Raw genomic sequence first — 56,045 nt, 5'->3', positions numbered from 1 at the left:
CATTCACGGCTTCGGCCAGTTGATCGAGATGGAGGTGCAGGGGCGTTCGGAGGCCAGGCTGGTCGGCGACTATGCGCGGGAGATTGTCAGTGCCAGTCGTCACCTCACCTCGCTGGTGGACGACATTCTTGATCTGTCGAGCATTGAAAGCCGGCGTCAGCAGTTGCAGCTGCAGCCTGTAGAGATCGGCGCTCTGCTGAGCGGTTGCGCCGAGCTGGTGCAGCCGGAGGTGCAGCAGAAACAGCTGCAGTTGCAGGTAATGGAGCCGGCTGTGCCGCCGCTGTTTGTCCAGGGCGATCCGCGCCGGGTCCGGCAGATCCTGCTCAACCTGCTGTCCAACGCCATCAAGTACAACAACCCTCATGGAATGATTCGCATGGGTTTTGAGGTGCGTGCTGACTGCGTGCGGTTGTGGGTTGACGATACTGGGCCGGGGCTTACCGAGGAGCAGCAGGCGCAGTTGTTCCAGCCTTTCCAGAGGCTTGGGCGGGAGAGTTCGAATATTCCGGGAACCGGTATTGGTCTGGTGCTGTGTCGCGAGTTGGCTGGGTTGATGTGTGGCGAGATCGGCATGCACAGTGTGTCGGGGGTAGGCAGCCGGTTCTGGCTCGACCTGCCCAGTGCCGCCAGCCCTGACGCTGCTGAGGACGAGTCTGCCGTGAAGCAGCAGGCGCCAACTCCGCGCCTGGTGCAAGTGTTGTGCGTGGAGGATCATCCGGCCTGTACCCGGATCCTGCAGGCGGCTTTGCGCGAGTTTGCCGAGGTGCAGGGTGTCAGTTCGTGTCAGCGGGCTCTGGAAGTGTTGCAGGAGGATGTACCGGCGCTGGTGCTGCTGGATGTCGATCTGCCTGACGGCAGCGGTCTGGAGGTGCTTGATGCCATGCGCGCCGAGTCAAGGCTGCGTGGTGTGCCGGTGCTGGTGATCAGCGCGGTGGCTGACGAGCGTCTGTTCGATGAGGCGACGCGACGTGGCGCCTCGGCCTGTCTGAGCAAGCCTGTGGATCTGCAGGAGGTCAGGGAAGTGGCGTTGGGCTTGCTCTACAGCGACGGCTGAGCTGGTCTCGGCCCGCGCTTGGGCCTTCCCTGGGCCGTCTGCAATAGCTGTCGTGACTCGCTTGGTTTGCGTTGCCGGCCTGTTTTCCTCGCATCCGCCAGGCTCAGGCCGGCTTTACTCAGTAGTGATACCAGCGTAGCTCCAGCTTGACTTCGTTGACAGGGCTGGCCAAGTGGCTGAACTCGCGTTGCGCGCTCAGGCGCAGGCCGAGGTTGCGGGCCAGCTCCCACTGCTGGTTGAGCGACAGGCGCCGTCGTATCTCTCCGTTGTGGAAGTAGTCGCCGGTTGCTTCCAGTGTCAGATTGCCCACTGGGTTGCGCCACAGCAGGCCGGTGTTGAAGCCTACTGCAGGAGAAAATGTTGCGCTGAAGTCTTCGTTGTACTCCAGCCGGCCCGTGCCCAGGGCAAAGCCGAGAAGATCCGAATGCAGCTGCCAACTGGCGCCGACACCACCACTGAGATGGCCGACCAGTGGCGTATCGCCGTCCTTGCCCGGCACCCGCTCCAGGCCACCGCCGACCTGCCATGACCAGGGCTGCAGGAGTGCGTTGCGTGGTGTCAGTGAGCGGATGTTGGCCAGATCCAGACGTTGCAGCTGCCAGTGATTGTTTTCGTACTGGCGCAGCCTGAGCTGGAGGATCTCGATCTGTGCGCCGAGCGGGAAACCGTCGAGGTTGTCGTTCAGATCGTGGTAGGCCATGCGCAGGGCATAGTCGGCGAAGGCACGGTCATCGCGACTGCCTGCTGCCAGTTGCCAGGTGCGCGATTCATGACCTTCCTCGGGCAGTGGAGGCCGCATGGTCGTCAGTGCCGGTGGCGGATTGCGGTTGATGGCTCCCAGCAACTGAAAGCTGCGCTGAGCATTGTCGCCACGGTCCCGAGTTCCGGCGTGGTAGCGTACCAGACGGAAGGCCGCGTCCTGGATCAGTGCGCGGCGCTCGGCTGGCAGAGCAAGGAATTCGGTGTCGTCAACCTGCCCGGGATCCTGGCTCAGGTGCAGTACCCAGACCTGTTCCTCAGGTTGAAGTTGTTCGGCCCGGCCCAGCAGTTCACGCTCTCGTGACGGGCGAAAGTCGATGCGCTCGATCAGTCCGGCGTCCTTTACCGCGCGCACTGTGTCGGTGGGAATGGCCGTAAGTGGGAAGTGCTCGGTCAGCTGGACTCCCGGACGGGCGATTTCCAACAGCTCCAGCAGGCGGAAGGAGCAGTTTTCGTCGAAGAAGAAGTAATCGAAACGAATCTGCTTGAGCTCCCACACATGCTCGACCATGCGTGCGGTTTCTTCCTCGCTCAGGTTCAGTCGGTACTCCCACAGGTCACGGTTCTCCAGGCGGTTGTACTCGCTGAGTTTCTCGCGGTAGGGCACCAGTGCGAACAGACCGGGATAACCGCCCATCAGCCCGCGCCAAGCGTAGAGGATGCTGTTGTCGTCGCCCTCGATAAAGGCGCCGAAATTCAGCGCGTAGCTGAGAAGGGCGGTGTTGTGGCTGTCGATGTCGGGCTGGTCGATGCGCAGCAGGGTATGGCCGAACATCGAAGACGGGCTGTTCAGATAGGCTGCCGGAAACACCAGTACGGTACTGTGCGGGTTGACGTCGGTGAACCAGTCTCGGTATTCGCTGCACTCCGGGGTTGGCAGGTCGTTCAGCGCCAGTTGCGCTTTCAGCCAGCGAGTGCGCGCAGGGAAGCGGCATTGCGGGTGGCTATTGCCCAGTTCGGCCGGCTCACGGAGCGCCTCAAGGGTGGCCGCCAGCTCACTGGCAGGGTTGTGTGCGCCGTCGGCAGCCAGGAAGAACTCATCGTCGTCCACATAGCTGCGCCAGCCACCGAAGCTGTCGGCTTGGTAATGCCCCAGAGAGAGCCAGTATGGGGCCTCGGCCAGTGACTGCAGGCTGGTGGCATGGAGGGGGAGGCTAAAGCCCAGGGCAATTGCGGTGAATATCCGTTTCAAGGTCGCGGGTTCTGCTTGCGGGAGGGATGGGCGAGCTTTGGCCGGGCCCTGTGCCGATGTCAAGGGTTCGCAGGCTCATCCGATTGTCCGTGGCTGGCCCGGCATGGGGACTTTTTCCGCATTGCACAGCGGCAAGCCTTGATCGCAGCAGGATGGCAGGCCCAGAATCACGCCATGTTTGCGGAAGTTTCCGCCCGCTATAAGGATTGCCAATGTCCAAGCGTAGCCTCGATGCTTTGCGTCTTGCCCCCGAGTCTCTGACCTGTCTCTTTTCTGCCGATCAGTTCAATTTTGCCAGTACCGACGAGCTGGAGCCGTTTCGTGGCGTGCTAGGTCAGGCACGTGCCGTCGAGGCTTTGCAGTTCGGTGTGGCCATGCCGCGCCCCGGCTACAACGTGTTCGTTATGGGTGAACCTGGTACCGGGCGTTTCTCTTTCGTCCAGCGCTATCTCAAGGCCGAGGCCAAGCGCATGGAAACGCCGGCCGACTGGGTTTACGTCAACAACTTCGACGAGCCACGCGAGCCACGCGCACTGGAACTGACGCCGGGTACTGCCAGCACGTTTATTTCCGACATCAGTCAGTTGATCGACAACCTGCTGGCCACCTTCCCGGCGGTGTTCGAAACGCCTACCTATCAGCAGAAGAAGAGCGCCATTGATCGCGATTTCAACAAACGCTACGACCAGGCGCTGGATGTGATCGAACGGCTGTCGCTGGAAAGGGGGATCGCCCTGTACCGCGATAGTACGAATATCGCCTTTACTCCGATGGCTGACGGCAAGGCGCTGGACGAGGCCGAGTTCGCTCAGTTGCCGGAAGCCGAGCGTGAGCGTTTCCACGCTGACATTGCCGCTCTGGAAGAGCGTCTCAACGAGGAGCTGGCCAGCCTGCCGCAATGGAAGCGCGAGTCGAGCAATGCGCTACGGCAGCTCAATGAGGAAACCATCATCGTGGCACTGCAGCCGTTGCTGGCTCCTCTGTCGGAGAAGTACGCCGAGAATGCCGGGGTCTGCGCTTACCTGCAGGCGATGCAGGTCAATCTGCTGCGCACAGTGGTAGAGCAACTGGTGGATGTGGACAAGGCGGATGCGCAGTTGCGCAAGCTGCTGGAGGAGCTGTACTGCCCGAGTCTGGTGGTCGGTCACCATGTCAACGGTGGTGCGCCGGTCGTGTTCGAATCGCACCCGACCTATGACAACCTGTTCGGCCGTATCGAATACAGCTCGGATCAGGGGGCTCTCTATACCAGCTACCGGCAGTTGCGCCCCGGCGCGCTGCACCGCGCCAATGGCGGCTATCTGGTGGTAGAGGCAGAGAAGCTGCTCGGCGAACCCTTTGTCTGGGAAGCGCTCAAGCGCGCTCTGCATTCGCGACAGTTGAAGATGGAGTCGCCACTGGGCGATCTGGGGCGTATCGCCACGGTAACCCTCAACCCGCAGGTCATTCCGCTGCAGGTGAAAGTGGTGATCATCGGTTCGCGGCAGCTCTACTACGCGTTGCAGGATGCCGATCCGGACTTCCAGGAGATGTTCCGTGTACTGGTGGACTTCGACGAGGATATCCCGCTGGAAAATGACAGTCTGGAGCAGTTCGCCCAACTGATGAAGACGCGCACCTCGGAGGAGGGCATGGCGCCATTGACTGGCGCTGCCGTGGCACGCCTGGCCACCTATAGCGCACGCCTGGCCGAACACCAGGGACGTTTGTCGGCGCGTATCGGCGATCTGTTCCAACTGGTCAGCGAGGCTGATTTCATCCGCCAGCTGGCTGGCGAGAGCATCACAGATGTCGGCCATATCGAGCGAGCGCTGAAGGCCAAGGCGACCCGTACCGGACGTGTATCGGCGCGGATTATCGACGACATGCTGGCCGGCATCATCCTGATCGACACCAGCGGGGCGGCGGTAGGCAAGTGCAATGGCCTGACCGTGCTGGAAGTGGGTGACTCGGCCTTTGGGGTGCCGGCGCGGATTTCCGCCACCGTTTATCCGGGAGGTAGCGGCATCGTCGACATTGAGCGCGAGGTAAGCCTCGGACAGCCGATCCACTCCAAGGGGGTGATGATTCTTACCGGCTTTCTCGGCAGCCGCTATGCCCAGGAATTTCCGCTGGAAATTTCCGCCAGCATTGCTCTGGAGCAGTCCTATGGCTATGTCGATGGTGACAGCGCCTCGCTAGGCGAAGTCTGTACTCTGATTTCGGCGCTGTCGCGCACGCCGCTCAAGCAATGCTTCGCCATCACCGGTTCGATCAACCAGTTTGGCGAAGTGCAGGCCGTTGGCGGGGTCAACGAGAAGATCGAAGGCTTCTTCCGCCTTTGCGAAGCGCGGGGATTGACCGGCGAGCAGGGCGTGATCATTCCCCATTCCAATATCAGCAATCTGATGCTTGACGAACGCGTGCTGGAGGCGGTGCGCAAGGGGTTATTCAATGTCTACGCCGTGCGTCACGTCGACGAGGCGCTGAGCCTGCTGGTCGGCGAGCCGGCCGGGGAACCGGATGAAAAGGGTCGTTTCCCCACAGGCAGTGTCAATGCGCGGGTGGTCGAACGATTGCGCGAGATTGCCGAGATTGGCGCTGAAGATGAAGGCAAGAGCAACGAGCAGGCTGACAAGACGCTGACAGCTAGATCGAATTCTGCCCACTAGCTGTGAAGGGCCGCAGACCGGCGGGCGGAACCTTTTGCCCACCCGCCGCTCACAGAGTTATCCATAGAGTTCGTGGATAACTCCAGCCTATGCCTGGGCCATTGGCGGGCAGGCCTCAGCCTCGTTGTCAGGAGGATTTCCGCCATGTCGCGCAGCCTCTGTCTGTCCCATCAGTGTTTGGGTCTGGTGACTCGGATCGAATGCACTGTGCGGCCATTAGGTGACAACCAGGGGCGCTGGGTAGTGCTTTGCGCAGCCGGCCTGGATGCTGCGCAGCCCTCTGCTGTACGAGTCTTGGGGCCATTTCAGGGGGAGTGCGCGGCCGAGCAGGTTATGTACGAGATTGGCCGGAATCTGCAGCTGCAGGGTTATACACCTGGTTCGGAACCCATGATCTGGCAACTTCATCTGAGGGCGGCGCTGTGTCGTCCGCCTGCACAGGAGCGTGCTGGTTGCGCTGAGGTATGCCACTTGCAGCGGGACTGAGCTGCCAAGCGGTCACGTACTGTTATCCACAGTACTTCAGGATACTTCTGCTGCTCCGGCGCGCTGGTTATACTCGCCGCCGTTTTGACCCTGTCTGCAGTGAGCTCATCCACCTATGGAACGTTTTCTTGAAAACGCGATGTATGCCGCGCGCTGGTTGCTGGCGCCTATTTATTTTGGTCTGTCCCTGGGGCTGCTAGCACTGGCATTGAAGTTCTTCCAGGAAATCGTGCACATCCTGCCAAATATTTTCGTTCTGGCCGAGGCCGATCTGATCCTTGTGCTGTTGTCGCTTATCGACATGGCTCTTGTCGGCGGCCTGTTGGTGATGGTGATGATTTCCGGTTACGAGAACTTCGTCTCGCAGTTGGATATCGACGACAGCAAGGAAAAGCTCAACTGGCTGGGCAAGATGGATTCCAGCTCGCTGAAGATGAAGGTGGCCGCCTCCATTGTGGCGATTTCCTCCATCCATCTGCTGCGGGTGTTCATGGATGCGCGCAGCTACGAGCCCACCTATCTGAAGTGGTACGTGATCATACATATGACCTTCGTCGCTTCGGCCTTTGCCATGGGCTATCTGGACAAGCTGACCAAGCACGACTGAAGGTGCGTCCTTCGGCTGCCGTTTCCGGTAGCTGCGGGAGTTCTGTAGAGACAGGGGTTCTGTGCTAGTCTGGCCGACCTTTTTCAGCCCAGACGGAGCCCCCATGTCCGAACTCAATTTCAATCCCGATCTGTCCTCCGACGAGGGGCGCGTCAGCTATGGCATTGGCCGTCAGCTCGGTGGTCAGTTGCGTGACAACCCGCCGCCCGGTGTCAACCTTGAGGCCATCCTTGCCGGTCTGAGCGATGCTTTCGGCGACCAGGCGAGCCGCGTTTCCGAGAGCGAGCTGTCGGCCAGTTTCCAGGTCATCCGTGAGCGCATGCAGGCTGAGGCTGCTGCCAAAGCCGAAGCCGCAGCGGGCGAAGGTCGTGCCTATCTGGCCGAGAATGCCAAGCGTGAAGGCGTTACCGTGCTGCCGTCCGGCCTGCAGTATGAAGTGCTGGTGGCGGGCGGGGGTGCCAGACCATCGCGTGACGACCATGTGCGCACCCACTATCACGGCACACTGATCGATGGCACCGTGTTCGACAGTTCCTATGAGCGTGGCCAGCCGGCCGAATTCCCTGTCGGCGGCGTAATTGCCGGGTGGGTCGAGGCGTTGCAACTGATGAATGCCGGCAGCAAGTGGCGCCTGCATGTGCCGAGCGAGCTGGCCTACGGTGCCCAGGGCGTCGGCAGCATCCCGCCGCACAGCGTGCTGGTATTCGATGTGGAGCTGCTGGAGATCCTCTGAGATCTGCAGCAACTGCCGCAGAACGGGGGCGTCCTGACGGACGCCCTTTTTCTTTCAGGGGCGCAATGCCCTCGCGTAACAGAACAGGAACAGACTGCGTACCAGTTCCTTGAGTACCCCGGGTTCGCTGGAGCTTAGCTCGTGCAAGTCCAGATCGCCCTGGTCGCGCAGTTCATCCAGTGCTTCGGATTCCAGCATCGCACAAACCTCGCCCGTCTCTCGGTTGAGTATGCGCAGATAGGGATGCGGGCGATCCAGCCAGGCATCGATCAGGTAGGTCATGGCGGGTCTCCTTCGGTGGCTTGACCTAACTGAGAATAATTCTTATTGGCAAAATAGCAAGAACTAATCGCGACTTTCCGTCGGGAGGGGGGGAGGCGGGCGGAGGGGACCGCCCGCCAGGCTTTATTGAGCCGGAGCTGCGTCCGTCTTGGCCAGCAGGGTGTATACGCAGGGCAGTACGAACAGCGTAAAGGCCGTACCCACGCTCATGCCGGTGGCGATCACCAGGCCGATGTCGAAGCGGCTAACCGCGCCAGCGCCAGTGGCCAGAATCAGCGGTACCATGCCAAATACCATTGCCGCAGTTGTCATTAGCACCGGACGCAGGCGGATCGAGGCTGCCTCTTCGATGGCTTCGCGCACCGAAAGTCCCTCGCGACGTAGCTGGTTGGCGAACTCAACGATCAGGATGCCGTGCTTGCTGATCAGTCCGATCAGTGTCACCAGGCCTACCTGGGTATAGATGTTCATACTGGAGAGGCCGAGGAAGATCGGTATCAGCGCTCCGCAGATCGACAGCGGTACGGTAACCAGGATCACCAGCGGATCGCGGAAGCTCTCGAACTGTGCGGCCAGTACCAGGAAGATGATCGCCAGTGCCAGGCCGAAGGTCAGGTATAGCGCGCTGCCTTCCTGAACATACTGGCGCGAGGCGCCGGCGTAGTCGTAGCTGTAGCCGCGCGGTGCTTCCTCGCGGGTGATCTGGGTGACTGTGTCGATGGCGTCGCCCATGCTGACGATGGGGAAGCCCTGGATGATCACCGAGTTGAGCTGCTGGAACTGGTTAAGCTTGGTCGGCCGGGCCCGGTCGCTGACTCTGATCAGGGTGGACAGGGGGATCATTCGACCGTTTTCGCTGCGCACATAGTAGCTGTCCAGCCAGCCCGGATTGTCACGGTAGGCACGTTCCACCTGGGCGATCACCTTGTAGCTGCGCCCGTCGATGGTGAAACGGTTGATCTCGCCTTCGCCGAGCAGGCTGCCCAGTGCGATACCGATGTCCTGCATGGACACGTTCATCTGGGCCGCCTTTTCGCGGTCGATGTCGACCACCACCTCGGGCTTGTCGAAGGCCAGGTCGATATCGAGGAAGGCGAACTTGCCGGATTCCTGGGCGCGTGCCTTGACCCGTTCGGCTACCTGCAGCAGCGACTCATAGTCGTTGGGGGTGTTGATCACGAACTGGAATGGCAGCCCCTCGCCGGTACCCGGCAATGATGGAAGGTTGAAACTGAAGATTTGCAGGCCCGGAATCTGGTCGAGTTTGGCCTGTACCTCCGGCAGGATTTCCATCTGCGAGCGTGAGCGTTGATCCCAGGGGGCCAGCAGGAAACCGCCGATACCCGACTGCACGCCATTGAAACCGTTGATCTGGAACGACGAATAGTATTCGGGGAAGGTCTTGAAGATCTCTACGAACTGATCCGTATAGGCGTTGAGGTAGTCCAGGTTGGTCGGTTGTGGCGACTGTACCATCATGAACACGATGCCCTGGTCTTCCTCGGGGGCCAGTTCGCTCTGGGAGAACATCAGCAGTACCGGGATCAGCGCCATCACCAACAGGCCGAACACCACCACCACCGGACGGGTCTCCAGGGTGCTGTGCAGGGCCTTCTGGTAACGCACCTTGAGCCGCTCGAAGATCGTGTCCAGCTTGTGTGCCAGGCCGCTGGGGTTTTCTTCGTGGCGCAGCAGCTTGGAGCACATCATCGGCGATAGGGTCAGGGCGACGATGCCGGAGATGATCACGGCGCCGGCCAGGGTCAGGGCGAACTCCTTGAACAGGGCACCGGTCAGGCCTTCGAGGAAGCCGATTGGTGCGTATACCGCTGCCAGGGTGATGGTCATCGAGATCACCGGTACGGCGATTTCTCGGGCACCTTCGATGGCGGCGTCGAACGGCGTCTTGCCTTCTTCGATGTGACGGTGGATGTTCTCCACCACGACGATGGCATCGTCTACTACCAGGCCGATGGCCAGTACCATGGCCAGCAGCGTCAGCAGGTTGATCGAATAGCCCATCAGTTGCATGAAGAACAGCACACCGATCATCGACAGCGGAATGGTGATCACCGGAATCAGCACCGAACGGAAGGCGCCGAGGAACAGGAACACCACTACTATGACGATCAGCACGGCCTCGGCCAGGGTCTTGATCACCTCGTCGATGGAGGCTTGGATGAATTCAGTGGCGTCGTAGGCGACTGCCACCTTGAGGTTCGGCGGCAGTTGCGCCTCCAGTTCGGGCAGGGCGGCACGTACGTGCTTGATCACGTCCAGCGGGTTGGCGCTCGGCGTCGCCTTGATGGCGATATATACCGAAGGAATACCGTCGAACGAGCTGATCGAGTTGTAGTTCTCCGCGCCCATTTCCACACGGGCGATGTCGCGCACCAGCACCCGGGTGTCACCCACCGTCTTCACCGGGATGGCGCCGAAGGCCTCGGCGGATTTCAGGTCGGTGGTGGCGTTGATGCTGGTGACCACGTACTGGCCCTTCACCTCGCCGGCGGCCGAGAGGAAGTTGTACTTGCGCACCGCGTCGTTGAGATCGCCGGCGGTAACGCCGTAGGCCGCCATCTTCACCGGATCCAGCCACAGGCGCATGGCGAACACCTGGTTGCCGAGAATCTGCGCTTCAGCCATGCCTGGCAGGGTGGCCAGCTTGGGCTGGATAACGCGCGAGAGGTAGTCGGTGATCTGCGGATTGGATAGCTCGTCGCTGTAGAAGCTCACGTACATCAGTGCCGAGGCGTCGGCCGCTTCCTTCGACAGAACCGGGTCCTCGGCTTCCTGCGGCAACTGGTTCTTAACCTCGTTGGCTTTGGCCAGCAGCTCGGTGAACAGGCGATCGGTATTGGCACCGATGCGGGCGTAGATCGAGATGGTTGAAAGGTTCTGCATGCTGGTCGAGGTCATGTAGTCGATGCCCTCGGCACTGGCCAGCGCCTGTTGCAGCGGCTGGGTGATGTAGCCCTGAATGGTCTCGGCATTGGCCCCGGGGTAGGCGGTGGTGACCGTGATCAGGGCGTTTTCCATCTGCGGGTACTGGCGGATCACCAGTTTGCTGAAGGCCTGGATGCCGAGCAGGACGATCAGCAGGCTGACCACTGTAGCCAGCACGGGACGACGGATGAACGGATCGGTGAAAGCCATGTTGATTTCCTTGGCTGTTACGGCCTGCGGCCGGCGCAGGGCGATCAGCCGCTACGCCGCCGGGGTGTGTCAGTTGGAGCCAGCAGGGGTGTCGGGTTGCGCCGGGTCGTCGACCAGGGTAACGCGGGCGCCGTTGTCCAGCTTCAGCTGGCCGGAGACCACCACTTGCTCACCTGCTTGCACGCCCTTGAGGATGACCACGCGGCCATCGCGACGCTCGCCGGTTTCAATAAAGCGGCGTTCGACCACTAGCTGCGCCTTGTTGTCTGCGGCATCGTTCTGGTCGTCCTTGTTCTCGACTACGATGTAGACCGAATTGCCGTACAGGGTGTAGGTGACGGCAGTTTCCGGTACGACCACGACCCGATCCTCGATGGGCAGCAGCACCTGCAGATTGGCGAACATGCCGGGCAGCAGCTTCTCTTCCGGATTGTCCAGGGTGGCGCGAACCTGCAGGTTGCGCGTCTCGTCCTCTACCTTGGGGTTGAGGGCGGTAATCCGGCCTTCGAAGGTTTCGCCCGGGAAGGCGGCGACGCTCAGCAGTACGCGCTGGTTCAGGGCCAGACGTGGTGCTTGCTGTTCGGGCAGGAAGAAGTCGACATGCAGACGCGACAGATCCTGCAGGGTGGCGATGCTGGCGCCGGGTGACAGATAGTCACCGGGGTCGACCTGGCGGATGCCGATGGTGCCGGAGAAGGGCGCGAGAATGCGCTTCTTGTCCAGTTGTGCCTTGAGCTGGGCAACGTTGGCATTGGCTTTTTGTAGGGTCGAGGCCAGACGGTCGAACTCGCTCTTGGAGATGTTCGAGCGGCTGACCAGACTGCGTCCACGCTCGTATTCGATCTGTGCCAGGCTGCGCTCGGCCTCGGCAGTAGCCAGGCTGGCGCGTTCTACTTCGCTGTCGAGCTGAATCAGCGGTTGGCCGCGCTCGGCCTTCTGCCCAGACTCGAACAGCACCTCACGGACGATGCCGTTTACCTCGGCTGACAGATCCACGCCCTGAAAGGCCTTCAGTGTACCGATGGCGGCCAGGCGCTGTTGCCAGGGCTGCTCCTGAGCATGTACGGCCGAGACCTTGATGGGCGGCGGTGGGGCCGAGAACATCTGGATCTGCTGGTAAATGGAGAGGCCTTTGTAGGCAGCGAGGGCGAGCAGCACGACAAGCGCCACACCGAGCATGATGAGCATGCGACGGAGCAACATATTCTGTTTCCTTGGCGAAGTAGAGAGAACCTGAGAATAGGTAGAGGGCGCAAGATAGAGATAGTGCCGATGGCTGTCAAAAGGTCTCTATATGTCGCCAATTGTTGCTGCAGGTGCCGCCATCCTGCGGTATCTGCAGTGAGCCGTTTTTATCCTTGCCATGAAGCCTTCGGCAGGGCGGGTTAAACTCAATCGTTTTCGCAGGCAAGGGACAACCCACCGTGCAGCCGGTCATATCCATTCAGCAGTTGAACAAGACCTATGCTTCGGGCCATCCGGCCCTGCAGGGTATCGATCTGGAAATCCGTCAGGGGGAAATCTTCGCCCTATTAGGCCCCAACGGGGCCGGCAAAACTACTCTGATCAGCATCATCTGCGGCATCGTCAACCCGGGCGAGGGGCGGGTACTGGTAGGTGGTTGCGACATCGTTCGTGACTACCGTGCGGCGCGTTCGCAGATCGGTCTGGTGCCGCAGGAGCTGGTCAGTGATGTGTTTGAAACCGTATGGGCCACAGTGAAGTTCAGTCGTGGCCTGTTCGGCAAGAAACCGGATCCGGCCTACCTGGAGCAACTGCTCAAGGACCTGTCGCTGTGGGACAAGCGGGACGCCAGGATTCTGGAGCTGTCCGGTGGCATGAAGCGTCGGGTAATGATTGCCAAGGCCCTGAGCCATGAGCCCACCATTCTGTTCCTCGACGAGCCCACCGCCGGGGTTGATGTGGAACTGCGCCGCGACATGTGGAGCATGGTGCGGCGCCTGCGAGATCGTGGCGTAACCATCATTCTCACCACCCACTACATCGAGGAAGCCGAGGAGATGGCCGATCGCATCGGTGTGATCCAAAAGGGACGGATCATCTTGGTGGAGGACAAGCAGATTCTGATGCACAAGCTCGGCAGAAAGCAGCTGACTCTGCATCTGCAGCAGCCGCTGGCGACGATCCCGGCCGAGCTGGATCAATACGGCCTGGAGCTGGCGGATCAGGGGCATGCACTGGTTTTCACCTTCGATGCCCAGCGTGAGCACACGGGCATCGCCGAGTTGCTGCGGGATCTTGCCCGGCACGGCATCGACTTCAAGGATCTGCAGTCGAGCCAGAGTTCTCTGGAAGAGATTTTCGTCGGCCTGATCAAGGAGTCGCGAGCATGAACCTGTATGCCATCAAGGCCATCTACCTGTTCGAGCTGGCACGCACCTGGCGCACCCTGTTGCAGAGCATTGCCACTCCGGTCATCAGCACCTCGCTGTACTTCGTGGTGTTTGGCTCGGCCATCGGTTCGAGCATGGCTCAGGTACAGGGTGTGAGCTACGGCGCCTTTATCATCCCCGGGCTGATCATGCTGGCGCTGCTGACCGAGAGCATCTCCAATGCTTCCTTCGGCATCTACATGCCCAAGTATTCCGGCAGTATCTACGAGATCCTCTCGGCGCCGGTATCCTACCTGGAGATACTCATCGGTTATGTTGGTGCGGCAGCCACCAAGTCGGTGATCCTTGGGCTGATCATTCTGCTTACGGCGCGTTTGTTCGTCGACTTTCGGATCGAACATCCGCTGTGGATGGCCGCCTTCCTAGTACTCACCGCGCTGACCTTCAGCCTGTTCGGCTTCATCATCGGTGTCTGGGCCGACGGCTGGGAGAAGCTGCAGATCGTCCCGGCGCTGATCGTCACGCCGCTGACCTTCCTTGGCGGCGCCTTCTATTCCATCAGCATGTTGCCGCCAGCCTGGCAGACCGTGACGCTGTTCAACCCGGTGGTCTACCTGATCAGTGCCTTTCGCTGGAGCTTCTATGGTGTTTCCGATGTCAATGTCGGCGTCAGCCTGGCGATGATTCTCGGCTTTCTCGGCCTGTGCATCATTCTGGTGGGCTGGATCTTCCGCACGGGTTATCGCCTGAAAAATTGAGGCCGGGGTTCAGTGGCAGCCACCAGGGCGGCACGCGGTGCCTTCGGCAATGCCCCTGAGGATCGGACAGTCCGGCCGGCTGTCGCCCTGGCAACTGGCCGCCAGCTCCTGAAGCGTGTCGCGTAGCGCTGTCATCTCGGTGATCTTGCGCTCAAGCCCGGCGATATGCTCTTCGGCCAGCGCTTTGACATCGGCGCTGGCGCGCTGTTTGTCCTGCCAAAGTGTCAGCAATCTGCCGACCTCTTCGAGGGAAAAGCCAAGGTCCCGTGCGCGCTTGATAAAGCTCAGGCGGTGCAGATCAGCCTGGCTGTACTGTCGATAGCCGCTCTGGCTGCGACCGGCTCTGGGCAACAGGCCGATTGCCTCGTAGTAGCGGATCATCTTCGCGCTCAGACCGGTGTGTCTGGCTGCTTGGCCAATGTTCATGAGCATGCTCTTGCGGAAACGGTGCGAAGGACACTATGCCAGAGAGCCGGGGCCGAAATGAACCCGGCCCCGGCTCAGGGCGTTTTTGGGTCGCTGCCGGGCTTCCAGCGGTTGAGCAGCAGTGCGTTGCTTACCACGCTGACGCTAGACAAAGCCATGGCGGCGCCGGCGAACATGGGGTTGAGCAGGCCGGCGGCTGCCAGCGGGATGCCGATCAGGTTGTAGATAAAGGCCCAGAACAGGTTCTGGCGAATCTTGGCGTAGGTGCGCCGGCTGATGGCCAGTGCCGCCGGCACCAGTCGCGGATCACCGCGCATCAGGGTGATGCCGGCCGCGTGCATGGCCGCATCGGTGCCGCCGCCCATGGCAATGCCTACGTCGGCGGCGGCCAGGGCAGGAGCATCATTGATACCGTCACCGACCATGGCCACTGTGCCCAGCCGGCGCAACTCGCCAATCAGTCGTGCCTTGTCTGCCGGCAACACCTGGGCATGAGGCTGATCGATACCCAGGGTGGCAGCGACGGCGGCGACGCTGCCACGATTGTCGCCGCTGATCAGATGGCTGCTGATGCCCTGAGCATGCAGCTCGCTGATCGCCTCGGCTGCGCCCGGTTTGAGTACGTCGCCGAATGCCAGCAGGCCGAGCAGACGGGGCTTTTTTCCGCTTTCGATCAGCCAGGACAGGGTGCGCCCTTCGTTCTCCCAGTCGCGGGCTGACTGGGCCAGTGTCCCTGCTTCTAGTTGCTGCTCCTCCAGCAGGCGGCTGCTGCCCAGTTGCAGGGTTCTGCCTTCCACCGTACCGGCGATGCCGCGCCCGGCCAGTGCCCGACTGTCGTGCAGCTGCGGCAGGGGGATGCAAAGCTCATTGCAGTGCTGCAGCACGGCCCTGGCCAGCGGATGCTCGCTGCCTTGCTGAAGGGCGCCGGCCAGGCGTAACAGCTCCTCCTCCGTGGCATCGCCCAGGGCGGTATGAATGATGCGTGGACGACCTTCGGTGAGTGTGCCGGTTTTGTCGAAGGCAACGTGCCGCACGGCATGGGCCAGCTCCAGAGCCTCGGCGTCCTTGATCAGGATGCCGTGACGCGCGGCGACGCCAGTACCGGCCATGATTGCGGTGGGGGTCGCCAGACCCAGTGCGCAGGGGCAGGCGATGACCAGTACGGCCACCGCATTGAGCAGAGCGTCTTCCAGGGGCGCACCGAGCAGCAGCCAGCCCAGAAGAGTGGCCAGAGCAACCAGCAGTACCGCCGGGACGAAAACCTGGCTGACCCGGTCGACCAGCTTCTGGATCGGCGCCTTGGCTGCCTGGGCGTCCTCCACCAGACGAATGATGCGCGACAACACGGTCTCGGCGCCCAGTGCGGTGGTTTCCACCAGCAAGCGCCCCTCGCCGTTTATGGCGCCGGCAGTGACCCGGTCGCCCGGACGTTTGGCCACCGGCAGGCTTTCGCCACTGATCAGGGCTTCGTCAGCATGACTTTGTCCTTCCAGAACCCGGCCATCGACCGGGAAGCGTTCGCCGGGCCTGACCACGATGCAGTCGCCCGGCAGCAGTTCCTCAAGGCCGACCGTTTGTTCCTGGCCGTTTGTCAGGCGTACCGCATGATCCGGGCGCAGTGCCTGTAGGGCCCGAATGGCGCCGGTTGTGCGCCGTTTTGCACGATTTTCCAGATACTTGCCGAGCAGGATCAGGCTGATGATCACGGCCGAGGTCTCGAAGTACAGGTGCGGTACCTTGCCGGCAGGCGTTACTGCCCACTGATAGAGACTCAGGCCGTAGCCGGCACTGGTGCCGATGGCCACCAACTGATCCATATTGCCGGCCCGGGCTTTCAGGGCTGCCCAGGCAGCCCGGTAGAAGCGGGCGCCCAATACGAATTGAACTGGCGTGGCCAGCAGCCACTGCAGCCAGGCCGGCAACATCCAGTGCAGGCCAAACGGTTCAACCAGCATCGGCAGTACCAGCGGCAGGCTGAGTGCAAGGGCAATTAGCAGGCGCAGGCGTTCCTGACGCAGGGGTTCCTGTGGCCCATCGGTCGGCGTTTTTGTGTTGGCCAGTGTGGCTGTGTAGCCTGCGGCCGTCACAGCGCGGATGGCCTGCTGTGGATCAAAACCTGCGAGCACCTGTAAACGTGCTTTCTCGTCGGCCAGGTTGACGGCCACCCGGCTGATGGCTGGCAACTGGCCGAGGGCTCGTTCAATGCGACCGACGCAACTGGCGCAGTTCATGCCTTCGATGTTCAGTTCCAGAGGCTCCAGTGCAACCTCGTAACCGGCGGCCTCAATGCAGGCGCTCAGTGCAGCCAGGCTGTCGCCCGGGGCTTCGACCCTGGCTAGCTCGCTGGCGAGGTTGACGCTGGCGCTACGCACTTCTGGCAACTGGCGCAGGGCGCGTTCGACACGGCCTGCGCAACTGGCGCAGGTCATTCCGCGGATAGGCAGGTCAAAGGTGATCATGCTGGGCTTTCCTTCTGGCATGGTGACAGGAGGATCAACCCTGACCCCATGGCAAGGTCAAGCCCTGGCTTTGTCCCGGGTTGCGACAGCCTGTCGGCGGAGGCTCACGCCTCTTGACCTTGTCACGATGGCAAGGTCAAGACTGACGTTCTTTGTTTTGAATTCCAGGAGTCGGCTCATGCAGCAGTTCAAGGTAAGTGGTATGTCCTGTGGCCATTGTGTTGCCGCTGTTACCCGGGCGATTCAGATGCTGGATCAGAGTGCCCGGGTCGAGGTGGATCTGGCCGAGGGGCTGGTGCGGGTGGAGAGCACCGTGGATGGCGAGCGAATTTTGTCCGCAATTCTCCAGCAGGGTTACGAGGCGGTGCAGCTCTAGTGGCTAGGCGGCCACTGGCGCAAAACACCACGGAAGCAGCTGTCGAACATCGCTGGAATGTCTTGCTCTGCGTCCAGCAGCTCGGGGTTAAGCAGCCAGTCGTTGAGCAGTCCGACAATCAGCGCATGCAGGGTGCGTGAAGCCAGACGTGGGGTGATGCCCGGCTGCAGTTGCGGTTGAACGGATGGCAAGGCGAACTGCTGTTCGCAGATGTCGATGAACTGCTGGACGAAAGCCTCATGGCGCATCTCGGCCTCGCGCAGTTCTTCGGTAAACTCGCAGCGACGCAACAGCACGGTGAGGATGCGTCGACGCTGCTCGTTGGACACCAGATTGGTCATGCCCTCGATACATTGATCGCGCAGTAGTTGCAAGGAGGCCAGGCCTTCGCTGGCAGCCAGTTGCCGAGCCAGCGGCTCCAGCGGCAGGCGCACCTGATTAAGCATTTCGTGGAACAGGTGGGCCTTGTTTTGGAAGTGCCAGTAGACCGCACCGCGGGTTACGCCCGCATGTCGGGCAATTTGTTCCAGGCTGGTATGGGCGACGCCACGCTCGAGAAACAGCAGTTCGGCTGCCGCGAGGATGGCGCTGCGGGTTTTTTCTGCATCTTCTTTGGTTCTACGCATGGCGATCCGGTCAATTGGAGCTAGGCTCAGATTGTGCCAAGTGTAGCGAATTTGCCCCGGCCACTGGTTGAGCTTGCGCTCCAGTAAGGAGGCGATATGGCTGGTGTCACGGGGGCCAAGGAGAGGAGTCCTTCATGCTGCGTGCCCCCCTGTTTTGGACGAGTACTTTTGCCGGACTGGCCCTGGTTATTGCTGTTCAGGCAGCCGATGCGCCGGCTGTGGCGGTGACGATCGAGCAGACAAGGGTTGGCGAGTTGCCGGTGGTGCTGGAGTATCCGGCACGTACTGCTGGCTATCGTGAGGTGCAGGTACGCGCCCAGGTTGGCGGCATTCTGCAGGAGCGCACCTATCAGGAAGGTCGCGGCGTGCAGAAGGATCAGGTGCTTTTTCGCATTGATCCGCGTCCCTATGAGGCAGCCCTAGCCCGTGCCCGGGGAGCGCTGGCGCAGGAACAGGCGCGTTACCGGCAGGCCGAGCGCGACCTGCGACGCATTCGCGAGCTGCAGAAGAAGGGGTTTGCCAGCGAGAGCGAGCTGGACAACGCCATCTCCGCTTTTGAGCAGAGCAAGGCCAACATCGAGGCTGCGCAGGCTGAACTACAGTCGCGGCAGATCGACCTCGACTACACCACGGTGAAGGCGCCGATTACCGGCATCACCAGTAAGGAGAGCGTTTCCGAGGGCAGCCTGATCGTTGCCGGCGACCCCAACGCCAGTCTGCTCACGCAGATCACCCAACTTGATCCGATCTTCATTAATTTTGCCTACCCGGATGCCGAGGCCGAGCGTCTGCGGCGTGATTTGTCGCAAGGTAGCCTGGTGCCGCCGGCTGACGGCAAGTTGAGTGTAGAGGTGCATTTCGCTGATGGAAGCGTGTATCCGCTTGTTGGCGAGGTGGATTTCACCGACAGCCTGATCGACCGTGGCACGGGTACTGTCAGCGCTCGTGGCGTGGTGCCCAACCCCGAGCAGAAACTGCTTCCAGGACAGTTCGTGCGGGTGCAGATCAAGGGGCTGACGCGTCCAAATGCCATTACCGTGCCGGAGCGAGCGGTGGCCCAGGGGCCGAATGGCACCTTTGTCTATGTGGTCGATGACAATGGCGTTGCCCGTATACGGGCCGTCAGTACCGGTGATACGGCCGGCGGGCGCTGGCTGATTACCTCCGGCCTGAGCGATGGCGAGCGGGTGGTGGTCGATGGACTGGCGAAAGTCCGGCCGGACAGCCCGGTTCGGGTGGAGGAGGCTGAAGCCGCCGCATCTGCGACACCTTTCCGGGAGTAACGCTCATGATTTCGCGTTTCTTCATCGACCGGCCGGTGTTCGCCAGCGTGATTTCCATCGTTATCGTACTGGCCGGCCTTGCCGCCATGCGGGCGCTGCCAGTGGCGCAGTATCCGGAAATCCTGCCGCCACAGGTGTCGGTCACCGCCAGCTATCCCGGTGCAAGTTCTCAGGTCATCGCTGAAACCGTGGCGGCGCCGCTTGAGCAGGAGATCAACGGTGTCGAGAACATGATCTATCAGCTCTCCAACTCCTCGAGTAGTGGCACGATGAGTTTGACCATCTACTTCGAGGTTGGCACGGATCCGGATCAGGCCACCATCAACGTCAACAACAAGGTGCAGGCGGCGTTGGCGCGGTTGCCGGAGGAGGTGCGCCGGCAGGGCGTGAAGGTGGAGAAGAAGTCTTCCGACATTCTTCAGGTCGTGACGCTTTACTCGCCGGACAATTCGCGTGACCCGATCTTCATCAGCAACTACGCACTGATCAACGTTATCGACGAGCTCAAACGTATCGAAGGGGTGGGCGATGCCAGTCAGTTTGGCTCCAAGGACTATTCCATGCGCATCTGGTTGCGCCCGGATAAACTGGCGCAGTACAACCTCACGCCCACCGACGTGGTCAACGCCATCCGCGAACAGAACTCGCAGTTCGCCGCCGGCAGCTTCGGCCAGCAGCCGCTCAAGGAACCGCAGGACTTCACCTATACGGTGACCACTCAGGGGCGTTTTACTGACCCCAAGGAGTTCGAGAACGTCATCCTGCGTACCGACGCTACCGGCGCAAGTCTGCTGCTTCGCGATGTGGCGCGGATCGAGCTGGGAGCCCAGGACTATTCGTTGGTGACTACCCTCAACGGCCAGCAGAACGCTGCGTTCGGCATCTACCTGCAGCCTGGCGCCAACGCCCTGGATACCGCAGCAGCGGTGGAACGCACCATGGAGCGGCTGGCGCAGCGCTTCCCCGAGGGTATCGCCTACAAGATTCCCTATGACACTACCAAGTTCGTCAAGGTTTCGATCGAGGAGGTGATCCATACCTTCTTCGAGGCCTTGGTGCTGGTGGTGCTGGTGGTGTTCGTGTTCCTGCAGAACTGGCGTGCCACGCTGATTCCGGTACTGGCGATCCCGGTTTCTCTGGTCGGAACCTTTGCCGGCATGTACCTGCTGGGTTTTTCCATCAACCTGTTGACCTTGTTCGGCATGGTGCTGGCAATCGGCATTGTGGTGGACGACGCCATCGTGGTGATCGAGAACGTCGAGCGGGTGATGCGTACTCAACAGCTCAGTGCGCGCGATGCAGCGATCAAGGCCATGGAGGAGGTGACCGGACCGATCATCGCCATCGTTCTGGTGCTCTGCGCGGTATTTGTCCCGGTGGGCTTTCTTGGCGGTCTGGCCGGGCAGATGTACAAGCAGTTCGCGATCACTATCGCGGTATCGGTAGTGATCTCCGGTATCGTTGCCCTGACCCTCTCGCCGGCGCTCTGTGCTCTGCTGCTCAAGCCGGGGAACCATGAGCCGGCGGCGCCGTTTCGCCTGTTCAATCGCTTTTTCGAGCGGGCCACCGAGGGGTACGGTGTCGGTGTACGCTTTTTCCTCAAGCGCTCGCTGATCGGCCTGCTGCTGTTCGGCGGAATGATCGGGCTGATCATGCTGCTGTTCGAGCGGGTGCCCGGTTCGTTGGTGCCGGACGAGGATCAGGGCTACGTGATCAATGCCTACTACCTGCCGCCGGCTGCGTCGCTCAATCGCACCGATGAACTGACTGCTGCGGTTACCCGGCAGATGATGGAGCACCCGGCGGTGCAGGACGTAGTGACCTTCGCCGGGTTTGACGTGCTGACCTTCGGAGTGCGCAGCAATGCCGGGGTGTCCTTCGTGCCACTCAAGGATTGGAGCGAGCGCAGTACACCGGAGCTGGATGCGCGCCGGTTGATCCACGGGTTCATGGCCATGGGCGCGTCGCAGAAGGATGGTGTGGTGCTGTCGTTCAACCCGCCTCCGATTACCGGCATGAGTACCACTGGCGGCTTCGAGGCCTACATTCAGGATCGCTCCGGCGGCAGCGTCGAGGCGCTTGGCGCCCGTGTCCGGGCCTTTGTCGAGGCCGCCGGCAAGCGACCGGAGCTGGCTGCGGTGCAGAGTACCTTCAGTGCCAACGTGCCGCAGTACTACATCGATCTGGACCGAACCAAAAGCCGGGCGCTGGGCGTCAGTATCAACGACGTGTTCACTGCCATGCAGGCCACCTTTGGCAGCTACTACGTCAATGACTTCACCCTGTACGGGCGTACCTGGCGCGTCAGTCTGCAGTCGGAGTCCGATTTCCGGCGCAAGCCGGAGGATCTCGGCCAGGTCTACGTACGTTCCAGCAGCGGTGACTTGGTGCCGCTGTCGACGCTGTTGCGGGTTAGGCGCATCCTCGGGCCGGATTCCTACGATCGCTTCAACGTCTATCCCTCGGCCAAGGTGCTCGGCGGGCCTGCTCCGGGTTACAGCTCGGGACAGGCGCTGGCGGCCATGCAGGAGGTGGCCGACGAGGTGCTGGGTGAGGACTACAGCCTCGGTTGGATCGGCTCGGCCTATCAGGAGCTGGCGACTCAGGGTTCCGGAGCGCAGGCCTTTGTCTTTGGGCTGATCCTGGTCTTCCTGATTCTCGCCGCACAGTACGAGCGTTGGACGCTGCCGCTGGCGGTAGTTACCGCAGTACCTTTCGCGGTGTTTGGAGCAATCCTGGCAGTATGGCTGCGCGGCATCCAGAATGATGTCTACTTCCAGGTTGGTCTGGTCACGCTGATTGGCCTGGCAGCGAAAAATGCCATCCTTATTGTGGAGTTTGCCGTGCTGCTACGTGCCGAGGGGAGGGGCATCTTCGAGTCGGCGCTGGAAGCGGCGAAACTGCGTTTCCGGCCCATCGTGATGACCTCGCTGGCGTTTATCCTGGGTTGCGTGCCGCTGGCTATCAGTTCGGGCGCTGGCTCGGCCAGCCGACACTCCATCGGCACCGGGGTGATCGGAGGCATGCTTGCAGCCACCTTGCTGGCAACCTTCTTCATTCCCATGTTCTACCTCTGGGTGGAGTCGGCCGGCCAGTGGTTGCAGCAGCGACGCAGGACGGGTTGAGTCTGTCTTCGTCGCACTGCGACCTTTCCTTGTGGCGTCTTTCTGAGGGAGGATTAGCAAGCTAATAATTTCTGGACACCCAATGAGCCTGCGACTTCTCCTGATCCTCGGTGCGCTGACCGCCTTCGGCCCACTGGCCATCGACTTCTACCTGCCGAGCTTTCCTACGCTGGCCGAACAGTTCGCTACTGACGTGGAACACGTGCAGTTGTCGCTGGCCGCCTATTTCGTCGGCATTGCCCTCGGGCAACTATTCTACGGGCCATTGGCCGACCGCTTTGGCCGTCGGGTTCCGCTGCTGCTCGGCGTTACGCTGTTCACCTTGGCATCACTGGCCTGCGCTCTGGCACTCAGCCTGGAATGGCTGGTTACCGCCCGTTTTGTCCAGGCTCTCGGTGGTTGCGCCGGCATGGTGATTACCCGTGCGGTGGTGCGCGATCTGTGTGATCCGCTGGCCTCGGCCAAGGTTTTCTCGCAACTGGTGCTGGTGATGGGGCTGGCACCGATCCTCGCCCCGCTGGGTGGCGGTTTTTTACTCAATACGCTGGGCTGGCCATCGATCTTTTTCAGTCTGGCGCTATTTGCCGGTCTGAATCTGCTGGCCGTGGCTTTCTGGCTGCCCGAGACGCGGCCGCAGCATCTGCCGCCAGCCCCGCTCAGCGGAACGTTCGGCCAGTACCGGGCTTTGCTGTCCAATGCTCCGTTCATGGGCTACAGCCTGGCCGGGGGCGTGGCCATGGCCGGCATGTTTGCCTATATAGCCGGTTCGCCTTTCGTCTTTATCGAACTTTACGGGGTGCCGGCCGAGCACTACGGCTGGCTGTTCGGCAGTAATGCGGCAGGTTTTGTGGTGATGGCGCAGGTCAATGCGCGGCTGGTGCGCTATGGCGGGCCGGCCCGCTGGTTGCGGCGCATGCTGATGCTCTATCTCTTCAGTGCTGCCTGGCTGCTTGGGCTGGCGTTCTGGCAGCCGGCCAGTCTTTGGCCATTACTGATTCCGCTGTTTGTCTGTGTTGCCAGTCTGGGCTGCGTACTGCCCAATGCCACAGCCTGCGCCATGGCCGGGCAGGGACAGCATGCCGGAAGTGCCTCGGGGCTGCTGGGCAGTCTGCAGTTCAGCGTGGCGGCCTGCGCGTCGGCACTGGTGGCCTGGTTGCATGATGGCTCTGCCATACCCATGGCTCTGGTTATTGCTTTGTGTGGCCTTCTGGCCTGCATTCTCGCCTGGTGGAGTCGGCGTTTCCTCTGCTGACTTGTCAGTTCGCTCTGATTGGGGGCGGGAAGCCTTGAGAATCATGCAGATTGCCCGGGAGTTTTCTTGTTGATCCGGCGAAATGCAATTTGGAGCTGTTTTTTGTTTTTATAACCAATTGATTTTAAAGATTATTTTTGTTGATTTAGGCTGGCATGCCCCTTGCGACAGTACTTGCGAGCCTGCAGCCGGGGGTGGCTGCAGATTGTCTGGAATGTACAGGAGTCGAATCATGAAACAGCCAATCAACCGTTTTGCCGCTGCTGCCCTGACTGCCGCTTTCCTGAGCTTGCCGCTGGCTTCTGCCGCGCTGGCCCAGCCGGTTACGCTTGCGGCCAATGACACTATCGACAAGGCTGAGCAGGCGGTGTCCGACACCTGGATCACCAGCAAGGTGAAATCCACCTTCATCGCTGACTCCAGTCTCAGTGCCCTCGACATCAAGGTCGAGACCAATCAGGGAGTGGTATCCCTGTCCGGCGTAGTAGCCTCCGATGCCGAGCGTGACCTGGCCATTGCCAAGACCCGGGAGATTGAAGGTGTGCGCGATGTGTCGGCCGACGCCCTGAAAACTGCTGACTGATCCTGAGCCGGGCGCAAGCCCGGCGTTTCCACTGCCAGAGGAGGCCGCGTCATGAACGAGGACATCATCAAGGGCAAATGGAAGCAACTCGCCGGACGGATGAAGGAACGCTGGGGAAAGCTGACTGATGACGACCTGAGTGTCGCCGAAGGGCACAGTGATTACCTGGCCGGCAAGTTGCAGGAGCGCTATGGCTGGACCAAGGAGAAGGTTCAGGACGAGCTGCGCGATTTCAGCGACAGACTCTAAGTAGCGTGAATTAGCAGGGGCAAAGGCCGCGGTTTTTAACCGCCAGGCCTTTGCCCCTTTGCTGTTTGACCTTCAGTGAGACTCAGTTGCCACGCCTGCTGCTGATCCCTTCCAGACGCCCTGCTTCGAAACGCAGGAAGTGATACATGCCGTTGCGCGGGCCATACACCCATTCCTCGATCGGTACTTCGTTACGCAAGCCGTAGCGGTCGATTACTTCCCGGTAGCCGAGAAAGTCGCGACTCGCAGGTTCGCCGCACTTGGTCAGTACGACGCCGGAATGATCTCCCTTGCTGACCAGCGCGCTGCCGCAGCGGTAGGTGGATGAGGCCTGCGCGGCCAGTGGCAGGCAGGCCACTAGCACGAGCAGAGCGGTGCGGTGTCGAACTTTCATCATTCTCTCCGACGCTCGATGGTGGTCAGCCGGTTGCCCTCGAAGCGCAGAATGCTCAGCATGCCGTTGTTCGGGCCGTAGACCCATTCCTCAATCAGGTATTCGCGCCGATCGTTGGGGCCCAGGGTGTAGCCGACAGGGTCGCGATGCGCGGGAGCACCACACTTGCGCTCGACTTCGAAAGGTCGGTCGCCGAGGCTGACCAGATTATTGCCGCAGCGCAGAGTGTCGGCACCTGCACTGTCTGCGAACAGGGCGGTAAGCAGGGCACTGCAGATCGGAAGAGAAATACGGTACATGTTCATTGGCTATCCAGATGCAGGGCGCTGAGCACGCGTCCATTGGCAGCGGGCTCGGCCAGGTTGACATCAATCAGGTAGACGCGCTCATCGTCCAGACCACCTTGTTCCACCAGGTAGTCCTTGATCGTTGCGGCACGTTGCTGGGCCAACTGGCGCAACAGTAGCTTGCTTCCGGCCCATGAGTCGAGCACGGCCCGGCGCATGTTCTGCGTGCGCTGCTCATCCGGCAGTTCGGCCCACTCTGCCGGTGGCTGCTGCTTCAGACGGCTGCGGTAAATGCCTTCTAGCAGTGCAGCCTGTTCGTCCTCGTCGACGTTCAGCTCGTCGGCGCTGGCCGGAACCTTGTCGCCCCGGCGCTGCAGAACCTTGTACCAGACCTCGCGGAATTCGCGCTGAAGGCGCTGTTCGGCCAGCAGCGGGCCGTCGCTGGCCTCGGCACTCTGACCCTCTACTTCCAGACGCAGGTTGGGGCGTTCCTGCAGTGCCCGGGCCAGGGTGTCCAGCGCTTGGCGGGCGTCCTCGCCAAGTTCGGCCGAGCCGGCCTGGAAGGGCACGGTACTCAGGTCGACGTCGCTGCCGCCGACCAGACCTGCGATGAACTTGAACGGTGCCTGGGCTGCACGCAGCACCAGATTGCGCAAGGTTTGCCAGACGATGGGCATGACACTGAACTGTGGATTGTTCAGGTCGCCCTGAACCGGCAGCTCGATGGAAATGCGTCCCTGGGTGTCCTTGAGCAGGGCGACGGCCAGGCGAATAGGCAGATCCACGGCATCGGGGCTGTCAACCTTCTCGCCGAGTTGCAGGTTCTCTACCAGCACCTTGTTTTGCGCGTTGAGCTGGCCCTGTTCGATGCGGTAGTGCAGGTCTAGGTTGAGGCGCCCTTTGCGGATGCGATAGCCGGCGAACTTGCCGGAGTATGGGGTAATGGTGGTCAGCTCGACGTTGCGGAAGCTGGTGGCGATATCGAGGCTGTTGAGCGGGTCGAAGGGGGTGAGGCGGCCCTTGATGCTCATCGGAGCGTAGCGATCCACCTTGCCCTGGATATCGACACTGGCGGCTTGCGGCCGGCTGTTGTCGAGTACGCCAATTTTTCCGTTCATCTGCTGGATGGCAGTAGCGAAGCTGGGGCGCAGGCTGTAGTCGGCGAAGTTGGCCGAGCCGTCGCTGATGGCGATGCCGCCGATGCGGATCGCCAGTGGCTTGTCGGTGGCCGGCTCGGTCGTAGTGCTTTCGGGCTGAGGTACGATCAGGTCGGAGACGTTGGTGGTCAGATCCTCGTTGATGACGAAGCGCGCGTAGGGCTGCTCCAGCTCCACTCGATCAATGCTCAGGCTCTCACCATGGCGGTATTCCAGGCCATTGACGCGAACCTGCTTCCAGCGAACGAAGTCGCGTTCGCGCAGGGTATCGAGGGTATGCAATTGGTCGATGCGAGCATTGCCTTGGATGCTCAGAGCCAGTGGTTCGGTGCTCGCCAGCTGGACGTCGAGATCACTGCCGAGAAGGCCGCTACGCAGTTCCAGGCGGACGAAGGGGCTCAGATAGGCCTGCGCCAGCCGCAAGTCGATATCCTGGGTGGCAACCTTGAGCTGGGCGCGGGTGGGGCTTAGTTGCACCGTGCCGCTGGTTTGCAGTCGGCCCTGTTTGCCCAGGCCGCTATCGAGTTTCAGGCTGAAGGGTTTGTCGCCGAGGCTGTCGAAGTCCTGCAGGTCGAGGTTCAGCGGGCCGACCTCCAGTGCTACTGGCTCCTTAGGCTGGCGGTCGGCCAGGTACGCCTTGTATTCACGCAGTTGCACATCGCGTAGCAGTACCTGCCAGGGGAGGCTCTCTGCGGCCGGCTGTTCTGGCTCGGCCGTGGTGGGCTTCTGCGCCGACGCAGGGCTGGCGAACAGCTTCTGCCAGTCGATCTGACCGTCAGCCTCGCGGGCGGCCCAGGCTTCCAGGCCCTGACTGCGCACCTGGCCGACCACTACCTGCTGTTTGGCAAGGTCGAGACTGGTATCGCTGATATCGAGCCGCTGTAGGCGCAGCAGCGGCTTGCCGTTTGGATCGTCGATGGCGAAGGGTGCCAGCTGGATGCCTATGTTGCTCAGTGTCAGTTCGGTGCCGGAGGACAGGTCAAGGTGGTAGTCGGCACTAAGATCGACCAGGCCTTCCTTGAGTACCAGTGGCACAGCATCACGGACGTAGGGCCAGAATACATTGAGGCGACCGTCGCGGATGGTCAGGCTGCCGCTGGAGGTAAGCGGGGTAAGGCTGACCTGTCCTTTCCAGTCGATCTGTGCGCCGTTCGGGCCGCTGGCGTTCAGCGTCATCTCGGCATTGTCCTCGGGCAGCGTGCTGAAGTTGTTCAGGTGCAGGTCGAGGGCGTCGTAGGCGAACTCCACTGCTTCACTCGGGCGCTGATCGCGAAAAAGCAGGGCGTTGTTCTGCAGTACGAGGGTGTCGATGCGCAGCGGGAAGGGCTCAGTGTCGGCCTTAGGCTGCTCGGCTGTCGGAGGAAGTTTGAACAGTTGCGTGAGGTTGAGGGTGCCGTCCTGGTCGAACAGCACTTCGGTACGAGCACCCTGCAGCTCCACCTTTGCCAGATGCAGCGCACCACTCCACAGACTGTCGACCTGCAGATCCGCATAAAGATGTTCGAATGCCACGGCCTCCTTGCTAGGTTCGCCCAGACGCAGGCCCCATAGGCGCAACTCCAGGGTGAAGGGGTTGAGCTGCAGGCGCTGTAGCGAGGCCGGTACGTTGGCATATTGCGTCAGCTGCTGGTTAACCACACGCAGGGCGATGCCGGGAAGAATCAGAAAGCCGATAAGGCTGTAGAGGAAAAGGGTGATCAACAGGACGCTTAGCGCGCGCTTCAATCCTTTGGGCATGGCTTGGCAACATCTATCCGGACGAGAAGATGTCTTGGAGTATGGCACGACGGTTCGGTTCCAGTCGTGGGGAGGGCTGAAATTATCCGCTGATGTGGCTCAGAGCTGCAGCACCAGAGTCTTCAGAGGCGGTCTGGCATCGCGGGAGGGGAAGTCGTCGGCCGGAGCTATCACCTGGCAGTCACGTACAGGGCGTCCGAGTTTTTCGGCACAGCGCAGCACCTGTTGGCGCCAGTCGTCCATGTCTACCTTCGCCAGGTTGTTGCAGCACACCAGGGTGCCACCCTCGGCGGTGGCGAGCAGGGCTGGCTTGAGCAGACTCTGGTAGTCGCGCAGCAGATCCACTGTGCCGAAGGGGCTCTTGGCCCAGGCCGGCGGGTCGAGGAACACCAGCTCGAACTGACGTGGCTGCAGGCGGGGGTAGGCTGGCAGTTTGTGGCCGCGGCGGCTGCTGACCGGCAGCCCTGCCAACTGGCGGATGGCCGGGAAGTAGTCGGACTGGATGAACTGCATGGCCGGCAGCTCCGGGTTCAGCTCGGCATTCTCACGGCCAACTGCCAGATTGCCACGGGCAAAGTCCAGGTTGACCACTTCACTGGCTCCGCCGGCGGCCGCGCACAGGCCGACACCGCAGGTGTAGGCAAACAGGTTCAGTACGGATCGGCCGGCAGCGTGCTTACTGATCCAGCCACGAGCGTTGCGCAGATCGAGAAAGAGCAGTGGATCCTGGCCGGAGTGACGGCCGCGCACGCGGTAGCGCAGGCCCCATTCGCGGCCTTCGAGATCCGCCAGGGCTGCCGCCTCGGGGACGAAACCGGCAGTTGCACGATCGATGCGCGAGTTGCGCTGGGAACGGTCGTTGTAAACCAGTAGCAGTGGCTGGCCGAGCTGTGTCTGGACGGTATCGGCCAGGCTGTGCAGTGCTGTTGTATCCAGCGTTTGGTGAAAACTCTGTACCAGCAACTGTGGGCCGTAGCGGTCGACGGTCAGGCCGGGGGCGCCCTCCTGGCTGCCGTGGAACAGGCGGTAGCAGTCGGTTTGCTGGGCATGCAACTGCTCCAGCAGAGGGCGGCGGGCATCGAAGGCGGCGCGCAGCGCCTGGTCAAGAGCGGGCATGCGCGGCAACTCGTCAACGGGGAGGTTGGCAGTCTAGCAGGAAAGTGCCGCCTCCCTCCCGTTTTGTCGGCTCAGGCAGTCAGCAGTTTGCTTGCGGCCTGGCGGTGCAGAGCCTGCAGGCGGGCCACGTCGAGGCCTTCGATCTGCCCGTCGAGCACTCGCCAGCGGCCGCCGACCATCACCCGGTCGGCGCGGTCCGCACCACACAGCAGCAGGGCAGCAAGCGGGTCGTGGCTGCCGGAGAAACGCAGCTCGTCGAGGCGGAACAATGCCAGGTCGGCCTGTTTTCCTGGGGTCAGTTCTCCGATATCGTGGCGCCCCAGCAGGCGTGCCGAGCCCCGAGTGGCCCAGCCCAGAACCCGTTCCGGAGTGATGGCGGCGGCACCGTAGCGCAGGCGTTGCAGAAGCAGGGCCTGACGCGCTTCGAGGATCAGATTGGAAGCGTCGTTGGAGGCTGAACCGTCTACACCCAGTCCGACCGGTGCGCCGGCGGCTTCCAGTGCATCCATCGGGCAGATACCCGAGGCCAGGCGCATGTTGGAGCTGGGGCAGTGACAGATGCCGGTGCCGGCGGCGCCGAGGCGGGCGATTTCCTGTTCGTCGAAGTGAATCCCATGAGCCAGCCAGGTGCGCGGGCCGAGCCAGCCGACGCTGTCCAGATAGTCCACTGTACGCAGTCCGAATTGGCGCAGGCAGAAGGCTTCCTCGTCCAGGGTTTCGGCCAGGTGAGTGTGCAGGCGCACGTCCTCCTGTTCTGCCAGTTCGGCACTGGCTCGCATGATCTCGCGGGTTACCGAGAAGGGAGAGCAGGGCGCCAGGGCGATCTGGATTTGGGCTCCGTCGCCACGTTCGTGGTAGCGCTGGATCAGTCTCTGGCTGTCGCTGAGAATGACTTCGGCGTCCTGCACCGTATGCTGTGGCGGCAGCCCGCCGTCCGCCTCGCCCAGACTCATCGAGCCACGGCTGAGCATTGCCCGCATGCCCAGCTTGCGCACGACTTCTACCTGTACGTCGATAGCCTGCTCCAGGCCGTCCGGGAACAGGTAGTGATGGTCTGCCGCGGTGGTACAGCCCGATAGCAGCAGTTCGGCCAGCGCTACCTGGCTGGCCAGTTCCAGTTGCTCGGCGGTCAGCCGTGCCCACACCGGATAGAGCGCCTGCAGCCAGGGGAACAGGGGCTGGCTGGCCACTGGAGCCCAGGCACGGGTAAGGGTCTGATAGAAATGGTGATGGGTATTGATCAGGCCTGGCAGTACGACGTGTTCGCGGGCGTCGAAGTGCTGTGTACAGGGGTGGGCAGGGCGCTGACCGGCGCCGAGCAGCTCGACGATGCGGTCATTTTCGATCACCAGGCCGCCGCTGGCGTCTTGGTCGTTGGCGGTGAAGATGGCCAGCGGATTGCTGATCCAGATACGGGTAGCTGCCATGAGCAGGCTCCTCTGAGGTTGATGTCAGGTAAGCCAGCTCAGTGTTGACCCTGTCTGCTGATCCAGGTGCGCTCGCTGCGAGGCGCGTGCCACGATAACCGCGCAGGCTCCGCTCGGCAAGCATTGGAGAAGTGGAAGATTGCGTAAGTCGTGCAGAACGTCAGAGTGCCTGCAGTTGCGCGCGACCACGGCTGATGTCGGCCAGCAGCCGTTCCAGGCGTTCACGTTCGGTGGCTACCACGGCCAATTGCAGGTGGGCGCCATTGGCGTCGTAGTCCTCGCTTTCTAGGCGGCTGTCGAACTCGTTCAGACGAGCCTTGAACGGTGCCAGTTCGGCAAACTGCAGGTGGCAGGTGAAGGGCTGGCGCAGCACCAGTTCGCGGCGCTCGCCGGCCTGCAGGCACTTCGCTGCGCTGCCGCCATAGGCGCGGGCCAGACCGCCGGTGCCGAGCTGAATGCCGCCGTACCAGCGGATTACCAGCACCACTACCTGATCGCAGTCCTGCCCCTCGATGGCAGTCAGTATCGGCCGGCCGGCGGTGCCGCCTGGTTCGCCGTCGTCGTTGAAACGGTACTGGTTGCCCACTTTCCAGGCCCAGCAGTTGTGCGAGGCGCTTCGGTCGCCATGGGTTTCGATGAAAGCTTGGGCCTCGGCGGCACTGGCCACTGGAGCTGCGAGGGCGAGAAAGCGGCTTTTGCGGATTTCCTCGCGGTACTGACAGGGGGCGAGCAGGGTGCTGGGCATGGGCGGCTATCGACAGTGAACAACGCCCGTCAGTATATCCGACGGGCGTTACCGTACCGCCCGCTTCATGCGCCGATGATGCCGCCGTCGTCGCGGCGGATGACCACCACCGAGGAGCGTGGACGCATCTCCGGCCGGTGATCCGGGAAGCTGGAGCCGCCGCCTTCACCTGGATGCTGCACGCCGATGAACATGGCGCGCCTGTCCGCCGCGAAGGCCACGCCGGTGATCTCGCAGCCCACCGGACCGACCAGGAAACGACGGATTTCACCACTGAGCGGATCCGCGCAGAGCATCTGGTTGTTACCCATGCCGGCGTAGTCACCGCTGTTGCTGTAGTTGCCGTCAGTCTGGATCCACAACCGGCCGTCCGGGTCGAAGGCCAGCCCGTCCGGGCTGTTGAACATGTTGTCGGCGTCGATGTTGGCCGAACCGGCATTTCTGCTGCCCGGATGTACGACCGGGTTGCCGGCAATCACGAACAGATCCCAGCTGAAGCTTTCGGCGGCGGCATCGTCGCCGTCTTCGCGCCAGCGCAGGATCTGTCCGTAGAGGTTGTTGGCGCGCGGGTTGGCACCGTCCAGTGGCTGGCCTTCGCTGCCGCGCTGGACGTTGTTGGTCAGGGTGCAGTAGACCTGTCCGTCGACGGGACTGACGGCGATCCACTCCGGCCTGTCCATGCGGGTGGCGCTGACCTGGCTGCCGGCGGCACGGGCATGGATGAGCACCTCGCCCTGGTCGGAGAAGCCGTTTTCCGGAGTCAGGCCGTTTTCGCCGAAGCGCAGGCGGATCCAGCGACCCTCTCCGCGAGGCTGCAGGGACTGGCCGTCAAGGCAGGCCACATAGAGGTCGCCGTGATCCAGCAACTGGCGGTTGGCAGCGGCATTGGAAGGCTGGAAGCGGTCACGGCTGACGAATTTGTAGATGAACTCACCGCGCTCGTCGTCGCCCATGTAAACCACCACGCGGCCGTCGCGGCTGAGGGTGATGGCGGCGTTCTCATGTTTGAAACGGCCCAAAGCTGTGCGCTTGACTGGTGTGGACTGCGGATCGAACGGATCGATCTCCACCACCCAGCCATGGCGGTTCAGCTCGTTGGGATGACGGGCGATGTCGAAGCGCTCGTCGTACAGGTGCCAGCGGTTGTCGCTGGCGCCATCTAGTTTGACGCTGTAACGCTTCTGCGCCGGGGTCAGCGCCAGCTGTGGATCGCGGCTGCCGAAGCAATCGCTGAAGTTTTCCTCGCAGGTGAGGTAGGTGCCCCAGGGAGTCATGCCGTTGGCGCAGTTCTGGAAGGTGCCGATCGGCGCCACGCCCTCGGGGTCGGCCTCCGTGCGGAGCAGCTCATGACCGCGCGCCGGGCCGCCGAAGGCCATCGGCAGATTGGCATGGAGGCGCCGGTTGTAGGGTGAACCCTGGACGAAGCGCCAGGCTCCGTTAGAGTCGCGACGCACTTCGATGACGGTAACGCCAACCGCCGCCTGCGCCTTGCGCACATCCTCCAGTGACTGCGGCGACTGGCCGTGCTGCAGCAGATAGGGATAGTTGCAATATTCGTTGTTGATCGCCATCAGCGCCCGGTCAGGATCGTCCGGCCAGGGGAACAGACTCATGCCGTCGTTGTTCTCGCCGAACTGACCCAACTGTTCGGCTGCCGTGTGACTACCGTCGCCACGGTAATTAACCGAGTCGGCATGCAGTGGCTGGCCCCAGCTGATCAGTACGTCGAAGCGATAGCCGGGCGGCAGGGTGATGGTGTCGGCGGTGCTGGCAGCGACATTGGCAAAGCCCAGTAGTGGCGTACTGGTGGCAGTCCTGGCCAGGGCGCTGCGGCCAAGCGGGGTGCCGGCGAGAAACAGAGCGGCGCCAGCCAGGGCGCCACAGCCGATGAAGCGGCGCCGGCTCAGGGCCAGGCGCTGCAGATCCGTGGGTTCGTTATGGTGCATGTGGGCCACTCTCCTCCAAAGGTGGAGAGCAGCTTAGGATGCGCTGATGACGAAGCGGTTACGTCCGGGTGACAGGTTCGAGGCCGCAGCCGCGCAGGATGATTTTGACCAGTTGATCGGCAGCCTGGTCGAAGTCCTCCCGGGTCAGTCGCGAGCACTGCTTGACGCGGCAGATCTGGGTGGCGAAATCGGCGTAGTGCTGGGTGCTGCTCCAGAGCAGGAATATCAGGTGCATAGGGTCGACCGGCGCCATTCTGCCAGCGGCGATCCAGGCATCGAACACTGAGGCGCGGCCACGGAACCACTCCAGGTAGTCCTGATTGAAATATTGCGACAGGTACTGGCCGCCGCTGATCACTTCCATGGCGAAGATGCGCGAGGCCTTGGGGTAGCGGCGGGAGAATTCCATCTTGGCGCGGATATAGCGTTCCAGTGCTTCGGCTGGATCGTCATCGACGCTCAGGTTGTTGAAGGCGCTGTCCCAGAGTTCGAGGATGTTGCGCAATACCGCCAGGTACAGACCCAGTTTGTTGGTGAAGTAGTAATGCAGATTGGCCTTGGGCAGACCGGCATTCTGCGCGATGGTGTTCATGCTGGTGCCCTTGAAACCGTGGCGGGCGAACTCTTCTTCGGCAGCCTTGATGATGGCCTGCTCATTCTTCTGGCGGATTCGTCCGGCGGGCTTGCCGGACGTGTTGTGGTCGTTGGGATTGACGGTCATGGCGGTTCCAGGCTGGGTTGAGCTGTCGCGTCTGCACAGATTACCCGGGGCTGGCGGTGGGGAAAACCTCACCACCCAGCACCGATTCGAGCGAGCCGGTCATGCCTTGAAGTGAGCAATCAGTCCATGCAGGTCACGGGTCATATAGGTTAGTTCGGCGCTGACGTTTACGGTGTTTTGCGCCTCACGGGCGTTGTCATCGCTGAGCTGCTTGAGTTTCAGGATGTTCTGCTCGACGCCCTGTACGACGGCGGTCTGTTGCTCGGCGGCGGAAGCGATTTGCACATTGTGATCGATGATCTGCTCGATCCCGTCGGTGATCTGCTCGAAAATATGCGCGGTTCGGGTGATCTGCTCTACGCTGTCGGCCGCGCTCGTATGACTGTCGCTGATGACTTTGACCGCCTTCTCAATCTGTTGGCGCAGGCGGCTGATGTTCCGCTCGATCTCGCCGGTCAGTTCGTGGGAGCGGATGGCCAGGCTGCGTACCTCGTCGGCGACCACGGCGAAGCCACGACCCTGTTCGCCGGCACGAGCGGCTTCGATGGCGGCATTAAGTGCCAGCAGGTTGGTCTGCGCCGCTACGCTTTTGATCAAATCCACAGCCTGGGTGATGGCTTCGCTTTCCTGTTCCACCGAAGTGATGGCCTCAATGGAGTCATCCATCTCGTTGAACAGGCGGTTGATGCGAGCTACGGCCTCCTCCACCTGGTGACGCCCTTCGTGGCAGCTTTCTCCGGCGTTGCCGGCCCGCGCCGCAGTGTCGTGGGAGTTGCGGCTGACCTCCTGAACGTTGCTGACCAGCTCGCTCATCGAAGTGGCGATCAGCTCCAGTTCGGCGGCCTGGCGTTCGACACTGTGCTGGCTGGTGGTGGCGCTGTCGCTGGCGCTCTGAGCCTTGTTTCGGGTGGTTTCGGAGAAGCGTGCTACTTCTGCGATCAATTCACTCATGCGGCGCTGCATCGCGTTGAAGTCCGCCGCCAGATCACCCAGTTCATCGCGAGCGGCAGTTTCCACCGGCTGACGCAGATCGCCTTCGGCCATGCGTCGGGTCGCACTGCTGAGATCTCGGATGGCGCCGTGCACCGAGAGGTAGAAACCTCCGAACAGGTACACCAGGATGAACACCACCAGAAGCAGGATGCCGGCCCAGGTCAGTAGTGCCCTGTAGTTACTGTCGGTGCGTTCCTGCAGGACGGTGGAGATTTCCTCCAGCAGCAGTTCGCCGGCTTTTTCCAGGTCGGCCACTTCGGATGAGTAGGCATCGAAACGCTGTAACCATTGCTCCATTGCATTCTGGTTGAAGTAGCCGCTGCGCGTGTAGGTGTTGACGATTTCGCTTTGATAGCGCTGTGCTGCGCTTTGGGCTGCGGCTTGCATCAACTGCTGCGCCTGGCCGTCGCCGACGGCGGGCTCATTGGCGAAGCGTTGCAGAGTATCGAGTTGGCTGGCGATGGTGGTTCGGGCCGAGGCTTCGAGGAAGCCGTAGGCGGTGGTGTAGGCGGCATAGGTACGGGTCATGGTTAGCGCGTCGTACAGCGGCAGCCAATGGTTGAATAGCATGTCGACGTTGCGGTAGATGCGTGGGTCGCTGTCCTGGCTGAGCTGTGAGAGGGTGGCGATTTCGCGCAGGTTGCCGGACCAGCCAGTGAGCGTGGCCATATGCCCGATCACCTGGGCGCCGAGTCCCTGCATCGCCAGTTTGCGATCATTGGCCGGTTCCGTTTCGCGCTCGGGCACCTGCATGGCTGCGAAGGTACTGGTTGCCAGCAGAGCGTTGAGTTCATGAATGCGACCGTTGAGCTCCTGGCCTCGTTGTCTGGTGATCTGGATAGCGTCTTCCTTGTTGCGGGCGTAGCCGATCACCTGCATGCCGACATGTTCCTGGGCCAGGCGGTAGACCGGCAGGTAGCGTTCGAGAGCCTGCAACCCTTCCAACTGGTGCTGCGACTGTTCCAGGGTGGCCTTCACTTCCGCCAGCTTGCTCCAGGACAGCCAGCAGTACGGCAGCATGAACAGGGTCAGGATCAGCAGGAACTTGTGTGCGTAGCGTGCGCGATTCATCAACGCCAGAACCGGTTTGAAGAGCGACATCTTTGGCCTCGGTGGTCATGGGCGGCTTGTCTGGTGTTACCGCTCGACAGTGAAAGCTGTGTTAGGTCTCAACACGCTTGATGATTTTTTTCAAGCAAGAAACCTGCCGTTATCTGTCTCGTTCGTCGCTGCCTTTCTCCGGCAAGTGGGGGGATGGGAAGATAATGGTGCCTATGTTTCTGGCGTCAGGCAGGTTTGTGCCCCGATATGGCCGTCCATTCAGGCCTCGGCCAGAGCTTCGAGAAAACTCTCCAGAACCAGGTGTGCCCGGCGGCCCTTGCGGGTCACCGCCGCCAAATTAATGTCGTAGAAGCGGCTTGATGCTTTCAGTGCACGCAGGCGGCCCTGCTGTACCCAAGCCTGGGCGTAGTGGTCCGGCAGGTAGCCGATGTAGCGCCCGGTGAGTATGAGGAAGGCCATGCCTTCACGATCCGAGGCGCTGGCAGTGCAATTGAGTACTTGATAGTGACTCTGGATTTCCGGTGGAACCCTGAAGGTCGGAGCGATGGCTTCCTGGCTATTGAGGCGTTCGTCCTCCAGGGCCTGATCATCGACATAGAACAGCGGGTGGCCGACGGCGCAGTAGAGCAGTGAGCGCTCATCGTAGAGTGGCTGATAGGCCAGGCCGGAGAGGGCGCCTACCTGAGGCACCACGCCAATATGCAGGCGGCCATCGAGCACGCCCTGCTCCACTTCCGAGGGCGGTGTCATGCGGATATGGATGCGTACATCCGGCCCCTGGGCCTTCAGGCGCGCCAGGGCATTGGTGATGCGCATGTGTGGAATGGTCACCAGATTGTCGGTCAGGCCGATGTTCAATTCACCGCGCAGGTGCCGATGCAGGCCGTTTACTTCGGTGCGGAAGCTTTCCAGTGCAGCGAGCAGTTGCAGGGTGCTCTGGTACACCTCGCGGCCTTCCTCTGTCAGCGCGAAACCAGCGCGGCCGCGCTGACACAGACGCAGGCCCAGTCGCTGCTCCAGATCGCTCATCTGCTGACTGATGGCTGAACGGCCGATACCAAGGGCGCTTTCCGCCGCAGAAAAGCCGCCACACTCCACCACGCTGCGAAACAACTTGAGTAGGCGGATTTCAAAATCGCTGACCTGTGCCAGTGGATCGGGGCGGCGACTACTCATTGTTTAGTATTCCTTGAACTGAAGTTAAGAAAAGTTTTGTTTTACTGACTCTATGCCCGTGGCACCTTTACTGGCAACTCTCCTCGCAGGGGCTGTCTCCTGCGATCCATTGTTTGTTTGAGCGAGGCTACCCGATGAACATGCCGCAGACCGAAACGCCTTCCCTGGCCAGCCAGCTCAAGCTGGATGCGCACTGGATGCCATTCTCCGCCAACCGTAATTTCCAGCGCGACCCGCGCCTGATTGTCGGCGCCGAAGGTAGCTGGCTGATCGACGACCAGGGCCGTAAGGTCTATGACAGTCTCTCGGGTCTGTGGACCTGTGGTGCCGGTCACGCCCGTAAGGAAATCCAGGAGGCGGTGGCCAAGCAACTGGGCACCCTGGACTACGCTCCCGGTTTCCAGTTTGGTCACGCGCTGTCGTTCCGCCTGGCTGAACAGGTTGCCGAGCTGATGCCGGGCGAGCTTAACCATGTGTTTTTCACCGGTTCCGGCTCCGAGTGTGCCGATACCGCAGTGAAGATGGCCAAGGCATACTGGCGCCTGAAAGGTCAGCCGTCCAAGACCCGTTTTATCGGCCGCGCCCGTGGCTATCACGGGGTGAACATTGCCGGTACTTCGCTGGGCGGCATCGGCGGCAACCGCAAGATGTACGGCCAGCTGATGGAGGCTGATCACCTGCCTCACACTCTGCAGCCGGGCCTGGCCTTCACTCGTGGTATGGCCGAAACCGGTGGTGTGGAGCTGGCCAATGAGCTGCTCAAGCTGATCGAGCTGCACGACGCCTCCAACATCGCTGCTGTGATCGTCGAGCCGATGTCCGGTTCGGCCGGTGCTATCGTGCCGCCGGTAGGCTATCTGCAGCGCCTGCGCGAGATCTGTACTCAGCACAACATCCTGTTGATCTTCGATGAGGTGATCACCGGCTTCGGTCGCATGGGCAAGTGGAGCGGTGCGGAATACTTCGGCGTGACCCCGGATCTGATGAACGTCGCCAAGCAGATCACCAACGGTGCTGTTCCACTGGGTGCGGTTATCGCCAGTAGCGAGATCTACAACACCTTTATGCAACAGCCGTCGCCCGAGCACATGGTTGAGTTCACTCATGGCTACACCTACTCGGGGCACCCGGTTGCCTGTGCCGCAGGCCTGGCGACTCTGGAGCTGCTCAAGCGCGACAACCTGATCCAGCAGGCTGCCGAGCTGGCTCCGAAGTTTGAAGAAGCCCTGCACGGTCTGAAGGGTGCCAAGCACGTGGTCGACATTCGTAACTGCGGCCTGGCCGGCGCCATCCAGATTGCCCCGCGTGATGGCGATGCGGTGATCCGTCCCTTCGAAGCAGGGGTGGCACTGTGGAAGGCAGGTTTTTACGTACGCTTCGGCGGCGACACCCTGCAGTTCGGTCCGACCTTCAACGCCAAAGTTGAAGACCTGGATCGTCTGTTCAACGCGGTGGGTGAAACCCTGGGACAGATCGACTGATAGCTGCCTGCAGGCACACAGCGATTGAGTTGCAGTCAGTGACTGGCGATGGGGGCGTAAGCGGCCCCGTCGTCGATATCAGCGGTACAACCGATGGCCGGGAGATTTCTGCTTCCGCCAGACCGAATCAATGCCGACGACCAGAAACAGGTCTCGTCGAAACCGAAATCAAATAACAGGCCGCGCAGCCTTGCTGCGTACCCAAACCTACGAGGGCAGCCCATGAGCACCATTGGCCATCTGATCAACGGCGAGCACGTCACCTGCGGCGGACGTACCGCGCCGGTGTACAACCCGTCCACTGGCGAGTCGAACCTGCAGGTCGAGCTGGCCGACCGCGCCACCATGCAAAAGGCCATCGACGTGGCCAAGGCGGCCTTCCCGGCCTGGCGCAACACCCCGCCGGCCAAGCGCGCGCAGATCATGTTCCGCTTCAAGCAGCTGCTGGAGCAGAACGAGCAGAAGATCGCCGAGCTGATCAGCGCCGAGCACGGCAAGACCATCGAGGACGCCGTCGGTGAACTCAAGCGCGGTATCGAGAACGTAGAATTCGCCTGCGCCGCCCCGGAAATTCTCAAGGGTGAATACAGCCGCAATGTCGGCCCGAACATCGATGCCTGGACCGACCTGCAGCCCATCGGCGTGGTAGCCGGCATCACCCCGTTCAACTTCCCCGCCATGGTGCCGCTGTGGATGTATCCGCTGGCCATCGTCTGCGGTAACTGCTTCATCCTCAAACCGTCCGAGCGTGATCCAAGCTCGACCCTGTTTATCGCTGAGCTGCTGCTCGAAGCCGGCCTGCCCAAGGGCGTGATCAGCGTGGTCAACGGTGACAAGGACGCGGTCGATGCGCTGATCGAAGCGCCCGAGGTCAAGGCCCTGAGCTTCGTCGGCTCGACCCCGATCGCCGAGTACATCTACAGCGAAGGCACCAAGCGTGGCAAGCGTGTGCAGGCGCTGGGCGGTGCCAAGAACCACGCCGTGCTGATGCCAGATGCCGATCTGGACAACGCCGTCAGCGCGCTGATGGGTGCGGCCTACGGCTCGTGCGGCGAGCGCTGCATGGCCATCTCGGTAGCCGTGTGCGTGGGCGATCAGATCGCCGATGCGCTGGTGGAGAAGATCGTTCCGCAGATCCAGGCGCTGAAGATCGGTGCCGGCACCTCCTGCGGCCTGGACATGGGCCCGCTGGTTACCGCGCAGGCGCGTGACAAGGTCAAGGGCTACATCGACGCCGGCGTCGAGCAGGGCGCCAAGCTGGTGGTCGACGGTCGCGGCCTGGTGGTCCCGGGCAATGAGAACGGTTTCTTCGTCGGCGGCACGCTGTTCGACAACGTGACCCCGGAGATGACCATCTACACCGACGAAATCTTCGGCCCGGTACTGTGCATCGTCCGTGTCGGCAGCCTGGAAGAAGCCATGCAGCTGATCAACGATCACGAGTACGGCAACGGCACCTGCATCTTCACCCGTGACGGTGAAGCCGCGCGCCTGTTCTGCGACCAGATCGAAGTGGGCATGGTGGGCGTGAACGTACCGTTGCCGGTACCGGTGAGCTACCACAGCTTCGGCGGCTGGAAGCGCTCGCTGTTCGGCGACCTGCACGCCTACGGCCCGGACGGTGTGCGTTTCTACACTCGTAAGAAGGCCATCACCCAGCGCTGGCCGGCGCGCAAGAGCCATGAGGCGGCCCAGTTCGCTTTCCCCAGCAATGGTTGAGGCTGGTTGAAAGGCTGAATGAAAAGGCCGGTCGCAAGACCGGCCTTTTCTCTATTCATCACTACTGCTCGCCCTTCAATGCTCCGCTTAGCCCGAACATCAGCAGCAACAGGTTGCTGTCAGGCTTGGCTGTGCCAGCGGGTTTCCGATGTGGCTGGTTGTCGCTGCATTCAGATGCGGGGGTGCAGTCGTGGGTTTCCAGTATCCGTGGGCCAGGCTGGTGCCACGCCGCGCTGGCAATGGCTGTCACGCCCAGTGCCACGGCGAGGAACAAACCTCTTGCCATTTCTGATTTCATTGCGCTAACCCTTTGAAAGTCAGGCCCGATGTATTGGTTAAAGCTAGTTCAGTCAGGCCGCCAGCGTCTTTTCATGCGACGAATGGTTCGTGGGCTGCCGGCGAGGTGGGAATGAGACCGGCAACCAGAGTGTTGGTTCGATAGCAACCTCGAACTTTCAGCCTGATCGCCGTTGCACCTGCTGCAACGGCTGATCAAGGGTCAGCGTGTGGAGATTTTCAGCCCATCAGCGCCTGCGGCGAACACCTGGCGGTAGCCCTGCAAAACGTTCTGCCAGTCTGCGTCGCTCCAGCACTGGCTGTGGCGGCGCAGCTGCGGCAGGTCATGACGGGCGGCCTGTCGCCGGGTGAGGCGTTGGCGGCTTTTTTCCAGATCCAGCAGGGCGGCTTGGGGGCTTGCTCCGTCTACCCGGACGAACACATGCTTGGTATACAGACAGCCATGCTGCCAGCGGCCCAGGTGCATGCGGGCCAAGACTCGGCCTACCTGCTGTAGCAGTTCGGTGTGCGTCGCTTCGCTGCAGGACTCGCGTCCGCCCTGCGCATACCAGTCTTCGATATTCATGAATCCGGCCAGCTCGGCGGTGACAAGGACGCCTCGCAGGCCCTGTTCGGCGTGGCGCTCGACGCCGCAATAGACCAGCTTGGGAACTGGTACACCGAGTGCATCAAGTGCCAATAAGGCCCGACGTTCACGCAGTATGGTGGGGCGGCCCAGTGGGTGCAGCAGACTGCGGTAGATATGCCCGATCTGGCGTTTGGCGTAGAGCACACCTTCTGGCCTGTTCAGGCGCTGGACGCCGCTTTCGCCGCTGCGGCGGACGTTGGGCTCTTCCACCCAGTCGCCGTGCTGCTGCCACCAGTACTGGAATTCATGTTCAGGTTTGGAAAGGGAGGGGGGCGGATACGGTGTCATATTGTTCTTCTTGTTGAATTCTATGTGCGCCTTTCCGGCGCGTGAGCAATTAAGGGGGCAGGCGCAAGCTAAGGTAAATGCCATTACATCGTCTAGTGGCAAAAGGACTTCATTAGGTGGCTATGGCCTGCATGGAGCAATCAGGCTTGAGTGTTCATGGTATGGGATCAGCGGCTTCGGCGTGGTGAAAAGGCCAGCCAGGTCAGCAGTGGGTAGCAGAGGTAGTGCAGGGTAAACAGCAGTACGCCCATGGGGCTGGGTGTGTCCTGTAGCGTCATCATCAGCAACAGGCCGGCATAGAGCAACCCGAGACCTCCGCCATAAAGGAAGGTCAGGCGCCAGCGCTCACCTTTCTCTGGTGCCCGCCCCTCGCGCCACTTGAAGACCAGCAACAGGCCGATGGCAATCGCACTGGCGATCAGCAGGGTGGTGAACAGGCCGCCGAGGCGCACGAAGGTGCGCAACAGCAGGTTGAGCACGATCGCTGCGGCAATCGCGAACAGGGCGTAGTGGCGCATGCGGACGACGGCTTTCACAGGCGTTCCGTGAGGCCGAAGCGCCTGCTCAGCAATCGCTCCAGCAGGGCTCGTGGCAGCAATGTCGCCAGCAGTGGCAGCGTGCGACTGCCGTTGCCCAGGCGCAGCAGGCGCGGACGTCTATCGCTTTGTACCGCTGTCAGCAGTTGATGGGCCAGATGCCGGGCTGGAGTGGGGTTGTCCTGCGAGGCGCGAGCCCGGGCACGGATGCCCTCGCGCAGGGGCCACCAGGGAGAATCCTCACGGATCAGTTGTTCTGCCTCGCGGCTGGCGTTGGCGCCAAAGCTGGAGGCGATGGCGCCGGGTTGTACCTCCATTACCTCGATGGCGAAGGGGGCCAGCTCCAGACGCAGGGCGTCGGACAGTGCATGCAGAGCCGCCTTGGAAGCGCAGTAGGCACCCGCAAAGGGCGTAACCAGCACTGCCGAGATGCTGCCGATATTGACCACCAGGCCACGTTTGCGTCTCAGCAGAGGGAAGCAGGCGCGGGTCAGGCCGACGACGGCGAATACGTTGGTCTCGAACTGCCGGCGCAGGGCTTCGACACCGCCGTCGAGCAACGGCCCCATGGCACCATAGCCGGCGTTGTTGATCAGCACGTCGAGGCCATCGAGCTGGTCTTCCAGACGGGCTATCAGTGCGGTTATGCCTTCGGCATCGTTAACGTCCAGCTGAGCTGCGTGGAAACCGGCCTGTTGCAGCTGAGCCACATCTTCCGGTCGGCGGGCGGTTGCCCATACCGTGTAGCCGGCGGAGGCAAATGCCTCGGCCAGGGCGCGGCCGATTCCACTGGAGCATCCGGTGATGAGAACGCTGGGCTGGGGCATGGTGACCTTTCCTGTAAACGGGAACTCAGAGTAGCAGGCCGGGTACTGCGGGCGTAGCGCCTGTCAGCGTACGAAACGGCCCTGCAGACGTTCGGCGCGAAACTCCAGGGTGGCCGGTCGGTAGCCGCTGCGCAGATCCGGCAGCGGCATGCATTCGTGCCAGTTGGTGCCCGGCAGCAGCTCGCCCGGGCCGCTGTAGCGCGGTGATTCGTACAGGCGCAGGGCCAGGTTGGCGGATTGGCCCGGAAGGTAGGCAGCCACTTCCCAGCGCAGCTCCTGCAGTGCGGCTCTGCTGCCGTTGCTCAGACTGACTGCCAAGGGCCGGTCAGCAGGACATTGCTGCGGATCGTAGCGCAGACGCAGTTCGAGGTGAGCCAGATCGCGCTCATCACGGCTCTCCTGCCACAGCACCCAGGTAGCTATCAGACCGAGTCCGGCCACGGCTGCCATCGACACTGGCAGGGCCTTGGCCGGGTAGCGGAGCAGCAGGATCAGCCAGGTGAGTACGAGCGCAACGCCGAAGAGCATGAGGTTCCCCCGCTTGGACAGATGCCGTCATCCTACACAAGGCAGCTGTCCGGGGTAACTGCAGCAGGGCTTCGTTCAGTCCTGCGGCTCGTCACGCAGGAATACCAGGCTGTCGGGCCCTGACTGCTCGGCCGAATAGCGGTATCCCTGGTAGTTGAAGTCCTTGAGACCGGCCGGATCGCGCAGGCGTTCCTTGATCACGTAGCGGGCCATCAGGCCGCGGGCCTTTTTGGCGTAGAAGCTGATGATCTTGTACTGGCCGTTTTTCAGGTCACGGAACTCGGTGTCGATCACGCGGGCATTGAGTGCCTTGCGCCGGACTGCACCGAAGTACTCGTTGGAAGCCAGGTTGAGCAGCACGTCATCACCCTGAGCGACCAGCGCCTCGTTGAGCCAGCCGCTGATGCGTTCGCCCCAAAAGGCATAGAGATCCTTGCCACGGGTGTTGGCCAGGCGGGTACCCATTTCCAGGCGGTAGGGCTGCATCAGATCCAGCGGGCGCAGGATGCCATACAGGCCGGAGAGCATGCGCAGGTGCTGCTGGGCGAAGTCGAAGTCATGCTCGGAGAAGTCCTCGGCGTTCAGTCCGGTATAGACGTCGCCCTTAAATGCCAATAGTGCCTGCTTGGCATTGGCGGGAGTGAAGTCCGGATGCCAGCTGCCAAAACGGGCGGCATTGAGTCCGGCAAGTTTGTCCGACAGTTTCATCAGCTCGGCGATCTGCGCCGGTGTCAGTTCGCGCAACTGTTCGATCAACTGCTGGGCATGATCGAGGTACTCGGGAAGCGTAAAGCGCGGCGTGACGGGAGGGGTGTCGTAGTCGAGGGTCTTGGCCGGTGAAATCACCATCAGCATCGGTACAGTCTCCAGAAGGCATGGCGGCGATTCTAGAAGCTGGGGTCGGTTAAGACTACCTATTGGGGCGATTGAGTGGACGGCTGCAGCATTGCCGCGCAGCGTCAGAGGAGATGGGTACGGGGACGCAGAGGCGTAACTTCGGACTTTATCGATGTCATGCGGGCCTGCCAAGGGCAGATCGTCATGCCGCTAAATAAACCGCGGCAATGGGAAAAAAACGTTTGTCTGTCATGGGAAATGGAGTAATAACAGGACAAGACCGCCGAAACCTGCAGACAGGTGGCGGCCACTGGCCACTAACTTGTTTGCAGCTTCTTAAGCTACGGCTCGGGAAATCGGCGGCCTCAGTACGGCGCAGCGGCGCCGCCCGGCTACTACAAGAAGGTGACCGAGTATGGATGACACCGGACGCTCCAAGCCCACCGCTCCAACCCTCTACGCTCTCGACACCAACGTCCTGATCCACGACCCCAACGCCTTGCTCAATTTCGAAGAACACCACGTTGCCATTCCGATGACGGTGCTGGAGGAACTCGACAAGCTGAAAACCGGGAAACACGGTGTTGCCGCCGAATGTCGTCAGGCCATCCGGCTGATCGACCAGATCCTCGCCGGTGCGGCGCCGGAGGAGGTCGAGCGCGGCGTGCCCATTCAGCGTGGCAAGAGCGGGCCGTGCGGGAAACTGTCGATCCTGATGAGCAAGAGCGCCACGCCAGTCACCTGGTTGCCGGAGGACCTCAACGACAACCGCATCATCAACCAGTTGGTGGAGCTCAATACGCGCAATCCGGGGTTGTCGGTGGTGCTGGTGACCAAGGACATCAACATGCGCCTGAAGGCGCGGGCCTGTGGCATAGAGTCCGAGGACTACCACACTGACCAGTTGGTGGACGACGTTTCGCTGCTGTCGAAGGGCTATCACGAGCTGCCCGGCTCGTTCTGGGACCGGGTAAGCAAGGTGGAAACCCGCCAGGATCATGGGCGTACCTGGCATCGCGTGCAGCTTGCCGATGCGTTGCCGGCAGTACACATCAACGAGTTCATCCTCGACGAGCAAGGCTTCGTCGGCTGGATCAAGGCAGTCAAGGGCGATGATCTGGTGATTCTCGACATGCATCAGGAGCCGCTGATGCATCAGGAAGCCTGGGGCCTGAAGCCGCGTGATATTCATCAGGCGCTGGCGCTGTTCGCGTTGCTCGACCCGGACATCCATCTGGTCAACCTGTCCGGTGCGGCCGGTTCCGGCAAGACCATCCTGGCGCTGGCCGCAGCCATCGAGCAGACCATGGTAAGCAAGCGTTACCGGCGCATCATCGCTACCCGCAGCGTGCAGAACCTCGATCAGGAAATCGGCTTTCTACCGGGGACCGAGGCGGAGAAAATGGAGCCCTGGCTCGGCGCCATCACGGATAACCTGGAAGCCCTGCACATGGATGACGAGAGTACCCATGGCAGCGTCGACTACATCCTGCAACGGGTGCCGTTGCAGTTCAAATCACTCAACTACATCCGCGGGCGCAGTTTCCAGCAGAGTCTGATCCTCATTGATGAATGTCAGAACCTTACCCCGCACCAGATGAAGACCATCATCACCCGTGCTGGCGCCGGCTCCAAGGTGGTGTGTCTGGGTAACCTGGCACAGATCGATACGCCCTATCTGTCGGCGCCCAGCTCGGGCCTGACCTACCTGACCGAGCGTTTCAAGGATTTCCCTCACGGGGTGCATGTCACGCTGCAGGGTGTTCCGCGCTCGATTCTTGCCGAGTACGCTGAAACCCACCTGTAATGTTTCCTGCAGATTGCGTCTCCCGGTTTCGTGCCGGGAGGCGTGCTTATGCCTGCCAAAAGTTGACCGGCGGGTTTACAATCGGCCGATTCCCGTCAGGAGTAATCCCGTGCTGACCCATCTCGATTCTCAAGGCCGTGCGCACATGGTTGATGTCACCGACAAGGCTGCCACCTTCCGCGAGGCCGTTGCCGAAGCGCGCGTGCGCATGTTGCCGACCACCCTGCAGATGATCGTGGCTGGCGAGCATCCCAAGGGCGATGTGTTCGCCGTGGCTCGCATCGCCGGCATTCAGGCGGCGAAGAAGACCAGCGAACTGATTCCGCTGTGCCATCCGCTACTGCTGACCGGTGTCAAGGTCGAGCTTAGCGCCGAGGGTGAGGATGCCGTGCGTATCGTCGCGCGTTGCAAACTGTCCGGGCAGACCGGGGTCGAGATGGAAGCGTTGACTGCAGCCAGCGTCGCTGCGCTGACCATCTATGACATGTGCAAGGCGGTTGACCGAGGCATGCTCATCGAGCAGGTGCGTCTGCTGGAAAAGCTCGGTGGCAAGAGCGGCCACTACAAGGTGGAGGAAATGGCATGATTCGTGTGCAGTATTTCGCCCGCTATCGCGAGGTACTTGGGTGTGACGAAGAACAGCTCAGTGGCGATTTCGCTAGCCTTGATGATTTGCGCGTGCATCTGGTTGCCCGTGGCGGTGTCTGGGAGGTGCTTGCCGAGCAGAATCTGATGTGCGCCCGCAACCAGGAGTTGTGCGGCCTCGATGAGCCGCTGGCCGAGGACGACGAGGTGGCCTTTTTTCCCACTGTTACCGGTGGCTGATAGTTGTCGGCGTGTTCCTTCCTTTATCCAGCACAGCGAGCGAGTCATGAACATCCGCGTCCAGATCCAGCCCTTCGACCCCGGTGCCGAGCTTAACGTGCTGCACGCCGCCAACCTTGGCATTGGCGCAGTGGTGAGCTTTGTCGGCTATGTCCGGGACTTCAACGAGGGGCACGAGATCGGCGGGATGTTCCTCGAACATTTTCCCGGCATGACCGAGAAGTCCCTGGCCAGGATCGCAGAGGAGGCGCGCGAACGCTGGCCGCTACTGGGCATCGAGATCATTCACCGCATCGGCCGGCTGGAGCCGGGCGAGCCGATTGTCTTCGTCGGTACCAGCAGTGCGCACCGCCAGGCGGCGTTCGATGCCTGCAACTTCATTATGGATTATCTCAAGACCCGTGCTCCGTTCTGGAAGAAGGAGGACACTCCAGATGGCCCGCGCTGGGTCGAAGGGCGCGACAGCGATCAGAGTGCCGCCCGGCGCTGGCTGCAAGATTGATTCCGGCTTAGTTCAGCGTCAGATGGATGTGCAGGGCGATCGGCACCAGCATCAGTAGTACGCCTAGGCCGAGCAGCCCCACGCCCCATTCGTATCTGCGGTAATTGAAGCCGATACCGAGCATGAGAAAGCCTCCGACCAGTAGCGCCAGCATCAGGTGATAGTGTTCCATTGGGCATCCCCCATCAGTTGTGTCTGCAAGACTAGCCCCTTCGCCTGAAGGCCGTGCTGATCTGGCGCAAGTGTGACCTGATTGGCGAACCATATCGGCTCGATTGGTCGCTGTAAGGCATCGGCAGCTGTCGCATACTGGCCGGCAGTCATCGTCAAGGATCGTCCATGCGCCTGTTCTCCACTTTCTCCCTGCTTGCCAGCCTGTTGATGGCCACCTCGCTGATGGCTGCCGAGCGCAGCTTTACCATTTTGCACACCAATGACTGGCAATCGCGCCTGCTCGGCTTTGGTCCGAACAATGAGTACAGTCCGGCCAGTACCGATGATGACGACACCGTCGGTGGTATCGCCCGTCTGGCCACTCTGTTGGCCGAGCGGCGGACAGCGGCCGGTGAGCAGCCACTGCTGTTGCTCGACGGTGGCGACTTCACCATGGGGACGCTGTTTCATACCGTAGCCCGCGAGATGGGCAGCGAACTGCAACTGATGACCGAGCTGGGCTACGACGCTACGGTGATCGGTAACCATGAGTTCGATTTCCGCCCGGCCGGCCTCGCTGCAATGATCGGCGCTGCGCACCGGGCCAAGGGTGATCTGGTACCACTGCTGTCGAGCAACATGCGCTTTGATGCCGCCAGCAAGGCTGACGACAGTCTGCAGGCACAGTTCGACGCCGGACGTATACAGCCGTACCGCCTGATCGAGCGTGGCGGCATTCGTTTCGGTCTGTTCGGTCTGCTGGGTGAGAACGCTGTGGCGGTCAGCCCGATGATCAAGCCAGTGACCTTCGCCGATCCTGTAGCCAGCGCCCGGGAAATGGTCGCCCGGTTACGTGAGGAGGGCGCCGAGGTGGTGATCCTGCTATCGCACATGGGGGTGACTCAGCAAACCGATGGCAGCTGGCGCGGTGAAGAAGTGGAGTTGGTCGAACAGGTGCCGGGCATCGACATTGTCGTCGGTGGCCACTCCCATGTCGCATTGCCGCAGCCGGTGCTGGTCAACGGTCGAACGCCGGTGGTGCAGGCCGGTTCGGAAATCCAGTATCTGGGCGAGTTGCGCATGATTCTGGGGGAGGATGGAGTGCCACGTGTGCGCGATTACCGTCTGCATCCGATCAACGACAGTATTCGCGGCGATGAGACTGTCACCACGCAGGTCGAGGATTTCAAGCAAGTGGTCAGTGAGCACATGCTGGAGCCCAGGGGCTATCTCTTCGATCAGCCGCTGGCCCGGGTGGATCAGAGTCTGGGGCGAGACTTCAATGAGCACACGCTGGCCAATCTGGTTACCGATGCGCTGCGTCATGCGGTGGATGCTGATCTGGCCTTCACCGGCAATGGCACCATTCGTGATGACCTGCTCAAGGGGCGCCAGGGCATCCAGGACGTTTCGGATCTGTTCCGTATCGCCCCGCTGGGTATCGGCCATTTCGACGACGAGCCGGGTTATCCGCTGATCAAGGCCTATGTTACATCCCGCGAGATCAAGGCCTTGCTGGAGGTTCTGCTGCTGGCCTATCAGGTGCATGACAGCGATAGCTACTACCCGCGGGTTTCCGGTCTGCGCTTTACCTACAACCCCTGGCGCGTGCCGTTCGACCGGGTCAGCCGCATCGAGATCGGTGACGAGCAGCGTGGTTACCGCGAGCTGGATCTGGACGACGGGCGTCTGTACAGCATCGCAGCCACCAGCTATGTCGGCAGCTTCACCTGGCTGGTGCCGGAGCTGACCAAGGGGTTGCTGGACGTGGTACCGAAGGATGCCGAAGGACGGGTGCTGCCGAGCATCGAGGAGGCCATTGTCGATCAGGACCCGCATGCCGACGGCGTGCAGGAACTCAAGGAATGGCAGGCGCTGCTCGATCATATCCGTAGCCTGCCTGATCTTGACGGTGACGGCCTGGCGGATATCCCAACCAGCGGAGCGGCCGCTGAGCCCCGTATGATTCGCGCTCCCAGTCTGCACCCTGGTGAGCTGTTCCGTCTGGCCGGGCCGCTGCAGTGGGGGGGCTGCGTGCTTCTCCTGAGCGCGACTTTGTTGCTGTTGTGGCTGGTGCTGAGGTTAACGCGCCGTCTTCGTTAAGCAGTGCTTGCGTGCCGGAACGGGCCGTGCCGCAGGCCCTGATCCGGCTTGGAACTTGCCAAGGCCTGCCTGCCCCCCGTATGGTGGCTTTGCCACCTGAGCCGTTTTGGCCATGTACGCTCCGCACTCTTCGCGTGCTGTTTGTGTCCGTTCGGCCAGATTTCCGCAAGCCATCCGTTCTGTCCTATGAATCTCTCTCATCACTCGCGCCGTCTGGCGCTATTCGGCCTTATACTGGCCAATCTGTGCTGGTCCGGTAATGCCCTTGTGGCGCGGGCCTTTGCTGGTGAAATCGCGCCTTTCACCCTGTCGTTCTGGCGATGGCTGCTGGCCCTGGTGCTACTGCTGCCATTCGTTGCAAGGCCGCTGTGGCTGCACCGTCAGGCTTTGTGTCATGCCGGCTGGCGTCTGCTACTGCTCGGTGGACTGGGCATCGCCGGCTACAACTCGCTGCTCTACAGTGCGGCGCAGACGACTGCAGCGATCAACATCTCGCTGGTCAATACCTGTCTGCCTCTGGTGACCTTCATTGGCGCCGGATTGCTGCTCAAGGAGTGGCCGGCGCGCCGCGCATGGTGGGGCATGCTGGTGGCGGTGGCCGGTCTTTTGGTGCTTATCAGTTACGGTCAGTGGAGCCGGCTGGCCAGTCTGTCATTCAATCAGGGCGACTTGATCATGCTGCTGGCTGTACTGGTTTGGGCGCTGTACACGGTGCTGCAGCGGCGCTGGGTCAGTTACCTGCAGCCGATTCCAGGCTTGGCGCTGCTCGGGGCCTTCATTCTGCTGGGCGTGCCGTTGATCCTGCCGTTCTACCTGTACGAACTGAGTCAGGGGGAGACGCTGGCAGTCAATGTTGCAAATCTTTCGGCCATTGCCTATACAGCCGTATTTGCCTCGTTGCTGGCCTATCTGGCATGGAATCACGGTATTCGTGTGATCGGCGCCGCTCGTGCCGCGCTGACCAACTACCTGATGCCGGTATTCACTGCCCTGCTGGGGTGGCTGCTGCTGGGCGAAAGTCTGCAGATCTATCACTGGCTGGGCGCAGCCATGATCTTTGGTGGCCTGCTGTTGGCTACTAGGCCGGGGCGTGGAATCTAGCAGTTGTAGGAAAACTTGCCCGGCGACGAGCCAATCAGGCAAAGCGGCGAAGAGGCGGAGTATTAAAGGAGCATTCTGGGCCGGTTTTTAACAACGCCAGCGAACATCGGCATCTTCCTTTCTAAGGCTCCGGTGGTTTACGGCTGACACATATCGTGGCCCAGCACTTGCGAGGCCAGAGCTTTGGCGAGGTAGGTTTCCACGATCCGGCCGTCGGTGCAGGTGGTTTTGTGACCCATGGCTATCCCGGCGGAAAGCAGGACGAACAGAGTCAGGCCCAGATGCTGGATATTGGTCATATCGAATACTCCGTGACTGAACTTCGCGCAGGATGAAGAGCCGCTGCGCAGATGACAAGCATCTACCAACATGCTGGGTATTCCTGCTGAGCTGATGGGGGCGCTCAGCGCTGGCGGTTCCAGAAGGCCGCGATCAGCGGATCCTTCAGGCGTTTTTCCAGAGCGAACAGGCCGATGTCGTAAGGTGCCAGTGGCGGCTGGATGTCGTAGAGGCGGATGCGTGCGGCCAGCGGGCTGTTGTCCAGCACGATCTGCGGCACCACACCGATGCCGAATCCCAGACTGACCATGCTGACGATGGCCTCGTTGCCGCTGACCTGAGCGTAGATGCGCGGCTTGATGTTGTGGCTTTTCAGCCAGCGATCCGTGCGCTGGCGAGCAAGACCTTCCTCAGAGAGAATCATCGGTACGTCCTTCCAGCTTTCCGCCCCCGGATGCCGGAGCTGCTCCTCATGCAGCAGATGCGGTGACTGCGGGCCGATCAGGCGCAGTTCCGAACGGGTGATGGACTGGAATTCGATACCGGCAGGGAGATGGTCGGGGCGCGCGCCGATGGACAGATCCTCCAGACCTTGCTGGACGCGTTCGACTGCCTTGGCCGGATCGCCTGTGTGCAACTTCATCTCGATGCGCGGGTAGTCCTGACGAAAGCTGCTGAGAATGTCGTAGAGGAAGCTGTAGCTGGCGGTCACCGAGCAGTACAGCGAGAGTTCGCCATGCAGGTGTGCCTGATCCTGCATGAAGCTCTGGCGGATGGCCTGCCAGCCGTTCATCACTTCGCTGGCGTACTCGCGAAAGCGCAGGCCTTCTCGGGTCAGTCGCACCGAGCGGTTATCCCGCACAAACAGGGTAACGCCCAGTTCGTCTTCCAGTTGCTTGATGCTGCGGCTCAGGGCCGAGGGGCTGACGTGCTGCTCACGACTGGTGCGGCCGAAGTGCAGGTTGTCCGCAAGGGAAAGGAAAAGACGCAGAGCGTGACTGTTCATTAGGGTTTCGATTATCGGCACGTTGTGTTGCAAATATATCATTTTACGCAACAGGCCGTATCCCTTAAGGTGGCTCTGTCGCGGTGCCAGCACCCACTTCATTCCGATTGAAAGAGTCACGAACATGAAAGTTTATTACGACAAAGATTGCGACCTCTCCATCATCCAGGGCAAGAAAGTCGCCATCATCGGCTATGGCTCCCAGGGCCATGCCCACGCCTGCAACCTGAAGGATTCCGGCGTTGACGTGACCGTTGGTCTGCGTGCCGGTTCGTCCTCCATTGTCAAGGCTGAGAACCATGGCCTGAAGGTTGCTGACGTGGCCACCGCGGTTGCCCAGGCCGACCTGGTCATGGTGCTGACCCCCGACGAGTTCCAAGGCAAGCTGTACCGCGAGGAGCTGGAGCCGAACCTGAAGAAGGGCGCGACCCTGGCCTTTGCTCACGGTTTCTCCATCCATTACAACCAGGTCGTTCCGCGCGCCGACCTCGACGTGATCATGATCGCGCCGAAAGCCCCGGGCCATACCGTACGCTCCGAGTTCGTCAAGGGTGGCGGCATCCCGGATCTGATCGCGGTCTACCAGGATGCTTCCGGCAACGCCAAGAACGTTGCTCTGTCTTACGCTTGCGGCGTCGGTGGCGGCCGTACCGGTATCATCGAGACTACCTTCAAGGATGAGACTGAAACCGACCTGTTCGGTGAGCAGGCTGTTCTCTGCGGTGGTTGCGTGGAACTGGTCAAGGCCGGCTTTGAGACTCTGGTTGAAGCTGGTTACGCTCCGGAAATGGCCTACTTCGAGTGTCTGCACGAGCTGAAGCTGATCGTCGATCTGATGTTCGAAGGCGGCATCGCCAACATGAACTACTCGATCTCCAACAACGCCGAGTACGGTGAGTACGTAACCGGTCCGGAAGTGATCAACGAGCAGTCCCGCGCCGCCATGCGCAATGCTCTGAAGCGCATCCAGAACGGTGAGTACGCCAAGATGTTCATCACTGAAGGCGCTGCCAACTACCCGTCGATGACCGCCTATCGCCGCAACAATGCCGCTCACGGCATCGAGGTGGTTGGTGAGAAGCTGCGCGCCATGATGCCGTGGATCGCCGCCAACAAGATCGTCGACAAGACCAAGAACTAAGGTTCTCAGGTGTGAAAGAACGCGGCTTAAGGCCGCGTTTTTTCATTCTGGGGTTAGGGTTCTGGTATAAAGCCAGCTTGCAAGACGGCGAACCCGTTTCGTCCGGCCTTGTCGAAATTCGTCAAATCCGCAGCAAGGTGTTGTTCATGAGCGAAGGTTCTGAGGGTCAGAAATCAGCAGACGAAACTACGGAGAGTCTACTGCCGATCGATGAGCACATAGAGGAAGGGCAGGACGCCGAGGGGCGCAAGGTTCGTCATCGCGGCATCTACCTGTTGCCCAACCTGTTTACGACCGCCAACCTCTTTGCCGGGTTTTATTCCATCATCAACGCGATGAACGGCAATTTCTATGTGGCCGCCGCTGCAGTGTTTGTGGCCATGGTGCTCGATAGTCTGGATGGTCGCGTGGCACGTCTGACCAACACGCAGAGCGCCTTCGGTGCCGAGTACGACTCGCTCTCGGACATGGTTGCCTTCGGCGTGGCACCAGCGCTGCTGGCCTTTGAGTGGGCGTTGGGCAGCATGGGCAAGGTCGGCTGGATGGTCGCCTTTATCTACGTGGCGGGCGCGGCTCTGCGTCTGGCTCGTTTCAATACGCAGATCGGCAGCGTCGACAAGCGCTACTTCATCGGTCTGGCCAGTCCAGCTGCGGCCGGAGTGGTGGCGGGCACGGTCTGGGCCTTCAGCGATTTCGGCATCAAGGGCTCAAACATGGCCTTTGTCGTAGCCCTGCTGGTTGCCGCCGCCGGCTGCCTGATGGTCAGCAACATCAAGTACTACAGCTTCAAGGATCTTGATCTGAAGGGGCGTGTGCCATTCGTAGCGATTCTCGTGGTGGTGCTGATCTTTGCCGTGGTGTTCAGTGACCCGCCGCGCATCCTGCTGCTGATCTTCCTGGCTTACGCTGTGTCCGGGCCTGTTCAGTACCTGCTGCAATTGCGCCGCCGTAAAACCGTCTGACGTTGTAATTTCTCCTGTACTCCGTGGTCTAGAGTTCGTTCCGCGAACTCTAGACCACGGAGTTGCCATGTTTATTCGAGTTCTTTCTTCTTCTCGGGCCCTGGAGTCCGAAGTCACCCCCGAATCCATTTATTTGTCCCGTCGCAAGCTGATGCAGGGGTCATTGGCGCTGGCGGCCATGATGGCTATGCCTGCCTGGGCTGGTGCCGGGACTCAGGGTGTATACCGTGATGTTGATCCTGCCAGGGCGCCTGACTGGTTTGAGGAGAAGCTGGCGGCCGCGCGTTGGCAGGCGGTTACGGCTGGCGGCGAAAGCATCACCCCATTCAAGGATGCTACGCATTACAACAACTTCTATGAGTTCGGTGCGGGGAAGGGGGAGCCGGCAGCCAATGCCGGCAGGCTACAGATCGAACCCTGGAGCGTCATGATTGATGGCGAGGTGGGTAAGCCGGGGCGCTATTCCATCGAGGATTTGGTCAAACCGCATGCTTTTGAAGAGCGCATCTACCGGCTGCGCTGTGTGGAGGCCTGGTCCATGGTCATACCCTGGTTGGGGTTTCCTTTGGCTAGCTTGCTCAGGCAGGTTGAACCGACCTCTGCCGCTCACTACGTCCGTTTTGAGACCTTGGTCGATCGTGAGCATATGCCGGGACAGCGCTCGGGCTTCTCGCTGATAGATTGGCCTTATGTCGAGGGCTTGCGTCTCGATGAGGCAATGCATCCTCTGGCTTTCATGGCCGTCGGCATGTACGGGCGCGTTCTGCCGAATCAGAACGGCGCGCCATTGCGCCTTGTGGTGCCCTGGAAATATGGCTTCAAGAGCATCAAGTCCATCGTTCGAATCAGTCTGGTAGCCGAAGCGCCCAGAACAACCTGGGAGCGTATTGCGCCTAACGAATATGGCTTCTTTGCCAACGTCAATCCGCAGGTGGACCATCCGCGCTGGTCGCAGGCCACCGAGCGGCGCCTGCCCAGTGGCTTGTTCAGTCCGAATGTGATCGATACCCGGATGTTCAATGGTTATGAGGAGGTTGCCGATCTCTACGCCGGCATGGATCTGGCGAGGTACTACTGATGCGTTACAGGCTCTGGCGCCTCGGCGTGTTTCTGGCGGCATCGGTTCCACCGCTTTACTGGCTGTACCGTGCCGTCTTCAGTCTGCTGGGGCCTGATCCGGGCAAGGTGCTGGTGGACAACCTGGGGCTCGGTGCCCTGATTCTTCTGTTGATCACCTTAGGGATGACGCCGCTGCAGCAACTGACCCGCTGGGGAGGCTGGATCGCCGTGCGGCGTCAGCTGGGGTTGTGGTGCTTCGCCTATGCCGCTCTGCATCTGTCCTGTTATGTGTTGTTTATCGCCGGGCTGCGGCTGGACCTGGTGTTACGCGATCTTTCCGAACGCCCCTACATCATTGTGGGGGCGCTGGCCTTTGTCGGACTACTGGTGCTGGCTGTCACCTCGAACCGCTTCAGTATCAGAAAGCTGGGCTGTAAGTGGAAGGCACTGCATCGCCTGGTTTACGCGATCCTGCTGCTGGCTTTGTTGCATATGCTTTGGGTGGTGCGGGCTGATCTGGGGGGGTGGCTCGCTTATGCGTTGATCGGTGGCGGGTTACTGCTGATGCGTCTCTCCGCTGTCGCGGGCGCATTACAGAGAGTGGGCGTCCTTTTTCGAGAAAATCCAAAGAAAATTGAAATATAAGCTTGACGCGCATTCTGCTGGATGTAGAATGCGCGCCACTTCAGCGATGAAGCGCTTCAAAAACTTCTTGTTAATCAACAAGTTAAGTTGAATGAAGGGTTTGCGGATCTGAAGTTGGCGTGTAGGATGCGCCGGCCGGTGGGTGGTGA

Annotated in this window: 50 protein-coding genes and 1 pseudogene (1 of these 51 running past the window's edge); 24 read left to right on the top strand and 27 right to left on the bottom strand. The window is 61.3% G+C overall.

What is annotated here, in order from left to right:
* Positions 1-1,054, top strand: the end of a protein-coding gene (locus tag NCCP436_RS15505) for an ATP-binding protein (protein ID WP_220804874.1). 1,862 nt of this gene lie to the left of the window's left edge; 1,054 of the gene's 2,916 nt are visible here — the last part of the coding sequence; the start codon falls outside the window, past its left edge; its stop codon occupies positions 1,052-1,054.
* A 118-nt stretch (positions 1,055-1,172) separates the two neighbouring features.
* On the opposite strand, the gene NCCP436_RS15500 is transcribed toward NCCP436_RS15505, so the two are convergent.
* A complete protein-coding gene (locus tag NCCP436_RS15500) occupies positions 1,173-3,005 on the bottom strand; it encodes a DUF4105 domain-containing protein (RefSeq protein WP_220804873.1) in 1,833 nt (610 codons plus the stop codon).
* A gap of 212 nt (positions 3,006-3,217) precedes the next feature.
* Here NCCP436_RS15500 and NCCP436_RS15495 point away from each other — a divergent pair, with 212 nt between their 5' ends.
* The 3 genes from NCCP436_RS15495 to NCCP436_RS15485 all read left to right on the top strand — a co-directional run bounded on the left by NCCP436_RS15495 (position 3,218) and on the right by NCCP436_RS15485 (position 7,482).
* Positions 3,218-5,656 carry a Lon protease family protein gene (locus tag NCCP436_RS15495; RefSeq protein WP_220804872.1) on the top strand — a complete coding sequence of 813 codons (2,439 nt, stop codon included), beginning with the start codon at positions 3,218-3,220 and terminating at the stop codon, positions 5,654-5,656.
* Between the two features lie 601 nt (positions 5,657-6,257).
* Positions 6,258-6,749: a TIGR00645 family protein gene (locus NCCP436_RS15490; RefSeq protein ID WP_220804871.1), complete on the top strand. Its 492-nt coding sequence runs from the start codon at positions 6,258-6,260 to the stop codon at positions 6,747-6,749.
* Positions 6,750-6,852: 103 nt separating this feature from the next.
* Complete coding sequence (locus NCCP436_RS15485; RefSeq protein ID WP_220804870.1) at positions 6,853-7,482, top strand: FKBP-type peptidyl-prolyl cis-trans isomerase; 630 nt, start codon at positions 6,853-6,855, stop codon at positions 7,480-7,482.
* 54 nt (positions 7,483-7,536) lie between these two features.
* On the opposite strand, the gene NCCP436_RS15480 is transcribed toward NCCP436_RS15485, so the two are convergent.
* The 3 genes from NCCP436_RS15480 to NCCP436_RS15470 form a co-directional block, all read right to left on the bottom strand.
* Entirely contained in the window at positions 7,537-7,764 is a 228-nt protein-coding gene (locus tag NCCP436_RS15480; protein WP_220804869.1) for a hypothetical protein, read from the bottom strand.
* Positions 7,765-7,887: 123 nt separating this feature from the next.
* On the bottom strand, positions 7,888-10,920 hold the full coding sequence (locus NCCP436_RS15475) for a multidrug efflux RND transporter permease subunit (protein ID WP_220804868.1): 3,033 nt from the start codon (positions 10,918-10,920) through the stop codon (positions 7,888-7,890).
* A gap of 69 nt (positions 10,921-10,989) precedes the next feature.
* Positions 10,990-12,123 (bottom strand): efflux RND transporter periplasmic adaptor subunit, encoded by a 1,134-nt coding sequence (locus NCCP436_RS15470; RefSeq protein WP_220804867.1) that lies wholly within the window; start codon positions 12,121-12,123, stop codon positions 10,990-10,992.
* Positions 12,124-12,344: 221 nt separating this feature from the next.
* Between NCCP436_RS15470 and NCCP436_RS15465 the strand changes: the two genes are divergently transcribed.
* Positions 12,345-13,274 (top strand): ABC transporter ATP-binding protein, encoded by a 930-nt coding sequence (locus NCCP436_RS15465; protein ID WP_220804866.1) that lies wholly within the window; start codon positions 12,345-12,347, stop codon positions 13,272-13,274.
* Complete coding sequence (locus tag NCCP436_RS15460) at positions 13,271-14,032, top strand: ABC transporter permease (RefSeq protein ID WP_220804865.1); 762 nt, start codon at positions 13,271-13,273, stop codon at positions 14,030-14,032. Before NCCP436_RS15465 ends, NCCP436_RS15460 begins: the two co-directional genes overlap by 4 nt.
* Positions 14,033-14,041: 9 nt before the next feature.
* Here the strand turns inward: NCCP436_RS15460 and cueR are convergent, their stop codons facing one another.
* Entirely contained in the window at positions 14,042-14,458 is a 417-nt protein-coding gene (gene cueR / locus NCCP436_RS15455) for a Cu(I)-responsive transcriptional regulator (RefSeq protein ID WP_220804864.1), read from the bottom strand.
* A gap of 74 nt (positions 14,459-14,532) precedes the next feature.
* A complete protein-coding gene (locus NCCP436_RS15450) occupies positions 14,533-16,917 on the bottom strand; it encodes a heavy metal translocating P-type ATPase (RefSeq protein WP_220804863.1) in 2,385 nt (794 codons plus the stop codon).
* A gap of 178 nt (positions 16,918-17,095) precedes the next feature.
* Here NCCP436_RS15450 and NCCP436_RS15445 point away from each other — a divergent pair, with 178 nt between their 5' ends.
* A complete protein-coding gene (locus tag NCCP436_RS15445) occupies positions 17,096-17,293 on the top strand; it encodes a heavy-metal-associated domain-containing protein (RefSeq protein ID WP_220804862.1) in 198 nt (65 codons plus the stop codon).
* Here the strand turns inward: NCCP436_RS15445 and NCCP436_RS15440 are convergent.
* Positions 17,290-17,919 carry a TetR family transcriptional regulator gene (locus tag NCCP436_RS15440; protein WP_220804861.1) on the bottom strand — a complete coding sequence of 210 codons (630 nt, stop codon included), beginning with the start codon at positions 17,917-17,919 and terminating at the stop codon, positions 17,290-17,292. The genes NCCP436_RS15445 and NCCP436_RS15440 overlap by 4 nt on opposite strands.
* A 134-nt stretch (positions 17,920-18,053) precedes the next feature.
* On the opposite strand from NCCP436_RS15440, the gene NCCP436_RS15435 reads away from it, so the two are divergent.
* From NCCP436_RS15435 to NCCP436_RS15415, 5 genes are all read left to right on the top strand, one after another.
* Positions 18,054-19,202, top strand: a complete 1,149-nt coding sequence (locus NCCP436_RS15435) for an efflux RND transporter periplasmic adaptor subunit (protein WP_220804860.1) — start codon at positions 18,054-18,056, stop codon at positions 19,200-19,202.
* Positions 19,203-19,207: 5 nt separating this feature from the next.
* Positions 19,208-22,327 (top strand): efflux RND transporter permease subunit, encoded by a 3,120-nt coding sequence (locus NCCP436_RS15430; RefSeq protein WP_220804859.1) that lies wholly within the window; start codon positions 19,208-19,210, stop codon positions 22,325-22,327.
* Positions 22,328-22,409: 82 nt separating this feature from the next.
* Entirely contained in the window at positions 22,410-23,579 is a 1,170-nt protein-coding gene (locus NCCP436_RS15425) for a Bcr/CflA family multidrug efflux MFS transporter (RefSeq protein ID WP_220804858.1), read from the top strand.
* A 232-nt stretch (positions 23,580-23,811) separates the two neighbouring features.
* Positions 23,812-24,162, top strand: a complete 351-nt coding sequence (locus tag NCCP436_RS15420; RefSeq protein WP_220804857.1) for a BON domain-containing protein — start codon at positions 23,812-23,814, stop codon at positions 24,160-24,162.
* A gap of 51 nt (positions 24,163-24,213) precedes the next feature.
* Positions 24,214-24,411, top strand: a complete 198-nt coding sequence (locus NCCP436_RS15415) for a CsbD family protein (protein WP_220804856.1) — start codon at positions 24,214-24,216, stop codon at positions 24,409-24,411.
* Between the two features lie 82 nt (positions 24,412-24,493).
* Here the strand turns inward: NCCP436_RS15415 and NCCP436_RS15410 are convergent, their stop codons facing one another.
* The 11 genes and pseudogenes from NCCP436_RS15410 to NCCP436_RS15365 all read right to left on the bottom strand — a co-directional run bounded on the left by NCCP436_RS15410 (position 24,494) and on the right by NCCP436_RS15365 (position 37,172).
* On the bottom strand, positions 24,494-24,805 hold the full coding sequence (locus NCCP436_RS15410; RefSeq protein ID WP_375709501.1) for a DUF2845 domain-containing protein: 312 nt from the start codon (positions 24,803-24,805) through the stop codon (positions 24,494-24,496).
* Positions 24,805-25,104 carry a DUF2845 domain-containing protein gene (locus tag NCCP436_RS15405; RefSeq protein WP_375709504.1) on the bottom strand — a complete coding sequence of 100 codons (300 nt, stop codon included), beginning with the start codon at positions 25,102-25,104 and terminating at the stop codon, positions 24,805-24,807. Before NCCP436_RS15405 ends, NCCP436_RS15410 begins: the two co-directional genes overlap by 1 nt.
* Positions 25,105-25,106: 2 nt before the next feature.
* Positions 25,107-27,986: a DUF748 domain-containing protein gene (locus tag NCCP436_RS15400; RefSeq protein ID WP_220804853.1), complete on the bottom strand. Its 2,880-nt coding sequence runs from the start codon at positions 27,984-27,986 to the stop codon at positions 25,107-25,109.
* 99 nt (positions 27,987-28,085) lie between these two features.
* On the bottom strand, positions 28,086-29,102 hold the full coding sequence (locus tag NCCP436_RS15395; protein ID WP_220804852.1) for a class I SAM-dependent rRNA methyltransferase: 1,017 nt from the start codon (positions 29,100-29,102) through the stop codon (positions 28,086-28,088).
* 71 nt (positions 29,103-29,173) lie between these two features.
* Positions 29,174-30,529: an 8-oxoguanine deaminase gene (locus NCCP436_RS15390; protein WP_220804851.1), complete on the bottom strand. Its 1,356-nt coding sequence runs from the start codon at positions 30,527-30,529 to the stop codon at positions 29,174-29,176.
* Positions 30,530-30,689: 160 nt separating this feature from the next.
* The gene (locus NCCP436_RS15385) at positions 30,690-31,274 is read right to left on the bottom strand and encodes a YigZ family protein (RefSeq protein WP_220804850.1); all 585 of its coding nucleotides are present in this window, start codon (positions 31,272-31,274) and stop codon (positions 30,690-30,692) included.
* Positions 31,275-31,339: 65 nt separating this feature from the next.
* A complete protein-coding gene (locus tag NCCP436_RS15380; RefSeq protein ID WP_220804849.1) occupies positions 31,340-33,220 on the bottom strand; it encodes a PhoX family phosphatase in 1,881 nt (626 codons plus the stop codon).
* A 58-nt stretch (positions 33,221-33,278) separates the two neighbouring features.
* Positions 33,279-33,941: a TetR/AcrR family transcriptional regulator gene (locus NCCP436_RS15375; RefSeq protein ID WP_220804848.1), complete on the bottom strand. Its 663-nt coding sequence runs from the start codon at positions 33,939-33,941 to the stop codon at positions 33,279-33,281.
* A gap of 99 nt (positions 33,942-34,040) precedes the next feature.
* The gene (locus tag NCCP436_RS17910) at positions 34,041-34,754 is read right to left on the bottom strand and encodes a methyl-accepting chemotaxis protein (RefSeq protein WP_375709503.1); all 714 of its coding nucleotides are present in this window, start codon (positions 34,752-34,754) and stop codon (positions 34,041-34,043) included.
* Positions 34,755-34,901: 147 nt separating this feature from the next.
* Positions 34,902-35,231 (bottom strand): annotated as a pseudogene (locus tag NCCP436_RS17905) (HAMP domain-containing protein); the annotation flags it as partial.
* A gap of 1,023 nt (positions 35,232-36,254) precedes the next feature.
* A complete protein-coding gene (locus tag NCCP436_RS15365; RefSeq protein ID WP_220804846.1) occupies positions 36,255-37,172 on the bottom strand; it encodes a LysR family transcriptional regulator in 918 nt (305 codons plus the stop codon).
* A gap of 134 nt (positions 37,173-37,306) precedes the next feature.
* Between NCCP436_RS15365 and NCCP436_RS15360 the strand changes: the two genes are divergently transcribed.
* Together NCCP436_RS15360 and NCCP436_RS15355 are read left to right on the top strand one after the other, a co-directional pair.
* Entirely contained in the window at positions 37,307-38,653 is a 1,347-nt protein-coding gene (locus NCCP436_RS15360; RefSeq protein WP_220804845.1) for an aspartate aminotransferase family protein, read from the top strand.
* 222 nt (positions 38,654-38,875) lie between these two features.
* On the top strand, positions 38,876-40,372 hold the full coding sequence (locus tag NCCP436_RS15355; RefSeq protein WP_220804844.1) for a CoA-acylating methylmalonate-semialdehyde dehydrogenase: 1,497 nt from the start codon (positions 38,876-38,878) through the stop codon (positions 40,370-40,372).
* A 61-nt stretch (positions 40,373-40,433) separates the two neighbouring features.
* Here the strand turns inward: NCCP436_RS15355 and NCCP436_RS15350 are convergent, their stop codons facing one another.
* The 6 genes from NCCP436_RS15350 to yaaA all read right to left on the bottom strand — a co-directional run bounded on the left by NCCP436_RS15350 (position 40,434) and on the right by yaaA (position 44,331).
* Positions 40,434-40,658 carry a hypothetical protein gene (locus NCCP436_RS15350; protein ID WP_309295064.1) on the bottom strand — a complete coding sequence of 75 codons (225 nt, stop codon included), beginning with the start codon at positions 40,656-40,658 and terminating at the stop codon, positions 40,434-40,436.
* Positions 40,659-40,871: 213 nt separating this feature from the next.
* A complete protein-coding gene (locus tag NCCP436_RS15345; RefSeq protein ID WP_220804842.1) occupies positions 40,872-41,585 on the bottom strand; it encodes a lipopolysaccharide kinase InaA family protein in 714 nt (237 codons plus the stop codon).
* Positions 41,586-41,752: 167 nt separating this feature from the next.
* The gene (locus tag NCCP436_RS15340; RefSeq protein ID WP_375709502.1) at positions 41,753-42,103 is read right to left on the bottom strand and encodes a hypothetical protein; all 351 of its coding nucleotides are present in this window, start codon (positions 42,101-42,103) and stop codon (positions 41,753-41,755) included.
* A 14-nt stretch (positions 42,104-42,117) separates the two neighbouring features.
* Positions 42,118-42,948 (bottom strand): SDR family oxidoreductase, encoded by an 831-nt coding sequence (locus tag NCCP436_RS15335; protein ID WP_220804840.1) that lies wholly within the window; start codon positions 42,946-42,948, stop codon positions 42,118-42,120.
* 63 nt (positions 42,949-43,011) lie between these two features.
* Positions 43,012-43,476, bottom strand: a complete 465-nt coding sequence (locus NCCP436_RS15330) for a multidrug transporter (RefSeq protein WP_220804839.1) — start codon at positions 43,474-43,476, stop codon at positions 43,012-43,014.
* Positions 43,477-43,551: 75 nt separating this feature from the next.
* The gene (gene yaaA, locus NCCP436_RS15325) at positions 43,552-44,331 is read right to left on the bottom strand and encodes a peroxide stress protein YaaA (RefSeq protein ID WP_220804838.1); all 780 of its coding nucleotides are present in this window, start codon (positions 44,329-44,331) and stop codon (positions 43,552-43,554) included.
* Between the two features lie 397 nt (positions 44,332-44,728).
* Here yaaA and NCCP436_RS15320 point away from each other — a divergent pair, with 397 nt between their 5' ends.
* The 4 genes from NCCP436_RS15320 (at position 44,729) to moaE (ending at position 47,447) form a co-directional block, all read left to right on the top strand.
* On the top strand, positions 44,729-46,120 hold the full coding sequence (locus NCCP436_RS15320) for a PhoH family protein (protein WP_220804837.1): 1,392 nt from the start codon (positions 44,729-44,731) through the stop codon (positions 46,118-46,120).
* 109 nt (positions 46,121-46,229) lie between these two features.
* Entirely contained in the window at positions 46,230-46,706 is a 477-nt protein-coding gene (moaC, locus tag NCCP436_RS15315; RefSeq protein ID WP_220804836.1) for a cyclic pyranopterin monophosphate synthase MoaC, read from the top strand.
* A complete protein-coding gene (locus NCCP436_RS15310; RefSeq protein ID WP_220804835.1) occupies positions 46,703-46,945 on the top strand; it encodes a MoaD/ThiS family protein in 243 nt (80 codons plus the stop codon). Before moaC ends, NCCP436_RS15310 begins: the two co-directional genes overlap by 4 nt.
* Positions 46,946-46,991: 46 nt before the next feature.
* Positions 46,992-47,447 carry a molybdopterin synthase catalytic subunit MoaE gene (gene moaE / locus NCCP436_RS15305; RefSeq protein WP_220804834.1) on the top strand — a complete coding sequence of 152 codons (456 nt, stop codon included), beginning with the start codon at positions 46,992-46,994 and terminating at the stop codon, positions 47,445-47,447.
* Positions 47,448-47,454: 7 nt separating this feature from the next.
* Here the strand turns inward: moaE and NCCP436_RS15300 are convergent, their stop codons facing one another.
* Positions 47,455-47,619, bottom strand: a complete 165-nt coding sequence (locus NCCP436_RS15300) for a hypothetical protein (RefSeq protein ID WP_220804833.1) — start codon at positions 47,617-47,619, stop codon at positions 47,455-47,457.
* A gap of 167 nt (positions 47,620-47,786) precedes the next feature.
* Between NCCP436_RS15300 and NCCP436_RS15295 the strand changes: the two genes are divergently transcribed.
* Both NCCP436_RS15295 and NCCP436_RS15290 read left to right on the top strand, forming a co-directional pair.
* The gene (locus tag NCCP436_RS15295) at positions 47,787-49,703 is read left to right on the top strand and encodes a bifunctional UDP-sugar hydrolase/5'-nucleotidase (protein ID WP_220804832.1); all 1,917 of its coding nucleotides are present in this window, start codon (positions 47,787-47,789) and stop codon (positions 49,701-49,703) included.
* Between the two features lie 186 nt (positions 49,704-49,889).
* Entirely contained in the window at positions 49,890-50,804 is a 915-nt protein-coding gene (locus NCCP436_RS15290; protein WP_220804831.1) for a DMT family transporter, read from the top strand.
* 137 nt (positions 50,805-50,941) lie between these two features.
* On the opposite strand, the gene NCCP436_RS15285 is transcribed toward NCCP436_RS15290, so the two are convergent.
* Together NCCP436_RS15285 and ilvY are read right to left on the bottom strand one after the other, a co-directional pair.
* Positions 50,942-51,175: a hypothetical protein gene (locus tag NCCP436_RS15285; RefSeq protein WP_220804885.1), complete on the bottom strand. Its 234-nt coding sequence runs from the start codon at positions 51,173-51,175 to the stop codon at positions 50,942-50,944.
* A gap of 32 nt (positions 51,176-51,207) precedes the next feature.
* Positions 51,208-52,089, bottom strand: a complete 882-nt coding sequence (gene ilvY / locus NCCP436_RS15280; protein ID WP_220804830.1) for an HTH-type transcriptional activator IlvY — start codon at positions 52,087-52,089, stop codon at positions 51,208-51,210.
* A gap of 124 nt (positions 52,090-52,213) precedes the next feature.
* Here ilvY and ilvC point away from each other — a divergent pair, with 124 nt between their 5' ends.
* The 4 genes from ilvC (at position 52,214) to msrQ (ending at position 55,896) form a co-directional block, all read left to right on the top strand.
* Positions 52,214-53,230 carry a ketol-acid reductoisomerase gene (gene ilvC / locus NCCP436_RS15275; protein ID WP_220804829.1) on the top strand — a complete coding sequence of 339 codons (1,017 nt, stop codon included), beginning with the start codon at positions 52,214-52,216 and terminating at the stop codon, positions 53,228-53,230.
* 146 nt (positions 53,231-53,376) lie between these two features.
* Positions 53,377-54,192 carry a CDP-diacylglycerol--serine O-phosphatidyltransferase gene (gene pssA, locus NCCP436_RS15270; protein WP_220804828.1) on the top strand — a complete coding sequence of 272 codons (816 nt, stop codon included), beginning with the start codon at positions 53,377-53,379 and terminating at the stop codon, positions 54,190-54,192.
* Between the two features lie 67 nt (positions 54,193-54,259).
* Positions 54,260-55,270 (top strand): protein-methionine-sulfoxide reductase catalytic subunit MsrP, encoded by a 1,011-nt coding sequence (gene msrP, locus NCCP436_RS15265; protein ID WP_220804827.1) that lies wholly within the window; start codon positions 54,260-54,262, stop codon positions 55,268-55,270.
* Positions 55,270-55,896 carry a protein-methionine-sulfoxide reductase heme-binding subunit MsrQ gene (msrQ, locus tag NCCP436_RS15260; RefSeq protein ID WP_220804826.1) on the top strand — a complete coding sequence of 209 codons (627 nt, stop codon included), beginning with the start codon at positions 55,270-55,272 and terminating at the stop codon, positions 55,894-55,896. The genes msrP and msrQ overlap by 1 nt, the downstream gene beginning before the upstream one ends.
* Positions 55,897-56,045 lie beyond the last annotated feature (149 nt).

This window comes from Pseudomonas sp. NCCP-436, assembly GCF_019656335.1.
GTDB lineage: Bacteria > Pseudomonadota > Gammaproteobacteria > Pseudomonadales > Pseudomonadaceae > Aquipseudomonas.
The sequence above is the reverse complement of the archived record's forward strand: the minus strand, read 5'-3'. Positions and strand labels throughout refer to the sequence as shown.

What these genes read in the sequence shown, in the direction of transcription:
- NCCP436_RS15375 (WP_220804848.1), bottom strand. Translation starts at nt 33,941, where the DNA reads ATGACCGTCAATCCCAACGACCACAACACGTCCGGCAAGCCCGCCGGA.
- NCCP436_RS15410 (WP_375709501.1), bottom strand. Translation starts at nt 24,805, where the DNA reads ATGAAAGTTCGACACCGCACCGCTCTGCTCGTGCTAGTGGCCTGCCTG.
- NCCP436_RS15320 (WP_220804837.1), top strand. Translation starts at nt 44,729, where the DNA reads ATGGATGACACCGGACGCTCCAAGCCCACCGCTCCAACCCTCTACGCT.
- NCCP436_RS15310 (WP_220804835.1), top strand. Translation starts at nt 46,703, where the DNA reads ATGATTCGTGTGCAGTATTTCGCCCGCTATCGCGAGGTACTTGGGTGT.
- NCCP436_RS15415 (WP_220804856.1), top strand. Translation starts at nt 24,214, where the DNA reads ATGAACGAGGACATCATCAAGGGCAAATGGAAGCAACTCGCCGGACGG.
- NCCP436_RS15475 (WP_220804868.1), bottom strand. Translation starts at nt 10,920, where the DNA reads ATGGCTTTCACCGATCCGTTCATCCGTCGTCCCGTGCTGGCTACAGTG.
- NCCP436_RS15285 (WP_220804885.1), bottom strand. Translation starts at nt 51,175, where the DNA reads ATGTTGGTAGATGCTTGTCATCTGCGCAGCGGCTCTTCATCCTGCGCG.
- NCCP436_RS15480 (WP_220804869.1), bottom strand. Translation starts at nt 7,764, where the DNA reads ATGACCTACCTGATCGATGCCTGGCTGGATCGCCCGCATCCCTATCTG.
- NCCP436_RS15470 (WP_220804867.1), bottom strand. Translation starts at nt 12,123, where the DNA reads ATGTTGCTCCGTCGCATGCTCATCATGCTCGGTGTGGCGCTTGTCGTG.
- NCCP436_RS15405 (WP_375709504.1), bottom strand. Translation starts at nt 25,104, where the DNA reads ATGTACCGTATTTCTCTTCCGATCTGCAGTGCCCTGCTTACCGCCCTG.
- ilvY (WP_220804830.1), bottom strand. Translation starts at nt 52,089, where the DNA reads ATGAACAGTCACGCTCTGCGTCTTTTCCTTTCCCTTGCGGACAACCTG.
- NCCP436_RS15395 (WP_220804852.1), bottom strand. Translation starts at nt 29,102, where the DNA reads ATGCCCGCTCTTGACCAGGCGCTGCGCGCCGCCTTCGATGCCCGCCGC.
- NCCP436_RS15460 (WP_220804865.1), top strand. Translation starts at nt 13,271, where the DNA reads ATGAACCTGTATGCCATCAAGGCCATCTACCTGTTCGAGCTGGCACGC.
- NCCP436_RS15485 (WP_220804870.1), top strand. Translation starts at nt 6,853, where the DNA reads ATGTCCGAACTCAATTTCAATCCCGATCTGTCCTCCGACGAGGGGCGC.
- NCCP436_RS17910 (WP_375709503.1), bottom strand. Translation starts at nt 34,754, where the DNA reads ATGAGCGAGCTGGTCAGCAACGTTCAGGAGGTCAGCCGCAACTCCCAC.
- yaaA (WP_220804838.1), bottom strand. Translation starts at nt 44,331, where the DNA reads ATGCTGATGGTGATTTCACCGGCCAAGACCCTCGACTACGACACCCCT.
- NCCP436_RS15340 (WP_375709502.1), bottom strand. Translation starts at nt 42,103, where the DNA reads ATGCGCCACTACGCCCTGTTCGCGATTGCCGCAGCGATCGTGCTCAAC.
- NCCP436_RS15380 (WP_220804849.1), bottom strand. Translation starts at nt 33,220, where the DNA reads ATGCACCATAACGAACCCACGGATCTGCAGCGCCTGGCCCTGAGCCGG.
- NCCP436_RS15430 (WP_220804859.1), top strand. Translation starts at nt 19,208, where the DNA reads ATGATTTCGCGTTTCTTCATCGACCGGCCGGTGTTCGCCAGCGTGATT.
- NCCP436_RS15425 (WP_220804858.1), top strand. Translation starts at nt 22,410, where the DNA reads ATGAGCCTGCGACTTCTCCTGATCCTCGGTGCGCTGACCGCCTTCGGC.
- NCCP436_RS15345 (WP_220804842.1), bottom strand. Translation starts at nt 41,585, where the DNA reads ATGACACCGTATCCGCCCCCCTCCCTTTCCAAACCTGAACATGAATTC.
- NCCP436_RS15400 (WP_220804853.1), bottom strand. Translation starts at nt 27,986, where the DNA reads ATGCCCAAAGGATTGAAGCGCGCGCTAAGCGTCCTGTTGATCACCCTT.
- NCCP436_RS15445 (WP_220804862.1), top strand. Translation starts at nt 17,096, where the DNA reads ATGCAGCAGTTCAAGGTAAGTGGTATGTCCTGTGGCCATTGTGTTGCC.
- NCCP436_RS15355 (WP_220804844.1), top strand. Translation starts at nt 38,876, where the DNA reads ATGAGCACCATTGGCCATCTGATCAACGGCGAGCACGTCACCTGCGGC.
- NCCP436_RS15330 (WP_220804839.1), bottom strand. Translation starts at nt 43,476, where the DNA reads ATGCTCTTCGGCGTTGCGCTCGTACTCACCTGGCTGATCCTGCTGCTC.
- NCCP436_RS15360 (WP_220804845.1), top strand. Translation starts at nt 37,307, where the DNA reads ATGAACATGCCGCAGACCGAAACGCCTTCCCTGGCCAGCCAGCTCAAG.
- ilvC (WP_220804829.1), top strand. Translation starts at nt 52,214, where the DNA reads ATGAAAGTTTATTACGACAAAGATTGCGACCTCTCCATCATCCAGGGC.
- moaE (WP_220804834.1), top strand. Translation starts at nt 46,992, where the DNA reads ATGAACATCCGCGTCCAGATCCAGCCCTTCGACCCCGGTGCCGAGCTT.
- NCCP436_RS15420 (WP_220804857.1), top strand. Translation starts at nt 23,812, where the DNA reads ATGAAACAGCCAATCAACCGTTTTGCCGCTGCTGCCCTGACTGCCGCT.
- NCCP436_RS15435 (WP_220804860.1), top strand. Translation starts at nt 18,054, where the DNA reads ATGCTGCGTGCCCCCCTGTTTTGGACGAGTACTTTTGCCGGACTGGCC.
- msrP (WP_220804827.1), top strand. Translation starts at nt 54,260, where the DNA reads ATGTTTATTCGAGTTCTTTCTTCTTCTCGGGCCCTGGAGTCCGAAGTC.
- msrQ (WP_220804826.1), top strand. Translation starts at nt 55,270, where the DNA reads ATGCGTTACAGGCTCTGGCGCCTCGGCGTGTTTCTGGCGGCATCGGTT.
- pssA (WP_220804828.1), top strand. Translation starts at nt 53,377, where the DNA reads ATGAGCGAAGGTTCTGAGGGTCAGAAATCAGCAGACGAAACTACGGAG.
- NCCP436_RS15390 (WP_220804851.1), bottom strand. Translation starts at nt 30,529, where the DNA reads ATGGCAGCTACCCGTATCTGGATCAGCAATCCGCTGGCCATCTTCACC.
- NCCP436_RS15495 (WP_220804872.1), top strand. Translation starts at nt 3,218, where the DNA reads ATGTCCAAGCGTAGCCTCGATGCTTTGCGTCTTGCCCCCGAGTCTCTG.
- NCCP436_RS15335 (WP_220804840.1), bottom strand. Translation starts at nt 42,948, where the DNA reads ATGCCCCAGCCCAGCGTTCTCATCACCGGATGCTCCAGTGGAATCGGC.
- NCCP436_RS15300 (WP_220804833.1), bottom strand. Translation starts at nt 47,619, where the DNA reads ATGGAACACTATCACCTGATGCTGGCGCTACTGGTCGGAGGCTTTCTC.
- NCCP436_RS15350 (WP_309295064.1), bottom strand. Translation starts at nt 40,658, where the DNA reads ATGGCAAGAGGTTTGTTCCTCGCCGTGGCACTGGGCGTGACAGCCATT.
- NCCP436_RS15490 (WP_220804871.1), top strand. Translation starts at nt 6,258, where the DNA reads ATGGAACGTTTTCTTGAAAACGCGATGTATGCCGCGCGCTGGTTGCTG.
- NCCP436_RS15365 (WP_220804846.1), bottom strand. Translation starts at nt 37,172, where the DNA reads ATGAGTAGTCGCCGCCCCGATCCACTGGCACAGGTCAGCGATTTTGAA.
- NCCP436_RS15295 (WP_220804832.1), top strand. Translation starts at nt 47,787, where the DNA reads ATGCGCCTGTTCTCCACTTTCTCCCTGCTTGCCAGCCTGTTGATGGCC.
- NCCP436_RS15450 (WP_220804863.1), bottom strand. Translation starts at nt 16,917, where the DNA reads ATGATCACCTTTGACCTGCCTATCCGCGGAATGACCTGCGCCAGTTGC.
- NCCP436_RS15440 (WP_220804861.1), bottom strand. Translation starts at nt 17,919, where the DNA reads ATGCGTAGAACCAAAGAAGATGCAGAAAAAACCCGCAGCGCCATCCTC.
- NCCP436_RS15385 (WP_220804850.1), bottom strand. Translation starts at nt 31,274, where the DNA reads ATGCCCAGCACCCTGCTCGCCCCCTGTCAGTACCGCGAGGAAATCCGC.
- NCCP436_RS15290 (WP_220804831.1), top strand. Translation starts at nt 49,890, where the DNA reads ATGAATCTCTCTCATCACTCGCGCCGTCTGGCGCTATTCGGCCTTATA.
- cueR (WP_220804864.1), bottom strand. Translation starts at nt 14,458, where the DNA reads ATGAACATTGGCCAAGCAGCCAGACACACCGGTCTGAGCGCGAAGATG.